Source organism: Nesterenkonia muleiensis (assembly GCF_003600155.1).
In the GTDB taxonomy this organism is placed as follows: domain Bacteria; phylum Actinomycetota; class Actinomycetes; order Actinomycetales; family Micrococcaceae; genus Nesterenkonia; species Nesterenkonia muleiensis.
Map to the genome: position 1 here is coordinate 1 of NZ_QWLD01000011.1, position 57,671 is coordinate 57,671.

Here is a 57,671-nt window from a genome sequence, read left to right on the forward strand (position 1 = left end):
ACCTTCCCCGCCGAACTCACACCCGGCGTGTCAGGCCGGAAACACCGTTAAATCCACAGTCCCCCTCGAACAGCGCAAATGGAAGTGATTCTTTATCGTGTAAAGAATGACCAGTCTGCACTGAGCTCACGCACCCACCCAAGGAGCAGGGATCTTCTGGTGGGGCCCGGGTCATTAGCATCCAGCGTCTGCCGTCATCGTACGATGTTGGGTTGGTCTGATGTCGAACTCGCGGGTGAAAGCAGCGCTGAGAGCGTATGCGCTGGAGTACCCGACCTGACGGGCGATGGATTCGACCGTGTCCTGACTACGTTCGAGGAGATCGGCTGCCATGCTGAGTCGCCATCCGGTGAGATAGGCGATGGGTGATTCCTCCATCACCTCGCTGAATCTTCGGGCGAGGGTAGCTCGGGAGACCTGAGCCTCATCGGCGAGCGTCTCGACGGTCCAAGGTTGCGATGGCGCGTTGTGAATCGCGGTGAGGGCGGCTCCCACGACCGGGTCGGTGGCGGCGCGGTGCCAACCGGGCGGTGAGGCCTCAGGCAGTGCCAGCCAGTCTCGTAGAGTGCCGATCAGGACGAGGTCCAAGAGCCGATCAAGTATGGCTTGCTGGCCGGCTTCCTCGAGGACGATCTCCGCCTCGAGCAGCGATAGATGCGACGATCGCTGCTGCTGGTGAGGAACCACGAGTACCCGAGGGAGCGAGCTCATCAACCGCTCGGCGATCCGGCCTGTGGTGGTGTATGAACCGGTGAGCAGAGCATGCTCGGCCTCCAGCTGCGTGCCGCAGGTCCTCACACCCAGGCAAATCTCCTCATCAGCGAGGAGATTGCCGGCTGCGTCTGTACAGGTGCCTTCTTCTGCGAACACATAGAAGGGTTCAACACTCACGTGAGGGTCGCTGGTCAGTAGAAACGACCGTGACCCGTTGACGACGGCGAGATCCCTGTTCTGCAGCCGAACAGGTGCGTCGTCGTCGGGGATCACCCACGCCTCGCCACGCAACATGGTCAGCAGAGTGATCGAGGCGCCATCGGTGAAGCGGATCGACCACGGCGGGGTCATGAGGTTCTTACCGAGCAAGGCCCCCGCGGAGCGGATGTGGCTGAGGATGTTGGTCAGAGCGTCCATGCGTCAATCTTAGACGCCTGCGCATCAAAGTGAGACCCTAAGCTATTCTCCGTCTCACAAATCGTTGGTGGAATGGGGTCATGACGACACCACAGACCATCACTGTTCTCGGAGCCACCGGCAAAACCGGAAGGCATGTCGCAGCACAGTTGCGCGAGACCGGCCACCATCTCCGAGAAGCATCGCGCCGCGGAACCCTACGATTCGACTGGGAGGACGAGACCAGCTGGGATCCAGTCCTCACCGGTGCTGACGGCATATATCTCCTGCCCCATGAAGCACCAGGTGGCAATGAACGACTCGCTGCGTTCACCGACCTCGCGGCGAAGGCCGGAGTCCAACGCCTGGTGCTGCTCTCAGCCCGTGAATGGACCGACCTCAAGATCGCCGAGGCGTTGGCTCGTGAGGATATTGTGCGTGAGTCCGGACTCGGCTGGACGATTCTGCGGCCTGTCTGGTTTGCGCAGAACTTCAGCGAAGAGTCGTTCTTCGCTGAAGGGATAGCCGGTGGTGAACTTCTCCATGGCACCGGGGAAGGGCGTCATCCCTTCGTCGACACCCGGGACATTGCAGCGGTCGCGGCAGCAGCTCTCACCGATGATCGTCACGCCGGAGAGCACTACGCGCTCACGGGTGCCCGCACCCTCTCAGTCGGCGAGGCTGTTGAGGCTATCACCGCGGCGACAGGACGCTCAATTCGATCCCGCTCCCTTGATTCCAGCTCCTATCGCGATCACCTGATTGAGCATCACTATCCACCGGGAACCGCCGAGGGAGTCGTAGGCCTGAGCGACCTTATCCGCAGCGGTGAGGATGCCCATCTCTCTGAGGGTGTTCAACAAGCGCTCGGACGTGAGCCCCTGGATTTCGCCGACTATATCGCCGACACCGTCGGCAACGGCAGGTGGGCTCGATGAACACGACTCCCACAGGCCACGAGATTCGCCTGACATCCCGTCCACAGGGTCTTCCCCTACCTGGCGACTTCGAACTTGTCGAGGTCGACCTTCCTGAACCGGCTGCTGGCGAAGTTTTTGTAGAAAACACCTGGATGTCGGTGGATCCCTACATGCGCGGGCGCATGGATGATGTCGAATCCTACATGCCACCGTTTACCATCGGATCTGCACTAGAGGGCAGCGCGATCGGCCTGGTCACGGCATCGCGCGATGAATCGCTGCCGGTAGGCACGGTCGTCTCCCACTTCGCAGGCTGGCGCAGTCACGCTGTTCTCCGCCGAGAAGGCGTCATTGCGGTCAACACCGACCTCGCCCGGTCACAGGACTACCTCGGAGTCCTGGGCACGACCGGACTCACCGCCTATGTCGCGTTAAAAGAGATCGCCCCGGTGAGCCAGGGCGACGTCGTGTTCATCTCGGCCGCAGCCGGCGCTGTCGGCAGCATCGCTGGGCAGCTCGCCCACATCGAAGGTGCAGCGAAAGTCATCGGGTCTGTCCGGAGTGAGACCAAAGCCGAGCAGATCCGCAGGGACTTCGGATTCGACGCCGCCTTGGACTACACGGCAGGCGACCTCACCGGCCAGCTCCGTGCTGCTGCACCTGAAGGGATCGACGTCTACCTCGACCTCGTGGGAGGCGATCACCTCGACACAGCTCTTGACGTGCTCAACGAGCACGGCCGTATAGCGCTCATCGGAGCCATCAGCGGCTACAACTCCCCGACTCCCATCTCCGGTCCGCCTGACTTCTTCCGCGTTTATGCAAAGCGACTGTCATTGCGCGGCATGCTCATCAGCGACCACCTCAGCGTCTTCGACGAGTACATCCCACAAGCCACCGCGTGGCTGACTGAGGGGAGCCTGCGCGCCGAGTCAACTGTGATCGATGGTCTCGACCAAGCACCAAAAGCGTTCCTCAGCCTGTTCGACGGAACCAACATCGGCAAGATGCTCGTTCGGCTATGAACGAAGAAGCCACATGACACCGCACCCGTTGAGGGTGCGGACGCTCGTTCCTGGAGACGACCAGCGCCTTCCGACTACTCCGCCACCTGGCGCTCGAGAGTAGAGTCTCCACCAGAACCATCGATCCACACGGAACAGGAGGATTCGTCACGGCGGAGCAGAAGAACACCACAGAGCATAGGACATCACTGTTCACCGGCGACGTCGCGCGCTCTCAGCTGATCGAGGTTCAGGTGCGCCCGCGCCAGGAACTCTCCTGGTAGGGGACATGAAACCCCACCATTGTCACCACCGCACTGGAACTACAAGGGGCTGCGTCACGATCCGGTCTCACTTATCCAGGGTTCTGTGGGGTTCGTTTCAGGCGTTCGGCCCATTCGATGAAGAGCCGTGTTTCCGTGGGGCCAAGGGCTTCGGGGTGGGCGGCGGCCTCCTCGATCAAAATGTTCGCGGATCCTCTTTGGTCGCCAGATGCCGTACCGCCGGTGATCGCGGCGATGACACCTTCCCGTACCGCAATTGACAGTTGCCGGTCTTCCTCGTTCACCACGATTTGGCGCAGTGTGACGCCGATGTTGGTGACCAGCACATGGGCGGCGGCCTGCTCGGCGGTCACGACCAGACGCCCCTGTTTGTGGGCTTGGCGCGTGATGGAACGGAGGATCTCACTGGGCCTTGATTGCGCTGCCGGTGAATAGCCGGGCCGGACTTTGCCGTACATCAGGGTGTAGAAACCCGGGTTCTCCAGTCCGAATGCGACGTGGGCGTCCCAGCCGCCCCGGATGTCCTGGATGGGATCTCCAGAGGACTCGGTCGAGGCTTTCGCCTCCAGGTACATGTCGAAACCACGTTCGATGACCGCTTCGATCAGACCCTGCTTACTGCCGAAGAAGTGATACAGCGTGGGCATCTTCACCCCTGCGGCCTCGCAGACTGCACGCAGCGAGAAGTCCTCGCCGGGGTCGGCGGCGATCATGTCGGCGGCGGAGTTCAACAACCGCGTGCGTGTATCGCTGTGCGATGTCTCTGTCATAGTGCTACAGTACCTTGTGTATCATCGATATATAGTTACATAGCGACGACACATGGAGGATTTCGTCATGACTGATCACACGCTCAACGCCAAGAACGTTCTGATCGCAGGGGGCGGCAAAAACCTCGGCGGTCTTATTGCCCGTCAAGCGGCTCAAGCGGGGGCGAACGTCGCGATTCATTACAACTCTGATGCCACTCGCCCTGAGGCGGAGGGGACATTGGCCGATGTTGAGGCAGCAGGTGTCCAGGGAGTGCTGCTCTCAGGTGATCTGACGAAACCGGTCAATGTTGAGAAGTTGTTCGCCGAGGCAGCATCGGCGATAGGTACCATCGATGTCGCGGTCAACACCGTGGGCAAGGTGCTGCGAAAGCCGATGGTGGAGACCACTGAGGACGAATATGATTCGATGTTCGACATCAACGCCAAGTCCGCGTATTTCTTCATCAAAGAAGCAGGTCAGCACCTTGCTGAGGGCGGCAAGATCATCACCATCCTCACCTCTCTGCTTGCAGCGTTCACCGATGGCTACTCCACCTACGCAGGTGGCAAGAGTCCTGTCGAGCACTTCACCCGCGCCGGGGCCAAGGAATTCGCCGGTCGGGGAATCTCCGTCACAGCCGTGGCGCCGGGCCCCATGGACACGCCGTTCTTCTACGGACAGGAGACCCCAGAACGCGTGGAATTCCACAAGTCGCAGGCTATGGGAAGCCAGCTCACCCAGATCGAGGACATCGCGCCCATCGTCAAGTTCTTGGCCACCGAGGGTTGGTGGATCACCGGTCAGACGATCTTCGCCAACGGCGGCTACACTACCCGCTAACCCAACAACCCCATCCTGATCAAGGAGACACCATGACTGACATCAGTATTCCCGAGCCCGTCGCCTCGTTCATCCACACTGTCAACCAGCACGACGAAGAAGGGTTCCTCAACGCGTTCACAGCCGAGGGTACGGTCGACGATTGGGGGCGCACCTTCGTCGGACGCGACCAGATCAAAGCCTGGAGCGACAAGGAGTTCGTCGGTGCTCTAGGCACCCTGACACCCGAAGAAGTCTTCAACGATGCCGGCGAGCTCGTGGTGATCGGTGATTGGCGCAGCAACCATGCCAACGGGCGCAGCCGGTTCGCCTTCAGCACTCAGGACGAGAAGATCGTGAAAATGACCATCCGCGAAGGCTGAACGTCTCCCATTTCAACCGGGCGCGGTGGTGCCACCGCGGCGCTTCACCTATGAAGTCCGCTGGCGCTACCGTGCCATCACCCAGCCCACGGAGGTCCGGAGTGGGAAGTGGACGCCTTGTGTGCCGGAAACCGCCGACCCGGAAGTGAAACCTCATGCGATCACCGATTCTTGATTACCTCGACACCATCATCGAGCAGACAGAGGACATCAATTCTGGCGCCCTGGCTGACTACATACCGGAGCTGGCGGCAGCCGATCCCGAAAGTGTGGCTGTCGCACTGTGCACGGTCAACGGAACCGTCTACGCCAGCGGCGACACCGACCACCGGTTCAGCATCCAGTCGATGTCCAAGCCCTTCGCCTATGCCCTGGCCATCGAAGACCATGGGCTGGAGGCCGTTCTCGAGCACATCGGTGTGGAGCCCAGCGGGGAGGCCTTCAACGAACTCTCGTTGGACCCGGAGACCGGAAAGCCCCGCAACCCGATGATCAACGCCGGCGCCATCGCAGCACATGCACTTATCGCAGATGATGAGGTGCCTGCGGTGGATCGTATGCTTGGGCTGTTCTCGCAGCTTGCCCAGCGGCAGGTGGGCATCGACGAGGCGGTTGCTTCCTCTGAGCTGGCCACCGGGGACCGCAACCTTGGGCTGGCCTACCTGCTGCACGCCTCAGGCGGATTGACACAAGATCCCCCAGCGGCGGTCGCCGGCTATATCCGCCAGTGCGCGGCATCGGTGACGGTGCGCGATCTAGCCCTGATGGCTGCGACACTGGCCAATGCGGGCACCCAGCCCAATACCGGTGAGCGAGTGTTCAGCAGAAAAGGCACCAAACACGTGCTCAGTGTGATGGCTTCCTGCGGAATGTATGACGCTGCCGGAGACTGGCTGACCACTGTAGGCATCCCTGCCAAGAGCGGGGTCGCCGGCGGTATCATGGGCGTGCTGCCCGGCCAGATCGGAGTCGCGGTGTTCTCACCACGCCTTGATCCCCACGGCAACAGCGCACGAGGAGTCCAGATGATGCAACGGCTCTCCGAAGACCTCGGTCTGCACCTGATGGAGACCGGCAGACCCGCCCGGTCCTCCCTGAGAGAAATACGAACAGCAACGATCGAAGGGCAGCCGGCCACGATCTACGTCCTCCAAGGCGACATGGTACTCAGCAGCATCGAATCGCTTGTGCGCGAAATCATCGAAAACCCTCCCTCAACCGACATCGTCATCTTCGACATGACCCGCGTCGACGAGGTCTTGCCCGTGGCACGCCGCACCTCATCGGAGACAGCGACAAAACTCATTGACGAAGGGCACCGGATCATCCTCATCGACCCCGAAAACACCGTCACCGACTTCCAGGACAGCCAGGGACGTCCGATCACCCGCTGGAGTACTCAACAACTGGAAGAGAACTCCGACTAGGACGAACCGCAATCGACGCAGCGATCGCACCACCTGTGTTCCAGCTACCGGGTGATGTCGACTCGGTACGTGATCCCAGGCTCCAGGTAGTGACCGCTGTAGGGGGCGCCGTCGACGGTCACGGAGCAGCCGTGCTCAAGGGCCAGCTGCAGTCCGGCCAGCAGATCCCAGGAGTAGGCGCCCACCGGGTTGACGAACCGGCGGACCCGGCCGATGATCACGTTGTAGAGGTTATAGACCGCCGCGCCGAAGAGTCGTGACTGAGGGGTTTCAGCGATCTGCTGCACCAGCTCCTCACTGATGCCGGAGGAGAACGCGGTGATCCTGGAGTTGCCGTAGCGGAGTTCATCGCCGGAGATGATCTTTCTGCCCAGCTCCGGCAGTGTGATCATGCTGGCCGCGTGGTCTCCGTCTGTGAAGATCGAGACTGCGGTCCCCCACTCCGGCAGTGAGGAGGCGAAGTTCTCCGTGCCGTCGATGGGATCCACCACCGCGACCCAGCCGGCGGGCTCTTGGTCCCAGCCGGCCTCATCCTCCTCTCCCACGAAGGTGAGATCGGTGAACTGAGTGCGCAGGTAGGACTCCAGCTCAGACTGGACAAGCCTATCCGCGGCAGTGACCGGGGTGTCGTCGCCCTTGATCGTCACCTGCGAGCGCAGCTGATCCAGCTGCGGCATCAAGCTGAGGATGAGGTCATGGGCACCTTCGAGCGCGCTGCGCGCCTGGGCAGAGTCCGTGTGAGTCATCGTTGGTCAGTTTAGCGGTGTTGTCGATCGCTGGCACCGTCATGAGTGGGCGTATGCATCCCACACAGCCGGAATCCTGGAATGCCGTTACACCCGCTTGCTTCTCGTCACCGAAATGGGGGGATTATCAATAGGTTCCTACCTGCTATTACTAGAATTCATTTCCTGCTAAAGTTCAGGTAGCTGTTCTGCTAATACTAGACTTAAGAGTTCCAGGGGTTGTTGTGAAGTACATTCGCCGCGTCTTCGACGACGAGCTGGATGCGCTCCTGCCCCACATCCCAGCCATCGCTATTGACGGGCCCAAGTTCGTGGGCAAAACCACCACAGCGCTGCAACATGCCCACAGCAGCATTTCCCTCGATGACCCTACAGTCCAGCAAGCCGCAGCAGAGGCACCTCATGTGATGCTCCGCGGAAAGAAGCCACTGCTCATTGACGAATGGCAGAAGGCACCTCCCATTTGGGACGCCGTCCGACGTGCGGTCGACGCCCACGATGGAGAAGGCGGCCAGTTTCTCCTCACTGGCAGCGCTAACCCGGCACCAGGTGCCACGGCGCACAGCGGCGCTGGGCGAATCGTGCGAATGCGGATGCGCCCCATGGCCTTGAGTGAACGAGGAGTCGGGGAACCGACGGTGAGCCTCCGAGAGCTGCTCTATCAAGCACCGGCAGCAATCGACGGGTACTCAGAGGTGGACTTTGAACAATACGTCACAGAGACTATTGCCTCTGGCATACCCAACTTCCGGGGCCTCAACCGCCGCAACCTGGTACTGCGGCTGGACTCCTATCTGGAAAATCTCGTAGAACGCGATATCCAGGAGTTCGGTCAGACTGTCAGACGGCGCGCGCTGCTCATGGACTGGCTGAGGGCCTATGCCTCAGCATCTGGTACCACCGCCAGCTTCAAAGCCATTCTGGAACGGGCCACCCCCGGAGAACCGGACAAACCCGCCCATGAAACGGTCACACGCTACCGCGAGCTGTTACGGCAGATATGGATCCTTGACCCGATCGACGCTTGGAACCCACGGACTGCGGACCTCGGACGACTCAGCACCAGCCCCAAGCACCACCTCGCCGACCCTGCGTTCGCAGCACGGCTCTTAGGCCTCACCGCAGCCAAACTGATGCGTGGAGACACTCCGCGAATCACACCTCCGTACGGGACAATCGCAGGGAACCTCTTTGAATCTCTTGCCGCCCTCTGCACACGCGTCTACGCACAGGCGGCCGAAGCCGACGTCTACCACCTACGAACGCGCAATGGGGATCATGAAGCTGACCTCATCGTGGAAGGGTACGACGGCAGCGTAGTGGCCATAGAGGTCAAGCTCTCCGGCCGTGTTTCCCGGGAGGATCTCAAACACCTGCACTGGCTGAAAACGAAGTTGGGCAACCGTCTCACTGACGCGATCATTATCACGACAGGCCCCGCAGCCTACCGACGCGACGACGGCATCGGGGTAGTTCCGCTCGCGCTGCTAGGTCTCTAACCCCTCCGTTGTGCGCTGCGGGCCTGGGTCGATTCGGCGTGAGGCAATGCTGATGAGTCTATCCTTGGAGGTGAGGGGAGCTACCCACGGCAAACACTGCGATTTTGCAGCACTCTATGCTGCGAAATCGCAGCAAGCTTCAGTGGCGGGGCGACATGCGGGCGTCAAGGAGGACCAGTAGACCCACCACGGCGGCTCCGGCAGCCCCCAGCCCCAGAGCTGGAAGCAGGAGGTCATCGGGGGCGAGCAGGGTGCGGTCCTCGTCCTGCCAGGGCCACAGGGTGCGCAGAGCGCCGAACATGACCCCGGTGAGCACCACCATAGTCACAGTGAAATGATGGTCCAGCAACCACTTCAGCCCTTTGATGATGCTGACCATGCCGATCAGCATCCCGGCCGCGAACACCCCGATATACCCCAGGTCCAAGTCGCGGACGGCAGCGATGCTGGGCTCGTAGAGTCCGAAGGTCAGCAGCAGAAAGGACCCCGAGAGGCCCGGCAGCAGCAGAGCTGAGACCGCCACCGCAGCCGCCGGCAACACAATCCACCACTGCGGCTCCATCTGGCCCGGCGGCAGCGAGACCAGAACGTAGGCCACTGCTGCCGCGGCCAGGGAATACAACCACATCCTCAGCGGCAACGCTCCTCCGGCAGAGCGGCGAGCCATGCGCAGCGGCACCGCAATGGAGACCAGCACCATGCCGAAGAACGCCGCACGCGTCAGCTCCGGGTGGTTCTCCACCCAGTCGCCGACGAACTGCACCGCGATCAGCAGTCCGACCGGCATGGCGATCACCACCGGAATGACCACCCGCCACTGCACACCCGCCATGTGCCCAGCGAAGCCCCTGCGGCGGTCCGGGCCGGTGATCAGCCTGCGCGCAGCTGAGACCATGGCCGAGGCGGAATCGATCAGGTGCCGGTAGATCCCGACCACCAATGCCACGGTGCCCCCGGAAACACCAGGGATGGTCTCGACCACGCCGATCAGGCCGCCTCGGATCAGGTTTCCCGGCACGGAGGTGCGGCGGTACTCCGCAACGGGCGGGTGGGCGGCGTCGTCGTGCGCAGAGGGGGAATGAGTCACCTGTGAAGCTTACCTGCGGCTCAGCCTGTCAGCGGATCCAGCGCGTCGGGAGTCACCGCTTGGAAGCGGACTCTGGTGCCCGGCGGCAACTGAGCGGCCAGCCCCAGATCCTCACGCACGACGACGCCGATCACCGGGTACCCGGCGGTCACCGGATGGTCAGCCAGGAAAACGATCGGCTCCCCTGACCCTGGGATCTGAATGGCACCGCGGACCACCGGCTCACTGGGCAGTTCCCCGGTGTGAGTGCGCTGGATCGGCGGCTCCGGCGCCTGTGCAGCCGGCCGAGAACCGGGCGGGGCACCCCCGCCGGTGGGACTAGTGAGGCGGATCCCGATGCGGTTGGAGTCCTCGGAGACCTCCCAGGTCAGTGACTGCAGCACCTCCAGTCCGGGATTTGCGCCCTTGGCGGCGAACCAGTCCTCGCGCGGGCCGGGAACGAACCGCAGCCGGGTGGAGGTCTCCGGCTCCGGCAATGCGGTGCGGGCCACATCGGCGATGCCCACAAACCCTGAGGGGACACCGACCAGCGCAAAGGTCTCCCCGGCACTCACCGGCGCCGGCCCCAGCCCGGAGAGCAGATCCGTGGACGCGCTGTCCAGCACCGTGGGGCTGGCCAGCCCTCCGGAGACGGCCACATAGTTGCGAATGCCGCGCTCAGGAGGGGCCAGACGCAGCCTCTCCCCCGGGTACATCAAAAACGGGGCGCGCAGCGGCACCTCCCGCACCCTCTCCGGTGCTGAGGCGTCCGGGTCCCCTGCCTTCAGCGCAGCACCTGTCCCGCTGACCGCCATGTTCGAGGTCTCCGGGACCGCTGGAGTGGCCACCTCAAGCCCGGTCTGGGCACCGGTGACCGCCAGCACGGAGGTCTGCCGCACCGAGAGCTCCAACCCGCCGTAGAGCACCTCGAACCCGGCCGCAGATTCATCATTTCCCACCAGCTGATTCGCCTGCCGCAGCGCCTGGGCGTCGGCCGCCCCGGAATGTGGAACGCCGAGCCCGCTGTGACCGGGTCTTCCGGCATCCTGGATCAGGGTCTGCGGACCGGGGCTGAGCACATCGACCACGGCATCGCCTGCAGGCACCTGCCCGCGGACGGTTCCCTGCTTGGGCTCAGTCACCGTGATGATCTCTGTGGTGGGCAGATAGCGCACGGTGTCCCCGGGACGCACCAGGGCCGGGGCCCTGCGGCCGATATCCCACATGGAGGCATCGGTGGTGCCGATCAGCTGCCATCCTCCGGGGCTGGCGCGGGGATAGACGGCGGAGAACTCGCCTCCCAGAGCAACCGCCCCGGCCGGCACCTCGGTGCGCGGGGTCTTTAGCCGCGGCACCACAGGCGGCTGCTCAGACTTTCGGGGGCGGCGTCGGGCGGCCAGCGCATGGGGCAGGCAGTAGGTGAATCCCGGGGCGAAGCCGGCGAAGGCCCCGACCCAGCGGGTGGAGCTGTGCCAGTCGATGAACGCCTGGGGGCTCATGTCTAAGTCTGAGGCCAGCCGCTCCAGATCGGCACCGTCATAGTGCACCCGGATCTCCAGCTCTCGGCCGGTCTCCACGTTGGCAGGCTTGGTGCGCATCCGCCGCAGCTGCTTTGCCGCCTCCTGCGTATGGTGGCGGGTGCGAAAGGCCACCAGCACGGTGCGTGCGGCAGGAATCACCTCGAGCTGCCCAGGCACCGGCTTCTCGCTCAGCTGCCGGTGGAAGGCCAACACCTCGGCCGGAGTGCCGAATTCGGCCAGCAGCGCACGCTGCCCAGCCGGGCGCACGGAGTCAGGCATCAGCGGTCACTCTCATCGCGCGGCCCAGCGGCAGCGTCACTCATCGGCCAGGCAGCCAATGCCTGGCCGGCACCGGCGCTGAGGCCGATGGTGAAATCCGAATCCACTGCCACTCCCTCGTGAAAGAATCAACCATGTGAATCAGGATACGAAAGAACCGCTGCTGAGCTGGAACTTCATCCTGGCGATCCTGATCAACCTCGCCATCACCACCTCGTTCTTCATTCTGGTGACCGGAATGGCAGTCTATGCCGCCAGCGAGTTCGGCGCAGGGGAGACTGCCGCCGGCTTCGCCGCCAGCGCCTTTGTGATCGGGGCTCTGTGCGCCCGGTTCTTCGCCGGCAAGTACGTCAATACCCTGGGCCGGAAACGGATCCTGGTGATCTGCCTGGGACTGTTCACACTGGCCGGAATCGGTTACCTGGGCGTGGACTCCTATGAATGGCTGCTGGTGCTGCGGGTGATCCACGGCATCGCCCTAGGCTTCGGACAGACCGCGCTGACCGCCGCAGTCTTCGACATCATTCCGCGAACCCGCCGCGGCGAGGGCTCAGGCTACTACCTGCTGGCCAATTCGCTGCCACCTGCCCTGGGGCCGCTGCTGGCGATCGAGCTCTCCGGGCGGTTCGGATTCGACGGGGTGTTCATCGCCGTGACCATCATCTCCGCGATCTCCTTCCTGGCCGCGTGCCTGATCGAGACCCCGGAGGTCAAGCGTCGCGGGACCACCCTGGGCCAAAAGCTGAGGCTGCGGCCCTCGGACATCATCGAGCCGCGGGCCTTCTCCATCGCGGTGGTGGCCATGCTGATGGGCATCACCTTCGCCTCGGTGATGACCTTCCTCAACGGCTACGCCCAGTCCCTGGGCATGACCGGCGGGGCAAGCCTGTACTTTGTGGTTTATTCGGCCACCATGCTGATCACCCGCCTGTTCATGGGCAAGGTCCAGGACCGCTTCGGCGACAACGCGGTGATCCTCCCCGCGCTGACCACCTTCACCGTCTCCATGAGCCTGCTGGCCTGGTCTCCGAATCAGGGCGTGATGATCGCCGCCGGAGTGCTGGCCGGGTTCGGATTCGGCTCGCTGCTGCCGGCCATCCAGGCGATCATCGCCTCCAAGCTGCGCACCCACCGGATCAGCATCGGGATCTCCACCTTCTTCATCATGATGGACATCGGCTTCGGGTTCGCCCCACTCTTCCTCGGGCCCCTGGTGGAGAACTGGGGCTATCACGTGATGTACGCCGGATGTGTGGGCGTGGTGCTGCTGACGATCCTGATGTACTGGCTGGTGCACGGGAAGTACTCGGTGAGGCAAGGTGTGGCGCGGCGTCGTGCTCAGCACTGGGTCAATGACGCCACCGGTGTGATGCCGCTGGTGCCGCCCACCGACAAAGACGACGACGGGGACGACGCCGCCCCCAGCGCCAAGACGCCCTCGGCCTGAACTCAGCTCCAGGGCGGGATCGCCACGGCCGGAGACGAACACCCCTAACGGCCTCAATCCTTCCGAGCGAAGGTACCATCGTCCTCGCCGGAGAGAAAGCGGCGCCCATAGATGAGCAGGCACAGCAGCGCACCAGCAGCCAGACCCCAGGCTGCTCCCATGAGAGCCAGAGTGCCAGCGGTGATTCCGGCGATGCCCAGGTCTCGCTGACTGCGTGACTCCATGATGCCGATCCGGACACTCACAAACGCTTGGATCAGCAGGGTCAGCGCCATCGCCACGCCCAGGATGGGCTCCACGAGGGTGACGATCGGCAGCAGCAGAAGGCCGGTGTTGGTGCCCCAGCGAAAGGAGCCCATGCCGCCGAAGAGTGACTTCATGGCCTTCCTGCCGTCCTTGTAGCGCTCGACCACCACAGCCTGCATCGCCGCCCAGACCGGGCCGGCCATCGCAACGTCCGGACCGATGACCCCCATCAGCGCATTGCGTGCACCGAAGATCATGTGCGCCCGATCCGGGTTGTAGTCGATGTGCTCGTCAGGCCGGGCTCTATTGGCCTCCTTGAGCAGCCCGTCCGCCTGCAGCGAGTCGCCAAAGACCACGATGTAGGTGGCCAGCACGGTGGGGATCGCCATCAGGAACATCTCCACCGGCGGCATACCGAGTCCAAAGACCGTGTACTCCTGCCACAGGGTGATGAAGTCAGGCTGGATGATGCCCCACTCGACCTGGGACCATTCCGCTTCCCCGGCCAGTGGTGCCACCACGACAGCCACCAGGATGCAGGGCAGGACCCCGAGCTTGCCGATCTGCATGGCGAACCGGTTGCGTGCACGCCAGGAGGAAAACCCCCGGGAGTACATGAGGAAGAAGGCGAGCCCGACGGCTACCGTGATGGTGACGGGGAAATCGTGGAACTCTCCGCCCTCGTCGAAGATGCGCTGGACGGCGGCGATGCCGGCGCCGATGAGCACACCGGACTTGATCGCCGCCGGAATGGCCTTGACCACCCGGCGAGCCAACCCGGTGACGCCCAACGCGATGGAGAACAGCCCCAGCAGGATCTGGAACGAGATAAGAGCGTGTATTCGTTCCTCGCCTTCGGGGAAGGTCTCGCAGTAGGCCATGACCAGTGGAATCGCAGGCGTAATCCAGCCGGGCACGACCGGGTCCCCCAGCAGGTGGTGGGTCAGGTAGAGCAGGCCGTTGATCAGGATCACCGCGAGCGCCACCTCGAACGGCATACCCAGCAGGCTGACCATCAGCGGGATGGCGGCCAGGTCCACCGCGCACATGAACAGTCCTTGGGTGTAGTCCGCCCATTCGAACCGGTAGTGAACGAACGGCAGCCGGACCTCGAAGGGACCGACCTTCCAGTGCGGGGTGGTACTGGGATGTCCGGAGCGGTTGGGCCTCTTGGGATCCTCGCCGGCGCCAGAGCCGGGATCCTCGGTGATCTGGGACATGGTCAGGCTTCCTGTCTGTCGAAGGTGATGATCTGCCGAACAGCTTTACCGGCCGATAAGTCGTCCATAGCCCGGTTAATGTCAGCCAGAGGGATTCGTGAGGTGATGAGGCGCTCCACCGGCAGCCGTCCTTCCCGCCAGAGCTGCTCGTAATGCGGGATGTCCCGCTTGGGCACCGAAGACCCCAGGTAGGATCCGATGATGGACCGAGCCTCCCCTGTGATGATGGCCGGGGGGATCGCGGCAGTGGACTCCGGATGGGGGAAGCCAACCGTCACAGTGCGTCCGCCCACTCCCGTAGCGCCGAAGGCAGTCTCGAAGGCGCGTGGGTTCCCAGCGCATTCGATCACGTGGTGAGCGGTGATGCCCTTTTCCTGGATCTGCTGCGGGGTGTACACCTCGTCGGCGCCGACCTCGCGGGCAAGGTCGAGCTTGTCCTCGGCCATGTCGACGCCGATGACCTTCTTATAGCGCTCAGCCACAGCGGTGAGCAGGGCTGCCATGCCGACTCCGCCGAGCCCGACGATCATCACGGTGTCCGAGGGCCGCGGCTGGGCGGCGTTAAGCAGAGCGCCGCCGCCTGTGAGTACCGCACACCCCAGCACTGCGGCGACCTCTGGGGGAACATCGGAGCCCACCGGCACCACACTTGCCTGATCGACCACGGCATAGTCAGCGAACCCGGAGACGCCCAGGTGGTGATGCACCAGTTCCCCGCCGCGGGTCAGCCGGCTCCCACCAGAGAGCATCCTGCCCTCGGCGTTGGCCCGGCTCCCGGGGGTGCACGGCAGTCGCCCTTGCTCAGCGCAGTGCTCACAGCTCTCGCAGCGCGGAAGGAAGGTCATCACCACCCGCTGACCGACCTCGATACCCTCAACGTCCTCGCCGACGGCGTCCACGATCCCTGCCGCCTCATGGCCCAGGAGCATGGGCACCGGCCGAGCCCGATCTCCGTTGACCACCGAGAGGTCGGAGTGGCAGACGCCGGCTGCCTCCATGCGTACCAGCAGCTCAGAAGATCGGGGCGCTTGGAGGTCAAGTTCGCTGATGCTGATCGGCTGCGAATTCGCATAGGGCCCTTCGCGGCCGATCTCCTCCAACACTGCACCAGTGATCCTCATCCGATTCATGTCCTCTCTTCTATCTTTCGACAACCTGGTGACTGGCATCACAAGGCATACCCTGAGATACAACCAGTAGTGGATGGCCATGTTCTACCTCAGAGCATGTTTATGCAGGCTATGTTTCGGATTAGACTATGTGCATGATGAACATGTCCACATCGGACAGGGAGGCTCTGCTGAGCGCTCTGCTGGATACAGCAGCTGAACTTTCCAGCCTCCGGGACGTAGAGTCCGTCCTGGCCTCCATCGTGCGCCGCACACGGCAGTTGGTCCGCTCCGATATGGCTTACATCAGCCTCAACGACCACACCGAGGGCACCACATACATCCGTCAGTCTGACGGGGTGGCCACCAGCGCCTACCGCACCATCAGGATGCCGATCGGCACGGGGATCCTAGGCCTGGTCGCCGCCGGGGAAGCTCCGTACCAGACCACTGACTACCTACCCGACACCTCTGTTTCGCATATTCCGGAGATCGACCGGATTGTCGCAGGAGAAGGGGTGCGCACCATCATGGGTGTACCGCTGCTGGTGGGTGGCCGGGTGATCGGCGCGCTCATGGTCGCCGAACGCTCTCACCGTGTTTTCAGTCCCGACGAGGTCAGCACGGTCGACTCACTCGGCAAGCACGCCGCCGTGGCCCTGGACAATGCCGAAAAAAATGCTCAGGCACTGCGCGACGCCGAACTGCTGAGTCTGACGAATGCGCAAAACAAGCAGGAGCTGCTCTCGCTGACCGAGATTGCCCGGTTCGATGAAGAACTCATGCACGCCGTCCTGCAGAGACCCTCCGCCGAGGGAGTGCTGGAAGTCACCGCCGGGACGCTGAATCTTCCGGTCACCCTGCTGAATGAACGGGGCGAGCAGCTGGCGGTCGTCGTCCCTGAGGGGATGCGCCAGAAAGCGGGGACCCGTCTTGACGAGCTGAGCACAGACCCACCTGGCGGTGAGATCCTGCAGCGGGGCATGCGCGCGGTTGACCGTGCGGGACGCTCGGTGCCGTTGGACCTCGAACAGCACGGTGACACCGGGCGCCGCAGCGGCGTCATCGCACCTGTAAAGTCCGGCGACGCCGCCCTGGGCTATCTGTGGGTAGGCACACCGCTGACTCACATTCAGCAGACCCTCCTGGAGCGTGCCGCATCGCACTGCGCCCTGGTGCTGCTATTTCTCCGCGCAGAGGAGGACGCCCAGTACCGGGCGCAGCTGGATGTTCTCGATGAGCTGCTCAGGGGAGAGCAGATTCCGCGTTCCAGACTAGACCGACGACTCCGACATTGGGGTCTGACCTCCAGTGATCAGGTCTGGGTAGCAACGATCGCCCACCCTTCTGCTCATCAGCGAGAGGTGCAACGCAATGTCCGGCAGCTTCCCGGGACCCGGCTTCTGGCAGCGGTGGACGGCAACCTCTGTGTGGTCTTCTCCTCCCCCGAGTGGGTGGAGAGCTTCCAGGATCTCAAGACACTCGCCGGCGAAAGTCGGGCTGCGTATGCCGGGCCGATGGACTCAGTGACTGAGCTTCCGGCATTCTGGCGGATGACGCAGACAGGAATGGCTGTGCTGCGCTATTCACGCCAGCACGGAATGATCGATGCCACCCGCCTAGGGCTTGTGGGGACTGTGGTGCATCTTGCTGCAGAATCAGGCGAGGTGAATCTGACAGCAGAGATCACACCGCTGGTGGACTACGACACCAGACGCGACACGTCTCTGACCGCGACGGCACTGGCATACTTCGACGCTGATCAGCGCATCGACCGCACCGCAGAGACCATGTTCATGCATCGCAACACCGTCAGGCAGCGCCTGGACACCATCACCAGACTGCTGGGGCCCGACTGGGACGCCGCGCCACGGTCGCTCGACGTGCACTTGAGCCTCCGGGCCTGGGCCCTTTCCGCAGCGGTCAACGGCAACTAACCGACTCTGCGCTGGGTGAGACCGTTCCACATGCGCTCAGCTGTGGTCTTGCAGGAACCGGTAGACCTCCGTGGTGTCCACACCGGGGAAAGCTCCCTCCGGCATGGCGGCCAGCAGGTGGGTATTGGCCCGGGTGGCCGGCCACGCGTTGCCCTCCCACACCTCGGCGAGATCGGCCGGCGGGGTACGGCAGCAGGTGGGGTCCTCCGGGCAGCCGGAGACTGAGCGGGAGGAGGTGTCCCTGCCGCGGAACCATTTGGCGTGCTCGAACGGCACCCCGATCGACAACGAGTACATGCCCGAGGAATGGCCCTCCGTGCGGGCGGTGCACCAGTAGGTGCCGGCCGGGGTGTCGGTGTACTGGTTGAAAGAGCGGAACTTGTCCTTGACGTCGAAGACCTCGCGGGAAGTCCACCGACGGCACACCGTCTGGCCCTCAATGGCTCCGGAGTGGTCAGCCGGGAAGCTGACGCCGTCGTTCTCATAGGCCTTATGGATGATCCCGGACTCATGGACCTTCTGGAAGTGGCAGGTGATGCCCAGGTGCTCAGTGGCCAAGTTGGTGAAGCGGTGGGCAGCGAATTCGTAGGAGACCGCGAAGGCATCCCGGAGGTCCTCCAGAGCCAGCTCCTTGGCACTCTTGGCGCTGGAGAGGAACTCCACCGCAGCGCGTTCGGGCATCAGCAGCGCGGCGGCGAAGTAGTTGGTATAGACCCGCTGGCTGAGGAACTCGGAGTAGTCGGCCGGCTCAGTGTGGCCCAGCACGTGATGGCCCAGGGCCTGCAGCAGCACAGACCGGGCATCCCAGTCCCGGGAGCGGCCCTGGGTGAGGAAGATGACCTTATTTCGCTGGTCGGTCACCGACCGGGTGGAGTTCGGCAGATTGGGGACGAACCGGATGGAGAACCCCAGATGCTCAGCCAGCTGGGCGGCAAGATGGTGGCCCAGCGGTCCGGAGCTATAACCGACCGCCTCCAGCAGCTCTGCGGCCTGAGCCTCGATCTCCGGATAGTAATTGTTGCGGGCCTTCATCTCCTCGCGCAGCTCGGTGTTGGCCCGCCGGGCCTCCTCCGGGGTGGCGGCCTGCTCTTCCAGCCGCCGCTTGAGCTCCCGCTGCAGTGAGACCAGGGACTCCAGCACATCCATCGGCAGACGATTGGAGATCCTGACAGCGGGCAGGCCCAGTGCCGCGTAGAGCGGTCCGCGCTGCGTCTTCTCCAGCTCAATCTCCAGTGCGGCACGCTTAGACGGCGGCTCTGCGCCGACCAGATCATCCATGCTCACCCCCAGCGCTCTGCCCAGCTGCTGCAGCTGAGAGAGCTTGGGCTCGCGCTTGCCGTTCTCCAGCAGCGAAAGCTGGCTGGGGGCGGTGCCAACCTGCTCGGCCACATCGTCGAGGGTCATCCCCTTCTTCTTGCGCAGGTGGCGCACCCGGCGGCCCAGGGCAATCAGGTCCAGGGCGCCGTCGTCCTGATCCTCCACCGCACGCAGGTGAGCGCGGGAGGACTCGGGCTGCTGGTTCGGGGCGGGCTCCGCTGCTCGCATATCAATGAGTGTACGGCAGCCGTGATGGGTGACCGGAGGTCTCATTGGCCAGGTACCGTCCGAAACTGACACTGATATGACCCATGCAACATTTTCCGGCTAGGGTATGGGCGAACCGCCGAGCGGACCTCTGTGGGCCCTCGGTCACTGACCCAGCCCATATGAAAGGCGTGCGCTCATGGAAGAGCCATCAACGTTGCTGACATTCGGCGGTCTCGGAATCATCGCCGTCACCGTCGGTTTGCTGATGTGGAACAAAGTCTCACCGGTGGTCGCCATGGTGATCACCCCGCTCCTCGGTGCGCTGCTGCTGGGCTTCAGCATCAGCGACATCACCGAGTTCATGGACTCCGGGGTCAGCCAGGTCATGAATGTCACCGTGATGTTCATCTTCGCCATCCTGTTCTTCGGCATTCTGACTGATGCTGGCTTGTTCGACCCCATCGTCCGGGGCTTGATCCTGGCCACCCGCGGCAAGGTGATCCTGGTGACAGTCGGCACTGCGCTGATCGGCGTGGTGGCGCATATCGACGGTGCTGGAGCCACCACGTTCCTGCTGACGGTCCCAGCCCTGCTGCCGCTGTACAAGGCACTGCATATGAGCCGGTACCTGCTTCTGCTGCTGCTGGCGATCTCCGCCGGCATCGTCAACATGATCCCCTGGGGCGGTCCGCTGGGCCGCGCCGCCTCGGTGCAGGGCATCGATCCGGTGGCCCTCTACCGGCCGCTGATCCCGCTGCAGATAGTCGGTGTTGTTGTGGTCGTGATCATCGCAGTGCTACTGGGCATCCGTGAAAGCCGGCGGATCAGTCGCCGGGTTGCTGCCGGAGACATCGAACTCGCAGAAGATGTCAACGTCCGTGGCATCGCCGATGCGTTCAGTGAAAGGCAACGCGAGGAGCGCGCCGACATCGTCGACAGAATGAATTCCGCACGCTGGGTCTACTGGGCCAATGTCGTTCTGGCCCTGGCCATTGTGACCATGATGCTCGCCGATATCCTGCCACCGCAGTTTGCGTTCATGCTCGGCGTCGCCCTTGCGCTGCCGCTGAACTTCCGAGGCTCCAGCCTGCAGATGGAACGCATCCGGGCCCATGCCCCGAACGCGTTGATGATGGGCGCTGTCATCCTGGCGGCATCGGTCTTCTTGGGCGTTCTCAACGAATCTGAAATGCTGGAGTCTGTGGCGCTGTCCACCCTGTCAGTCATGCCCGAGCAGCTGGGACCGAATCTGCACATCGCCATGGGCCTGATCGGTGTCCCGATGGATCTGCTGACCTCCACTGACGCCTATTACTTCTCAGTGCTGCCGCTGGTGGACGCCGCCGCTACTCAATTCGGCACCGACTCCATGGAGATCGCCCACGCAATGCTGATCGGCAATATCATCGGCACCTTCGTCAGCCCGTTCTCCCCCGCCCTGTGGCTGGCCCTGGGCTTGGCCGGAGCCAACCTGGGCGAGCACCTGCGGTACTCCTTCTTCATCGTGTGGGGCTTCTCCGTCCTGATGCTGGGAGCCGCCATGCTCTTGGGCATCATCAGCATCACCTAGCGCTGGTGGCAGCCCTGAGTCAACTTGGGCGCCCCACGGGTGAGAAAGGTCACGATTTACGAATTTACTCAGCGTTATTTTTGCGTTTGATAAGTTAAGAGATGAATTCACGCACCTGAGGAGCCCACGTTTTGACTGACACCGCGAGTAATAATGTTGCGCCTGCGGTCAGTGTGCAGAATGCCTACAAGGCCTTCGGCAGACGGCCGCAGACGATTGTGAAGCGGCTCAAAGAGGGTGCCACCCGCGATGAGCTGAAGTCCCAGGGAATGGCTGCGGTGATCGATGCGTCCTTCGACGTCGCCCCTGGGGAGATCTTCGTGGTGATGGGCCTTTCCGGCTCCGGGAAGTCCACCCTGATCCGCACACTCAACGGGATTCAGCCGCCCACTGACGGGACTGTCAAGATCTTCGGCCAAGACATCACCAATGTCAGCCCCCGGCAGCTTCGTAGCATCCGGCGGGAGAAGATCGCCATGGTCTTCCAGCACTTCGCCCTGATGCCACACCGTACCGTAGGGCAGAACGCCGCCTATGCCCTGGAGGTCCGGGGCATCAGCCGCAGCGACCGCGAGAAAAAGGCCGAAGAGGCGCTGAACATGGTCGGCCTGGCCGGCTATGGCGGCTCCTTCCCCCATGAGCTCTCCGGCGGCATGCGCCAGCGGGTCGGGCTGGCCCGGGCGTTGGCCGCCGAGACCGACCTGATGCTCATGGACGAGGCCTTCTCCGCCCTGGACCCGCTGATCCGCAAGGAGATGCAGGATCAGCTGCTCGAACTCCAGCAGCAGCTGGGCAAGACGATCGTGTTCATCACCCACGACCTCAACGAGGCGATGCGGCTGGGCAATCGGATCGCGATGATGCGCGATGGCAGGATAGTCCAGATCGGCACCACAGAACAGATCCTCAACGATCCGGCCAACGACTACGTGGCCCAGTTCATCCAAGAGGTGGACCGCACCCGGGTGCTCACCGCTGGCGAGATCATGGAACCGCCGGTCGCTGTGCTGGGTGCGGGACAGGGTCCGCGGGCAGCCCACCGCCTGATGCGCGAACACCAGACCAGCGCCCTGTGCGTGGTCGACCAGACCCGGCATCTGCAGGGAGTGGTCTACGAGGACGACGTCGCCGCCGCCGTGGCTGCCGGCGCTGAGGGACTGACCGGACTGCTGCGGCAGATGCCCGCCACTCTGCCCGGCACACTGCTGGCCGAGCTGATCGGTGCTGCCTCCCAGCACGCCGCCGGGCTGGCCGTGGTCGACGATCACGGCCGGCTGCACGGGGTGATCCCCCGGGTCACCCTGCTCAACGCCCTGGCCGACACCAGCGCCGAGGGCGCGGTCCGGACCATCCTTGAGGAGGCTCCCGCATGATCCGCGCAGACGAGACCGAAAGCACCATAGTCCCCCGCATAGAGGTCGGCGAACGGCTCGAGGCCGGGTTCGAGTGGTTCGAGGACACCTTTGACAGCGCCATCAACTGGGTCGGCAGCACCGTCGCCTATATTTCCGACGGTCTGGCAGAGATACTCGCCATACCCGATGCCCTGATCCTCACCGTGATCCTGGCAGCCATCGCCTGGCTGGTGCGGAACTGGAAACTTGCGCTGGGCACCGTGGGGCTGATGCTCTTCATCATCACCGTGGACCAGTGGAACGAGGCGCTGGAGACTCTCGCCCTGGTCGCTGTAGCCGCCGCCATCGCGCTGATCATCGCCATACCACTGGGAGTGTTGGCCGCCAAGAGCCAGATCGCCTCCAGGATCATTCGGCCGGTGATGGACCTGATGCAGACCATGCCCGCCCTGGTGTGGCTCATCCCCGCTCTGGCCATGTTCAGCCTGGGCATGACCGCTGGAATCTTCGCCACGCTGATCTTTGCCCTGCCCCCGGGTGTGCGCTTCACCGAGCTCGCCATCCGGCAGGTCGATGCCGAAGTCGTCGAGGCCGGACACGCCTTCGGCTCCACTCCCGCACAGATCCTCTTCCGCGTCCAGCTGCCGCTGGCGGCCAAGACCATCATGGCTGGGGTCAACCAGGTGATCATGCTGGCACTGTCGATGGCCGTCTTCGCAGGCTTCGTCGGCGCTGGCGGACTGGGAACCGAGGTGGTTCGGGCCATCAGCCAGCTCAACCTGGCACTGGGCTTCGACGCCGGCCTGTCTGTGGTCATGCTGGCCATCTACCTCGACCGGGTCACCGCGGGGATCGGCGGTGGCGAGGGCGTCCTGGCCAAGCTGCTGCGCCGTCGTAAGTCCGCTCCTGTCCAGACTGAGGAGACGGCAGAGGATAAGGCCGCTACCGGCTCTCCGACGACCTGAAAATCTGCCCGCCCCATGTGGCGGGACTCTGTAGAGAAACCGACCCCAACTGAAAACGGAAGGAATCAGGACATCATGAGCACCTCATCGAAATTCCTGAAGTCCGCTGCCATCTTCTCGATGCTCGGACTCACGCTGGCCGCCTGCGGCGACAATGGAGACGACGACGCCAACGGCGAGGACCCCGACGAGAACGGTGTCGAGGAGACCGACGACGGCGACAACGGCGAGGCCGCCGGCGGAACCATCACTCTGGGTTACGTGGACGGCTGGACTGATGGCCAGTCCACCTCCTACCTCTGGCAGGTGATCTTGGAGGAGCAGGGCTATGACATCGAGATCATGGATCTGACCGACGCAGCACCCCTTTACCAGGGCCTGGCAGATGGCGCCATCCACGTCTACCCCTCCGCTTGGCTGCCGGTGACCCATGAGAACTATATGGATCAGCACGGCGATGACCTCGAGGACCTCGGCCACTACTACGAAGGTGCTGTGCTGACCCTCGCCGTGCCGGGCTACACCGATGTCGATTCCATCGCTGACCTTCCGGACAACGCCGACCTCTTCGACGGCCAGGTCATCGGCATCGAGCCGGGCTCCGGACACATGGACACCACCTCCGGGACCGTCTTCCCCGAGTACGGGCTGGATGAGGACTTCGAGCTGGTGGAATCCTCCACGGCAGCCATGATGGCCACCCTCGACGATGCCTTGGACAACGAGGAGGACATCGTGGTGACCCTGTGGCGTCCGTTCTGGGCCTATGACGGAGAGCGTGACCTCAAGGACCTGGAGGACCCCGAGGGTCATCTGGGTGCTGAGGAGACACTGAACCTGGTGGCCAACGCCGAGTTCTCCACCGAGTTCCCCGAGGTCGCTGAGTGGATGAGCAGCTTCGAACTGACCGACGACGAGTACGCCGAGCTCGAAGACCTGGTCGTCAACGAGTACGGCGGCATCGAAGGTGCAGAGGTCTGGGTGGAGAACAACCAGGATCTGGTGGACGAACTGATCAACTGATCACCGCCTCTGCTGAGTGACTGCATAGACACCACTGCGCCCCCGAGGGACCTCGAATCCTCGGGGGCGCAGCAGGCTCTTGACTCAGGCCGCCCTGACGTGGGCTCCCTGAGCGGTTCGTGATATCAGGACCGCGGCATTGGAGGCCTGGCCGTCCTCGTCGTCGTCCATATCCGGCTCCCCAGCGCTGAGGTGGATGGCGCGGATAGTGCCCTCAGGCAGGTCCAGCAGATCCTCGGCGCGGGTGAAAAGCTCCTGCCACAGCTGCAGCTCCTCCTCACCCTCGGTTCCCGGCAGGGAGACGAACGGGGCACGGCCTTCGCTGAGCAGACGGCGGGAGTTGCGGTGGACATGCAGGCCGAAGTCCACGATCCCGGCTGAGATCGGGCCGCTGCCGCACAGAATCCGGTCCTCGGCCCGTGAGAGCCGCCGCGGGCTGATGAAGCTGCTCGGCGGCTCAGTCAGATGCCGGTCCACCAGCTCCTGCCAGCCTTTGGCGGAGTGTGTCCCCACCTTCAGTCCCAGGGCCGCCACACGGTGGCCAAACTCCTTGTGCAGCGTGGCCAGGAATTCCAGTGCCGCTGCGGTGAACAGCTCATTCTGCCGAGCCACTGCCGGGCCTGTGAGGGTGATTCCGTTGATGGTGATGGTCTGTCCGGTATTCATGGCCGTAACTCCTGTCTCGGATCTGCCTGCAGGCAGACTCCTTAGTGGAACTGTCCTTCTTCGGTGGAGCCCTTCAGCGCAGTGGTGGAGGACTCAGGGTTCAAGGTGGTGGAGACGGCATCGAAGTATCCGGTGCCGACCTCACGCTGGTGCTTAGTGGCGGTGTAGCCGGCGGCCTCTGCGGCGAACTCCTTCTCCTGCAGCTCCACATAGGCCTTCATCTGCTCGGCGTTGTAGCCCTTGGCGAGCTCGAACATCGAGTAGTTCAGGGCGTGGAAGCCCGCCAGGGTGATGAACTGGAAGGTGAAGCCCATGGCACCCAGCTCCCGCTGGAACTTGGCGATGGTGTCATCGTCTAGGTGCTTCTTCCAGTTGAACGAGGGTGAGCAGTTGTAGGCCAGCATCTGGTCCGGGTGCTCTGACTTCACTGACTCGGCGAAGCGTTTGGCGACCTCCAGGTCCGGGGTGCCGGTCTCCATCCAGATCAGATCGGAGTAGGGGGCGTAGGCCTTGGCCCGTGCGATGCAGGGTTCGATGCCGTTGTTCACTTTGTAGAAGCCCTCCGCGGTGCGCTCACCGGTGATGAAGGGCTGGTCGCGGTCATCGACGTCGGAGGTGATCAGAGTGGCCGCCTCGGCGTCGGTGCGGGCGATGATCACGCTGGGGGTGTTGGAGACATCGGCGGCCAGACGTGCCGACTGCAGGGTACGGATGTGCTGACCGGTGGGAATCAGCACCTTACCACCGAGGTGACCGCACTTCTTCTCGGAAGCCAGCTGGTCCTCCCAGTGCACACCGGAGGCTCCGGAGGTGATCATCTGCTTCATCAGCTCGTAGGCGTTCAGCGGCCCGCCGAAGCCTGCCTCGGCATCGGCCACGATCGGCACCAGCCAATCCTCCACGGTGCGCTTGCCCTCCAGGTACTCGATCTGGTCGGCGCGCAACAGGGCGTTGTTGATCCTGCGGACCACCGCCGGAACCGAGTTGGCCGGGTAGAGGGACTGGTCCGGGTAGGTCTGTCCGGAGAGGTTGGCGTCACCTGCCACCTGCCAGCCGGAGAGGTAGATGGCGCGCAGCCCGGCCTTGACCTGCTGGACGGCCATGTTGCCGGTCAGTGCACCCAGTGAGTTGGTGAACTTGCCTGCCGCGTACTCTTCGGTCAGCTGTGCCCACAGCTTCTGTGAGCCGCGCTTGGCCAGGGTGTTCTCCTCCTGCACGGTGCCCTGGAGCTTGATGACTTCCTCTGCGGAGTAGTCGCGGGTGATCTGGGCCCAGCGTGGATTGGTGTCCCAGTCCTTCTGCAGAGCCTGGACCTTCTCCTCGAACACATCGCGGGTCTCGGGTGTGAAGTCACCGGCAGTCTGCGCTGGTGCTGCGGGGGTGGAAAGGGTCTCAGTCATGTGAATCTCCTTCGATTCGTGGTGTCCGTCATCGCTGACATTCACTAGTTTTCGCCACTCTGCAACCCGGCCGCCACCTCAAACCAGGTAAAGATTTGCATTTCTTCGCGTTTTCGAAGAACTAGCACATCTGGCACCGATTTCTGCCCGCGTGCCGGTCCGTTCTGGGCACCTGGGCGTCATATCTTGCGCCAACTGCCAAGAACCCGTCGGCGATCTCCATACCTCCGGGGATTTCGCCCGCCGCGACGACCTCGCCCAGCCACGTCCTCGCCCAACCCCACACTGCGCACCCTGTACCTGCGTCTCACCTGCCCGACAACTTCCAGCGAGTGCTAGATTCTCTCCACCTCCTTCCGTCGCTGGCGATGAAAACAGAGAGAATCTAGCACTCAGCGCCACTGTCAGAGGTCTGGGCACGGAGCCTACGGCAGGGAGCAGGCCGCGACACCCGGATCCACATAGCGGACTTCCACCTGAGGGGTGGGGGCCAAAGGCTACAGTGATGCCCGATGATGAACACTCGAGGACTCCGGCAACAAGCCTTATCGGGCCGAGGCAGGCGGCCCATGCGGCATCAGGCGCGCCGCCGCGCCGACTCGGGCGTCAGCGGGGACCGGCACGGCAGCAGGGGGAACAGGTTACGCCGCCAACCTTTGACCCGCCGGGCCTGGGCCTGGTTGGCGGTCATTGTGGTTGCTGTTCTGACCGCGGTGACCATCCACTGGTGGGAGAATCGGCCGCTGGAGGTTCCGGACGGCTTCTCGGAGGACGCCGTGGCAGTGGAGCTGGTCCGGGTCATCGACGGTGACACCATCGTGGTGGAGGCGGACGGCACCGAGGAGCGCGTGAGGCTGTTGAACATCGATACCCCGGAGACCGTCAGCCCTCACACCCCGGTGGAATGCGGAGGCCCGGAAGCCTCGGAGGCGATCCGCGGGCTGCTGAGTCCCGGCGACGTCGTCGTGCTGGAGTTCGACCAGGAGCAGCGTGACCGCTATGGGCGGCTTCTGGCCGGAGTGTTCACCACCGAGCTGTTCATCAATGAGCAGATGGCATTGCAGGGTTGGGGTGAGCCGGTGTACTTCGCACCCAATGACAGGTACTTGGAGGTGATCCAACAGGCATGGGGCCTGGCCGAGGAGGCCGGAGATGGGCTGTTCTCAGAGGGTCTGGGCTGTCGGGTCGGCGAGCCGGTCGGCTAGGCGTTCTCTTTCTTCCAGCGGCGGGCGGCAAGGAAGCTGCGCACGCCCAGCACCAGGTAGACCACCAGCACGATGACCGAGATCAATGCTGAGACCACTGCGGCGGGCCGCTCGGCCTCACCGGCGAACAGCGCGCCCAGGTTCTGCAGCGGCATGATCATGCCCAGGGCCCCCAGCAGGGCCAGCAGCAGTGCGATGTGGATGCCTGCCATGAGATTCTTCAGCGCGATGGCGCCGCTGAGAAGCAGCAGGGCTCCGATGATGGCCGGGATCAGTGCCGTCCAGTGCGCGGTGTCGCTGGCCACAGAGACGAGGTAGCCGCCGACGCCGACGACCACCAGGATCGCACCGGTGATGAAGGTCAGTCTGGGCATCGGGGAGGTGGAGTATTCGCGGGTCATAGCGCTCCTTGAAGTTCAGTGCAGTCGTACGGTGCTCGCCCAAACCAGTCTACCGCCGTTTTCTACGACAGGTAGAAATTGAGAGCCCCACGCGCACCTGCCAGAGCCCGCCTACCCTTGCTACCTTCCGGTCCTGGGGGAGTTCAGCAGGATGGCACCACGCGTGGGGCCGTCGTCCATGGTATCGCGAGAGGCACGGTAGGCGCGAACTGCCTCTATGATGACGGTGATGACATACGACGACGCCACCATTGCCCCCCGGCCGCTGGTCAACCTCCGCGACCTGGGCGGAATCACCGTAGAGGGCGGGAGGGTCCGGCCCGCGGTGCTGTGGCGGGGTGACGACCCCACCGTTTCTCCACGCGATGAGATCGCCGCGCTGGCGGCCCAGGGCCTGACCGCGGTGCTGGACCTGCGCTCCACACCTGAGGTGATCCGGTCTCCGCACCGGGCGGTGGCCGAGCTGGGTGTCTCCGCCCACCACCTGCCACTGGCCGAGACCGCGGTGAACCCCCTGGCCTTGGTGGAGGCGGCCCCGGCCGTGCGCTCCCCCGCTGATGTGGGCCGTTGGTATGCAGGGTTGGTGCGCGGCCATATCCATGAGGTCGCTGAAGGGCTGGAGATCATCGGCACCTCACCGGGCGGGGTGCTGTTCCACTGTGCTGCGGGCAAAGACCGCACCGGGATCCTGGCCGCTGTGGTGCTGCTGCTGCTGGGGGCCGATCACAGCGAGATCGTGGAGGACTACGCCCGCACCGAGCAGAACCTAGTGGCCATCTTCGAGCGACTGAGGATGACCGCTTACACCGCACCGGATGACGATGCAGAGGACGCCAAGCGAGCCGCTGACTTCTTCGCCTCAGGGCATCCGCTGCTTTCAGCTACCGCGGACTCCATGGATTCGATGATCAGCGAACTCGGTGGCGCCGGTGGGATCAGAGACCTGCTCCGGCGTGAAACCGACCCCAGCACGCTCTCGGAGAGCCTGCACGCGAAGCTCGTGGAATAGCGGCAGAGAGGCTCCGGCTGGTTCCGATGTGCGAACCGGCCCGGTTTTCGGCTACGATGTACCGGTCCTCATTACTGAGTGACCATTATGGAGACGTGACCGAGCGGCCGAAGGAGCCACCCTGGAATGGTGGTGCAGGGTTAATTCTCTGCCGAGGGTTCAAATCCCTCCGTCTCCGCCATGTGAAGTGCCAAGACATCGTTCCGTCGATGTCTTGGCACTTTTCTTATTGCTGCCGCTTGCCCCTGCCGATGTGTTGTCCCAGAGCAATGAGGGTGTCGACCAGGACCTCGACGCCGGACTCCTCAATCGGGAAATGCCCAGCGTCCGGCAGCAGCACCAGCTGCTTATCCGCGGCAATGCGGTCGAACCACCGACGGCTGACTCTCACAGGTGTCCAGTCGTCAGCTTCAGGATGGACTAGCAGCACCGGGGTGGCCATGGACTCCGGGGCGGTGTGCCGGTAGTTCATATACGAGGCGAGAAAGCCCAAAGGCACCCTCACACCACCTCCGCGCGGGTCCTGCGCACAAAGCGCTGAGAGTTCCGGATTGCGGCTCATCTTGGACAACGCGGCAACCCAGCTCATCGGAATACGCCGTCGGGTCAATGGGCCCCTCACCATCCATGTCAGGCATCCACTGAGCGCCCCCAGTTTGCCGAATTTGGTCATGACCGCACGAGCGTGCAGATCCCGTGGATCCAGAAGGCATGTAGCAGCAACTGCTGACACACGCTCGCCGCGAGCTGCGACCTCGTAGGCGACCATCCCACCGATGCTGGCACCCAGCAGCACCAACGGCCGCCCGTCGTCTTCAGCATCGACGAAATCGTTCAGCAGGTCCAACCAGTCCTGGTACCTCACAGCGATCGGATCCGGTGATTCCGTTCCCCCATAGAGGGGAAGATCGACAGCAGCAATCTCAAAGATCTCAGCAGGCAGTATGGCGGCGAAAGGCCATAGAGCAGCAGCGTGGCCACCGGCGCCGTGGATCAGGATCAGCCGGACAGGTGCTTCAGGTCTCCGCCGCCGCAGAATCCGGACATGGTGTCCTGACCAATCCCAGTAGGTCACCTCTGGGGCAGTTTTGAGCAGTTCCCGGTAGCTGTCGGGGAGAAAGGCGGCATATCTTTGGTGATCACCATCCATGAGCTCTTCTTCGGTCTCCCTGGTATCTTTTGCCTCGGCCTGAACCTTCACCCGGTCACCGCGATGAACGGGCCCAAGCCTACCGGGCTCCTGCAGCGCAGAAGGGAACCCGAAGGTGCTGACCGGGGCCAGGGTTCCCTGCCTCCACTGCTGCAGGACGAGCAGCTCATGGGGCACCACCGGCTCCGGCGGGTCGTCCAGGCTGACCCAGCGCAGCTCGGCGGCCTTGTCCGGCTCTTGAATGTCAGGCTCTCCCTCCCAGCATCGCACAGAGAAGAAGAAGTCCACCCGCTCATCGATGGGCCTGCCGTTGCCAGAGGTTCGGTGCCCCACTGTCATCGGCAGCAGGTCTGCCTCACGGAGAGTCACTCCGAGTTCCTCATGGGTTTCACGGACCGCAGCCTGGAGCACCGTCTCACCTGTCTCCACATGACCGGCCGCGCCGAATGACCAATGCTCATCCATATAGCCGGTGCCACGCCGGTAGGTCAGCAGAACCCGGTCCCGGGCATCCACCAGCAGCACGAAGGCGGCCGGGACCACCTGATACCTGCCCACAGGTTCATGTTGCACAGCGTTCATCTTAACCTCGCTAAGGTAGAGGTTGTGCGACGAGTCACCGTCACTGCGCATAGCGGCATCACTGCATTGAGATGTATCACTGCACAGAAATCACTGCACAGAACTGAATCACCGCATAGAGCCTGAGATTGAGGATCGGAACCACCATGACCCCAGAGCCTGCCGCGCCTGATCAGGCGCCGCGCATCACGTCACGACGGCTGGCGTCGGCGCTGATGACTGCCGGAGGGCTCACCGCGGCCCTGATCGGCTTTGCCTCAGCCGCTCAGGCTGATACCGAGGAAACCCCTGACGAGACAGCCGAAGGCGTCGTCGAGTTCCAGGTTCTGGGCTTCAACGACTTCCACGGCAGGCTCGAAGAATCCGCAGTGGTCATGGCCTGCGCTGTGGAGCATTACCGTGAACAGAACAGCGGCAATGTGATCCTCAGCGCCGCCGGCGACAGCATCGGTGCGACCACGTTCACCAGTTTCATCCAGGACGACGAGCCGACCATCGAGGCTCTCAACGCCATGGGCTTGGATGTCTCCAGTCTGGGCAACCACGAGTTCGACCAGGGGGCTGCCGACTTCGACGAACGCGTCATCCCGCTTTCCGACTTCTCCTGGGTCGGCGCCAATGCGCGGGACGCGCAGACCGGTGAGCATCTCTATGAGCCCTACTACATCCACGAGGTCGACGGCGTGCGCGTAGCCTTCATCGGCCTGAACACCGAGGACATGCCGCGGCTGGTCAATCCCGCCGGAATCGACCACATCGAGTGGACCTCGCTGAGCGACGAGGCCAACTATTACGCCGAGTACCTCACCGACAACGATCTGGCCGATGTGGTCACCGTGGTCACCCACGAGGGTCTGCCCGGCGGCAGCCTGGACGCCGCAGAGGGCCAGCCCTTCGGTGAGCTGATCAACAACGCCCACCCGTCCATCTCCGCGGTGTTCTCCGGGCACACCCATCAGGCCTATGCCCACGACGTCGACGGGCTCTGGGTGGGCCAGGGCGGTGAATATGTGCCCTACTTCGTCTCCTGGGAGGTCAGCTACGACACCGAGGCCGATGAGATCATCAGCTCTGAGATGGAGCTGGTCGACCTGTGGCCCGGCGGCGACCCGTTCTGCGACAGCCACCCCGAGGTGGAGCAGATCGTGTCCGATGCCGCGGCCGTGGCCGATGAGCTCGGCTCCGAAGTCGTCGCCGAGGTCATCGGGGAGATCCCCTTCGCCCGCGCCTTCGAAGAGGACGGAGAGTGGGACAACCGCGCTGCCGCCTCCACCATCGGTGAGTTGGTCGCCGACGCCCAGCTGTGGGCAGTCCAGGAGACCAATCCCGAGACTGATTTCGCCATCACCAACTCCGGCGGGCTGCGCGATGATCTGCCGCTGGGCGATGTCACCATCCGCGATCTCGGCAACGTCCAGCCGTTCGCCAACACGCTGGTGGTCGGCACCTACACCGGAGACCAGGTCTATCAGCTGTTTGAGCAGCAATGGCGCGAAGACGGCAGATTCTCCCGGCACGGGCAGTCTGAGAACGTCTTCTACACCTATGACCCGCAGGCTGACCTGGGCGAACGGATCACCGGGGTATGGATCGACGGCGAATCCGTGGACCCGGACCAGACCTATCAGGTCGCCATGAACTCCTACATGGCTGCCGGCGGCGACAATCTGCGAGTCGCAGGAGAAGCCCTGGAACTCCATGACACCGGGCAGAACGACCTGGAAGCCTTCGTGGACTACGGCCGTGAGCTGGGAACCCTGGAGCCTGATCTGGCCCGCGGCGGCGTCGGGCTTCACTGGATCACCGATGAGGAGGCCACCTACTCCCCCGGTGATGCGTTGGAACTCGATGTCTCTTCGCTGGCCTATGCCCATCCTGACGTGCCGGTCGGCGAGACCCTGGAGGTGCAGCTGGGCGAGACCGTCACCGAGGAGTTCGAGATCGACCTGACCTACACCGACGACTCCGATGAGCGCGGTCAGGCAGAGGTCCGCCTGGAGGTGCCCGATGAGACCGGCGAGAACGGCGAACTCCCCCTGGTGCTGACCGAACCGGTCACCGGGACCGAGATCGAGCTCTCCGTCCAGATCGATGAGGAGACCGCCGAAGAAGCCGGCGACTACGAGATCTCCGAGATCGTCGAAGGCCTCGATGACCATCAGGACACCGGCGATGTCCCGGTGACCACCCGCGGAGTGGTCACCGGCGTCTACCCCAGCGAACGCAGCTACTCCGGGTTCTACATCCAGGCCGAGGGCACCGGCGGTCAGCTGGATCTGGAGGACCACGAGACCTCTGAAGCCATCTTTGTCTACTCACCCTGGACAGTGGGCGATGAGCCTGGGGAGGCTGAGGTGGAGATCGGCGACTACGTGGAGCTGACCGGTGATGCCACCGTGCACGAGGCCAGCGGGCAGAAGCAGATCAGCCTCTACCCCGGCTCAGACCAGACACCGCACCACGAGCTGCTGGTGATCGAGGATGAGGACTTCGACCCGGTGGTGCCCGCTGAGCTTGAGTTCCCCGAGGCCGCTGAACAGCGCGACTCCCTGCTGGGCATGCTCATCGACCCGCAGGGGGCCTATACGGTCACCGACCACTTCACGCTGAACCGGTACGGTGAGATCGGCATTGTGGCCGGCGAGGACCCCCTGTTCAACCCCACCTCCGTGGTGGAGCCGGGTGAGTCCGCCGCAGAGCTGGCACAGCAGAACCGTGAGCGGCTGGTCTACCTGGACGACGGCGCCACCAATGACTTCCAGAACTCTGACCTGGAGCTTCCCTACCTCACCGCCGAAGATCCGGTGCGCGTGGGCGCAGGGGTGGAGTTCGACCACCCGGTGATCGTCCACTACGACTTCGGCGAATACCGGCTGCAGCCCACCACCAGGCTGGACGGCCCGCAGGACCCGGCGGCCCCAGCCAGCTTCGAGAACACCCGCAGCGGCAACGAGGCTCCGGCCGAGCGCACCGCCGACCTGCGGATCGCCGGGTTCAACGTGCTGAACTACTTCGTTCACCTCGGCGAGGACGAGGAAGGGTGCGAGTACTTCGAAGACCGTGAGGGCAACCCCACCACCACCGATTGGTGCGATGTGCGCGGTGCCTGGAGCACCGAAGCCTTTGAGCGCCAGCAGGCCAAGATCGTCGCCGCGATCAACGCGATGGACGCTGACCTGGTCGCACTTCAGGAGGTGGAGAACTCCGGCCACTTCCACGCGCAAGGTGACCGTGACTACGCCCATGCCCGCCTGGTGGAGGCGCTGAACGAGGACCTCGGCCACCAGGGGTGGGACTATGTGTCCGAGCCTGACCAGGTGCCTCCGCTGGAGGATGAGGATGTGATCCGCAACGGCTACATCTACAAGCCCGAGGCCCTGGAAGTCACCGATAGCTGGATCCTGTTCGATGAGGGAATCACCGAACTGAACCCCGAGCACTTCGAGGACCTGGACCGCGATCTGGCCGATATCTACTCCAACGCCCGCGAACCCTACGCTGTCGAGTTCCAACCGGTGGACGGCGAGGACGAGGACAGGTTCATCGCGATCGTGAACCACTTCAAGTCCAAGGGCGCCTCCGGCGTCGAGGATGACGATCCCAATGCCGACCAGGGCGACGGCCAGTCACCCTGGAACTATGACCGCATCTACCAGGCCCAGGGAGTGCAGGCCTTCGCCGATGCGCTGATCGAGGCCACCGGCACCGAGAACGTGCACTTGATGGGCGACTTCAACTCCTACGAGAAGGAGGACCCGCTGCAGGTGTTCTTCGACTCCGGTTACACCAACCTCTCCGCAGAGACCGGGAACTTCAGCTATATGTTCCAGGCCGAGGTCGGGTCCCTTGACCACCTGATCTCCTCGCCTGCTGCCGCGGAGTCGGTCACCCATACCGAGATCTGGCCGATCAACGCTGTGGAGCCGATCGCCCTGGAGTACTCCCGACACAACGGCAGTGCCAGCGACATCTTCCGGCTGGACCAGTGGCGTTCCTCCGACCACGATCCGATCGTGGCCGATATCGCCTTTGCGGACAGTCCGGCCCCGCCCGCCGATGAGGAGGAAGAGGACGACGCCGCCCCAGGACCTGGGGAGCCGACAGACCCCGAGGGCCCACCACCGGCTGCGGAGGAGGGCACCGGTGACGGCCTGGCCATCACCGGTGCCGCGATCGGCGGAGTGCTTCTGGCGGCCCTGCTGCTGATGGGCCTGGGAGCCCTGGTGCTGCGGCTCTCCCGCCGTGAACTCAGCGCTCTGGACTGATTCCGCCGCACGCGCACCCGGGGCCGGTGGAAGATCCGTGGTGTGCGGACGTCGTCATGGAGGTTATCCGATGGTGACCACATCACGATGATCGTTACATTATTTGCTCAAATTCACCTTGAATTGCTTTCGCAAAGAGTCTAGTGTCGTGGTGAGCGCTTCAACTCAACAGAAATCTACGCGAGGAATGACTCACCATGACACGCACACCGGCATCCATACGACTACTCACTGCTTTCGGCGCAGCCTCCATCCTCATCCTGACAGCGCCTGCCGCCGCGCAGGCCACCGAGCCGGAGCGTGATCAGCTCTCCGAGGACACCTATGGCGGCGTCACACTCGGCGAGGGTGCCGGTTCCTTCCCGGTGGACAGCGAGTTCGACCTCATGCTGGCCGCCGACGACTTCGAGATTCCAGACTCGGTGGAGATCTGGGCGCTCTCCCCCGAGGGCGGCTCCATCCTCATCGGTTCCGGGGAGACCGAGTCAGAGACGTATCAGAACCCGGGCTCGGACACCTATCCCGAGATCAGTGTGGAGCTCATCGAAGTCAACCTTCCCAGCGCTGAGATTCCGACCTCCGAATGGTACGCGTTCACCGCTGTGGACTCCTCCAGCGGAGACCTGATCACATGGACCGCCTACCCAGTGGCACTAGACGATGACCCGCGGGACTTTGTGGGACAGCCCACTGATATCTGGCCGGTGCCCGACCACAACGAGAACACCGAACCCAGCAGCGATTCGCCCACTCTGGAGGTCCTGACGGAGGACACCTACGGGCTGGTCAGCATCCTGCGGGATGAGCCGGTGATTCCCCTGGACCAGGAGTTCACCGTGGAAGTCGAGACCTCATTGGCCAACATCGACCTCTGGCTGCTGCCCCCGGGCGGCGAGGAGGCGGTCTTCCTGCCCGCCCAGCTGGCCGACGACGGCGCCGAGTACCCGCAGTGGAGCACCTCGGTCAGCAGCGAGGACGTCGAGTACAACGGGATCTACGGGCTGGTGGCCACCAATGAGTCCGACGGTCTGATCGGCTGGACACCCTTTGGGCTCAGTGCCGACGGTGAGTCCCTGCAGCCGGGCGACCCCGGTGTCCACGAGACCGAAGCCGGCTACTCCGACCGCAGCATCTGGCCCATCCCCGACTCCGTGGCCGGCCCCGATGAGGGCCAGACCGGCGAAGGTGAGGCCCAAGAGCCCGAGGACGCGGAGACCGAGAGCCCAGAGCCCACTGAGACGCCCGAGCCGGAGGACACCGAGGAGACCGAGCCGACTGAGTTTGAGGAAACCTCGGATACTGAGAGCACCACCCACTGGATCATCGGCCTGGCGATCGCCGGCGGTGTGCTGATCATCGCCGGACTCATCTACCTGGTCCGCACCCGCCGCAGCGCCGCCTGAGCCGCATGCCCTTCTGCGGCGGCGGCGGGATCAGCTCAGCAGTTCGTGGTCGGTGAGACGGTGGCAGCCACGCGCTGGAAGGATTTGAGGTCCACGTAGCCGCAGGAGGCCATCGCGTGGCGCAGCCCGCCCATGAGGTTGGAGGAGCCGTCGGTGTGATGGCCTGGGCCAAGCAGCACTTCTTCCAGGGAAGCCACCGTCCCCACCTTGGTGCGGTGCCCGCGCGGGAAGACCGGATGCACCGCCTCTGAGCCCCAGTGCCAGCCCCGGCCAGGAGCCTCTGCCGCCCGTGCCAGGGTCGCCCCCAGCATCACCGCATCGGCCCCCATAGCCAATGCTTTGACGATGTCCCCGGAGGAGCCCAGTCCGCCGTCGGCGATCACATGCACATACCGTCCGCCGGACTCGTCCAGATAGTCCCGGCGGGCGGCGGCGATGTCACTGATGGCGGTGGCCATCGGCACCCGGATGCCCAGGGCGCGGTGGGTGGTCGTCGCACTGCCCCCGCCGAAACCGGCCAACACCCCGGCAGCACCGGTGCGCATCAGATGCAGCGCAGGCGTATATCCGGCAGCTCCGCCGACGATCACCGGCACATCGAGCTCATAGATGAACTCCTTGAGGTTCAGCGGATCCTGGGTCTCTGAGACATGCTCGGCGGAGACGGTGGTCCCGCGGATCACGAACATATCCACCCCGGCGTCCACCACGGTCTGGTAGAACTCCTTGGTGTTCTGCGGGGTCAGGGAACCGGAGACGACGACGCCGGCCTCGCGGATCTCTGCCAGCCGGGCGGTGATCAGTTCGGCTTTGACCGGCTCGGCGTAGATCTCCTGCAGCCGCCGGGTGTTGGCCGGGGAGATCTCTTCGGCCTCAAGGTGAGTGATCTCCTCCAGCACCGGCTCGGGGTCCTCGTAACGGGTCCACAGGCCCTCCAGGTTGAGCACGCCCAGACCTCCGAGCCTGCCCAGGCTGATCGCCGTGGCCGGCGACATCACCGAGTCCATCGGCGCGCCGATCACCGGCATGGAGAAGGTGTAGGCGTCGATCTGCCAGTCCAGCGAGACATCCTGCGGACTGCGGGTGCGGCGTGACGGGGTGAGGTTGACGTCGTCGAGCGCCCAGGCCCGGCGCCCGGACTTGGCCAGTCCAATCTGAATCTCGTTCACTGATTCCTCATTCCTTACCGGCCACGGTAGTTGGGGGCCTCGACGGTCATCATCACATCATGCGGATGGGATTCCTTCAGCCCTGCCGGGGTGATGCGGACGAACCTGCCCTTCGCCTTGAGCTCATCGATGGTGTGGGCTCCGACGTAGAACATGGCCTGGCGCAGCCCACCGGTGAGCTGGTGCAGCACTGCCGAGAGCGGCCCGCGGTAGGGTACCTGGCCTTCGATGCCCTCCGGGATGAGCTTCTCGTCATCGGGCACATCGGCCTGGAAGTAGCGGTCCTTGGAGTAGGAAGTGTTCTTGCCGCGGGTCTGCATCGCTCCCAGAGAGCCCATGCCGCGGTAGGCCTTGAACTGCTTGCCGTTGTAGAAGACCAGATCGCCCGGGGACTCGGCCGCTCCGGCCAGCAGCGAGCCGAGCATCACAGAACTTGCACCGGCCACCAGGGCCTTGCCGATATCGCCGGGGTGCTGCAGCCCGCCGTCGGCGATCACCGGCACACCGGCGGGGATCGCTGCTTTGGCGGATTCGTGGATAGCCGTCACCTGGGGCATGCCGACCCCTGCCACCACCCGGGTGGTGCAGATGGAGCCGGGTCCGACGCCGACCTTGATCGCATCGGCTCCGGCCTCGATCAGCGCTGCCGCACCGGCCTTGGTGACGACCTGCCCGCCGATCACATCGACGCCTGCAGAGGCATGATCAGACTTGATCCGGGCGATCATCTCCTGCACCCCGCGGGTATGACCGTTGGCGGTGTCAACCACCAGGACATCGGCCCCTGCCTCCACCAGGGCCATGGCCCGCTCATAACCGTCGCCGAAGAAGCCCACGGCCGCACCGACCCGCAGCCGACCCTCGTCATCCTTGGTGGCCTGGGGGTACTTATCGGCCTTGTCGAAGTCTTTGATGGTGATCAGGCCGGTGAGCTTGCCGGCGTCGTCGACCAGCGGCAGCTTCTCTACGCGGTGCTCACTGAAGATCCTGAGCACCTCAGCGTTGGTGATGCCTTCCTTCGCCGTGATCAGCGGTGCACGGGTCATCTTTTCGTGCACGTTCAGGGAGGCGAACTCGGAATCCGGGATGAAGCGAATGTCGCGGTTGGTGATGATGCCCACCAGAGTGCCTGCCTCATCGACCACCGGCAGCCCCGAGATCCGGTAGTGGGCGCAGATCTCGTCCAGCTCGGCGAGCGTGGCATCCGGACGGATGGTCACCGGGTCGGTGATCATGCCGGACTCGGAGCGCTTGACCTGATCGACCTGCCGGGCTTGATCCTCGATCGACAGGTTCCGGTGAATGATCCCGATGCCACCCAGTCTGGCCAGCCCGATGGCCATCGGGGCCTCGGTGACGGTGTCCATGGCCGCGGAGACCACCGGAGCGTTCAGCCGGATGTTCCGAGTCAGCTGGGTAGAGGTGTCAGCATCCGAGGGGATGACATCGGTCTCCCCGGGCAGCAGCAGCACGTCATCGTAGGTCAGACCGACCAGGGCGAAGGGGTCGTGCTCCTCATCGTGGGTGTGGCTCAAAGTGGGGCCTCCAGCAGTAATGGTGACGGGTCAGACATGCGTCAACAAGTCTACTGGCAGTGCCATTCCTACCGAGCGAGAAAGCCCGCTCGGCCTTCTGCGGGGCAGGCGGTGGCGTCGTGCTTGTGGACAATGTGACGCCGTGTGAACTTAACTCTGCGGAGAAATGAAGATTTCGCGCATAGTAGATACTGAGCACCGCACACAGACCGAAAGGCACACCGATGAGCACCGAAGACACCATCTCCTCAGACCCGCAGCCGGGGCGGAGGAACTCTGGACTGAAGACCGGGATCACCGTGGTGGCCGTTGCCGCACTGGCAGGCACCGCAGGCTTCGCGATCGCCAACTCCACAGGCGGCGACGACGCCGAGACCACCGCTGCCGGCGGCTCGGGTGCCACGGCAGGAGAGGCCGCCTCCACCGTCACCGCCGCGGAGATCCCCGGCGAGAACCGCGGCTTCGACGAGGTTCATACCGACGAGCCTCTGGTGACCACCGACTGGCTGGCCGGCCGGCTGGAGGAGGGCGAGCTCTACGACCAAGGCATTGTGCTGGTGGATGTCTCCGAGGACCTGGCCAGCTCTGAGCTGACTCCCTACTCCGAGGCGCATATCCCCCAGGCTCAGTATCTGGAGTGGTCCCAGGAGTTCACCCAGCCCAATACCCGGGAGTTCATCAATCAGGACGAGTTCACCGAGCTGGCCCAGTCACTGGGCATCAACGACGACACCACGGTGATCCTCTACGGCGACAACAACAACTGGTTCGCCGCCTATGCCGCATGGGTCTTCAACCTCTACGGGGTCGGCGACGTCCGCCTGCTCGACGGCGGCCTGCACAAATGGGAAGCCTACGACGGCCGCGAGCTGGTCGAAGAGGTCCCCTCAGTCCCCGAAGGCGATTTCGAAGCCCTGCCGCAGAACCACGATATCCGCGCCTTCCAGCCCGAGGTCCTGGAGATCGCTGAGCAGAACGCCGAAGCAGACGGCGAGGCAGCAGCCGGGGTGAACCTGATCGATATTCGCTCCGCCGGTGAGCACGACGGTGAAATCGGGGTCGACCCGGACATCTTCGAAGGTGAGGGTGCCTCCATCTGGGGGCACATCCCCGGTTCGGTCAATGTCACCTGGACCGAGATCGTCGACGACGAGACCGGCGAGTTCCTCCCTGGCGAGGAGATCCGGGAGATCTACGAGGAGGCCGGAGTCGACTTCGACGACCCGAGCGTGGCCTACTGCCGCATCGGCGAGCGCGCCTCCCACACCTGGTACGCCCTGAGCCAGATCCTGGGCGAGGACGTCGCCGTCTATGACGGCTCCTGGACCGAGTGGGGCAACAGCGTCGGCGTTCCGGTGGCCAACAACACCGGTGAGCGTGCCGGCCTCTGGGGCCAGTCGGGCAGCTCTGATTGATCCCCGCCGCGCAATAAGGCCCATCTGCCGGGTCCGGACATCTGTGCCGGACCCGGCATTCGGCTGTCTAAAGCACCTGCGACCAGCCTCTCCACCAAGGACTGACCATGTTAGAAAACCCCCCGCAGAAGACCTCCCGCACCGTGGCGGTCAAAGCCGACCGTGAACTGGGATGGACCCGCGGCGACACCATCCGCACCTCGATCTCCGTGACGGTGGCCGCGGTGCTGCTGGGGCTGGCCTGGTATCTGAGCACCACCGACGGTGAGGGACTGGGCGGATCCAACGCTGCGCTGATGCTGCTGGTCGGGGCTGGGCTGGGGATCCTGTTTGAGCGTGGCCGGTACTGCTTCTTCTGCGTGTTCCGGGATCTGTTTGAGAAGAAGGACAGCCGGGGGATGTACGCGATCCTGGTCTCGATCGCAGTAGGGATGATCGGCTATGCGGTGATCTTCTCCACCCGCATCCCCACTCCCACCGGGGAGAACACCCCTACTGATGCGCATATCGCCCCGGTCTCGATCGCTCTGGTGATCGCCGGCCTGGCCTTCGGCCTGGGCATGGTCATCTCAGGGGGCTGCATCGCCGGGCACCTCTACCGGCTTCCAGAGGGACACCTGCGGTCCATACCTGCCTTGGGCGGCGTCGTCATCGGCTTCGGTCTGGGCTTTCTGAGCTGGGACTTCATGTACTCCAGCTTCATCCTCGGCGCCCCGGTGCCGTGGCTGCCGGCCGGTAACGGGTACGGGATGGCAGTGCTGATCCAGCTCGGAGCACTGGTGGGTCTCGGCCTATGGCTGCTGCGCTGGAACCCGCCGGTGGCCGGACGCGGAGACCGCGTGGTGGACGCCACGGAGGTGCGCCGGCTGCTGTTCTTCAAGCGCTGGCCTGCACTGATCACCGGCACCGCAGTGGGCCTGCTGGCGATACTGGCCTACTACAAGGATCAGCCGTTGGGGGTGACCTCGCAGATCTCTTCGCTGACGCGCACCGGAATGACCGAGGCCAGCTGGCTGCCGCACTTCATGCCGGGGCTGGACGAACGGCTGGCCGGCTGCGTGGCCATGGTGGTCCATACCATCACCACCAACGGCTGGCTGATTCTGGGAATCGTGCTGGCCTCGCTGGCCGCAGCCCTGCCCGGACGGCGGGTCCAGCTGGAGAAGACCACCGCGTACAACTCCGCCACCGCTCTTGCGGGCGGGATTCTCCTGGGTTGGGGGGCGATGATTGGGCTGGGCTGCACGATCGGGGTCCTGCTCTCCGGGACACAGGCCTTCGCACTCTCCGGCTGGGTCTTCGGCTCCGCGATCGTGGTCGCCGCAGGCCTGGGCTTCCGCTTCGGCCTCCACCGCAAAGCCGCTCCGGGGGTGTTCCCTCCTTCACCGTAATGGCTAGAGCGATCTCATTGCTCCAACGCACGGTGGCGTGCATCTTTTTCGAAGAGCCCTTCAAGCAGTTCGAAATGCCGGTCGACCGCCACCTGGGCTTTCTCCGGATCACAGGATTCGATGGCCGCCAGAATGTCTGCATGGACGCCGCGGACCATTTCTCGCTCCTCGGCGAGTGTCACGAAACGCAAGGTGCCGTGCAGGACTGTGCGCAGCACACGAGCGAGGAAACGAAGACCAGAAGAATTTGAGGCGGTGAAAAGTGCTTCATGAAAATCAGCGTCTGCGGCAAATATCTCGGATCCGTCATCTGTATTATTCATCCTATGTATTGCGCTTCTCATTGACAGGATCCCATCTTGATCAGGGTCCTTGGCCGCAAGGATGGCGGCCTCCCGCTCAAGGGCCTGACGCACCGTGCTGAGTGACTCCACATGTATTTCCGCGGAGATCAGTCCGATGATCAGCGCCTCGCCCATGCGCTCCGGCTGCAGCCCGGTGTAGATTGCCCCTTCCCGCTCTCTTCTCTCTATGACACCAAACGCCTCCAGCCGACCTATTCGATCGCGCAAGGCGGTCCGGCTGACGCCCAACCGCGCAGACAATTCTCGCTCGCTGGGCAATCTATCGCCTGGTCTCTTTTCACGAATAAGTTCAACTAAATCGCCAATAATAGGGTCACCAAAATGAGCAGCAGTGAATCGCTCTCGATAACCTCGTGCTGCGGAACCGTGGACTGTAGCCTCATTTTCCGGAGTCATGACCCGATAGTAAACCATGAGAACTCGATTGCATGAGCCATAGGTTTCATAACAACCATTTCGGTGAGGCTTACTGAAAGCAATCATCTGCTTGCCAAAAAACTCAATCAGTCGTTCGAGTTGACTGGTATTACCAGTGCGTGACACACTTCACATGCACACTCGATCTGTGACCACACTCACAGGACCTAGATGAATGGAGAGGCCCATGAAGCGCTCTGCCCCCCTCGCAATTCTGTCCTTGACAGCCCTGAGCGTGACCGCGTGCGGTGACGGAGACGGAGGAGAAGAAGAAACCTACACCTGGGACTTCACGGTCACCACCAGCAATACCTCCACGTGGTACGAAGCAGCCGAGTTGTTCGGTGAGACTCTGGACGAGGAGTCCGACGGACGCATGCAGCTCAATATCCACGCCAATGAGCAGCTCTCAGGCGGCGACCCCGCCGCTGGCGTTGAGCAGCTGATGAACGGGGACAAGGCGTTCTCCTACAACTCCACCATCATCTACGACGGACTGGACTCCAGGTTCAGCGCCATCAACGCCCCGTTCTTGTTCGCCGACTACGAGCAGGCCGATTCAGCGATCGAAGCCGGCGCCGAAGACGCCTACCGCGAGCTCAGCCGTGAAATGGGCGTCGAGATGCTCGGCTTCGGAGAATCCGGCTTCCGGCAGCTGACCACCACTGACACTCCGGTGACCAGCCCTGATGATTTGGCTAACCTCGTCATCCGGGTGCCTGGCTCCAGCCTGTTCCTGAACATCTTCAACGAGCTCGGTGCGGATCCCACCACCATGAACTTCGCCGAGGTCTACACCTCCCTGCAGACCGGCACTATCGACGGCCAGGAGAACCCCTATGACGTCATCTACTCCAGCGGTCTCCAGGAGGTCCAGGACCACCTGACCGTCTGGAACTACGTCTACGACCCGCTGATCCTGGGCATGAACGCCGATCTCTACGACTCGCTGAGCGAAGAGGATCAGCAGATCGTCCAAGACGCTGCCGCCGAGGCCAATGCTTTCCAGATCCAGCAGAATCGAGAGCTGGAGGAAGAGCAGCTCGCTGAGCTTCGCGAGGATATGGAGGTCGTCGAGCTCAGCGATGATGAGCTCTCCGCATTCCGTGAGGCCATGGAACCGGTCTACGACGCACACCAGGAAGACTGGACCGAGGACCTCATGGAAGCAGTCCAGCCGGAGTAGCCCATGCTTGACAAGATCCTCACCCGCGTCGAGAACACGGTGATCATCGGAGCCTTTATTGCCATGACCGCCGTATACTTCGCCAACGTTGTCAGCCGCTACCTGTTGCACGGCTCGCTAGCCTTCACCACAGAGATCGTGGTCAACCTCGCTGTGCTGCTCACGATGGTCGGTGCCGCAGCAGGCGTCCGGCTCGGCACCCATCCGGGGTTCGACCTGCTGCCGTCCATGTCCAAGGGACTGCTGCGAACGGTGATGGTCTCCCTGATCGCGGCGGCCACCCTCGTCTTCTTCCTCCTCTTCCTGTGGCTGGGCTGGGAGATGGCGTCCCGTCAGTTTGACCAGGGGCGGGTCACCCCCGCGCTGGGCATCCCTCAGTGGATCTTCTCCATGGCTCTGCCCGTTGGAGCCGCACTGGGTGCAGTGCGAGCAGCACAAGCAGGCTATGTGCAGATTCGCCGCATCAGCAGTGATGGACAGGGAGTCACCGCATGATTGAACTCATCCTCGTCGGCAGTTTCTTCCTCCTTGTGCTGCTGGGCATTCCCATCGCATTCTCCATGGGACTCTCCGCCGTCATCACGATCCTCTACGCCACCGGCACCCACGCGCTCAATCCGGCCGCCGGTGTCATGTACGCGTCCATGTCCTCAGAGACGCTGCTAGCGATACCGTTCTTCATCCTTGCCGGCGTGATCATGGAACTGACGGGCATCTCCACACGGCTGATCGAGTTCGCGGACAAAGTGGTCGGGCACCGTAAGAGCGGACTGGCGCTGACCGCGATCATCGCAGCACTGCTGTTCGCAGCGATCTCCGGCTCAGGGCCGGCGACAGTGGCGGCACTGGGTGCCGTGCTCATTCCTGCACTGGTCAAGCACGGCTACTCCAAACGCCACGCAGCATCGCTCTTAGCCAGTGCCGGGGGCATGGGCATTGTGATCCCTCCAAGCATCGCGTTCATCGTCTTCGCAGTGGTCGCCAGCGATCATCAACGGGTGTCCATCAGCAGACTCTTCATGGCCGGTGTGATTCCCGGGATCCTCATGGGGTTGGCCTTCTACTGCGTCGCCCGTTACCTCCCCCGCCATGTAGAGCAGCTGACAGAGAACTCCAGCCGCAATGTCGAAAAAGGCATGGACCGATTGGGGCTGACGCCCAAATCCTCCAGTACCCCAGCCGGCGGCAGCACACAGAGTCCTGTCGCGATCACCGCCGGCAGCACAGCCACCGATGGCATTATCACTCTCGAAGACACTGTCGACACCGACACAGAAGTCGGTGAACGCACCGGCCGCGCGCCGTGGAGTGAAATAGGTATGGCCTTTCTCCGTGCCATCCCCGGTTTGCTGGTGCCGGTCATCATTCTGGGTGGCATCTACGGCGGTATCTTCACCCCGACAGAGTCAGCAGCCGTGGCGTGCGTCTATGCGCTGCTGGTCGGCCTGTTCTTCAGCCGAGACCTGAAGTTCACCGGACTGTTCAAGGTCTTCACCACAGCCGGAGTGCAGTCTTCACGAATCATGATCATCGTGGCTGCCGCCTCGTTGTATGCCTATGTCATCACCAGGCACGGCATTGCAGCCCGGGTTTCAGATTCTTTGCTCTCCCTGACTGAGAGCACTTTGCTGCTCATCCTGCTGATCAATATCATCCTGCTGATCGCCGGCATGTTCCTTGATGCAGTCTCCGCGTTCTACCTGCTAGTCCCACTGCTGGTCCCTGTACTGCTGGAACTGGGCATGGACATCACCACGATCGGTGTGATGATGACTATCAATCTGGCGCTCGGCCTGGTCACTCCCCCAGTAGGTGTCAATCTGCTGGTGGCCGGCAGCATCGCCAAGATCTCATACACCGAGGCTACCCGAGGGATCTGGCCGTTCCTGGGGGCCGGACTCGTGGTCCTCATTCTGGTGACCTTCATACCGCAGCTGAGCAACTGGCTGCCCGACCTCTTAGGAGTCTGATCCGTGTCAACCACTCACACCGAAGGCGCCGCTCCGGTACCCACCTCCTCCGATTTGACCGGGCAGGTCTGCCTGGTCACCGGAGGGGCGCGTGGCATCGGATACGGCATCGCCCAGGAACTGATTTCACAGGGCGCGCAGGTCGCCGTCGTCGATATTGGAGGTGCGGACGACGTCGCCGCCAGGCTAGGAGACAACGCGGCAGCGTGGACTGCGGATGTACGCGACCGAGCCCAGGTAACCCGGTGCGTGGCCGGCGTCGTCGAACGCTTCGGACGGCTGGATGTTCTGGTCAACAATGCCGGCACCGCAGCACGGATCGATCTTGAGGCAATGGACGACGACACCTGGGATCGGGATATCGCCACAAACCTGAAGGGAACCTACCTCTTCACCCAAGCAGCGATCTACCCGCATATGCGCAACCAGGGCTATGGGCGGATCATCAACATCAGTTCCATCTCCGGCATTATGGGCGGTCCCTACTCCTCAGGAGAGGGCGGCGGTCGCTCCGGGCCGGCGTATGCCGCCTCTAAGGGAGGTATCATCGCCTTCACCAAATGGCTGGCGAAGGACGTAGGGGCGCTGGGCATCACCGCCAACTCAGTGGCCCCCGGCCCTGTCGCTACTCCTTTGACCTCCGATGTCGACTATCCGCTGGACAACCAGGCCATCAAACGCATGGGGGATCCAGAGGACATCGCAGGTGCTGTCGCGTACCTGGCCTCTCCTCGCACTGGCTTCGTCACCGGGGAGACGCTGAAGGTCTGCGGCGGTTCGGCCATCGGATAGTGGCTGCAGATGACCGCAGAGACCTCGATGCGCCCGCCAGGGCTGCCGCGTGCGCTGCCTCATCCGGGACCGCGCAACGCCGAGCGTCTGCTCGTGCAGCCCACGCAGGCTGTCAGCGTGACGGGGCGGCTCCAGCCCGGTGAGCGATTGGTGGATGAACTGATCCGCCTGACCGCTGGCCTGGGTGTGACGTCCGGGTCCGTCTCGTTCTCAGCGGGTGTCCTGGCTACCCTGAACTACTGCTTCCCCGCGGAGGGAACCGGCCAGCGCGCCGCATGGTTCTCCCCAGAGCAAGTCACCCACAACGCTCAGCTGACCGGAGGGTCTGCCACCGTGGGGCTGCGTGAGGGGATGCCGTTCGTCCACGCTCACCTACGCTGGAGAGATGAACAGGGCGTGACCCAGGGCGGTCATATCTGGCCGGCGACCATGGTCGGATCTCCCGCACCGGAAGTGACAGTGTCCGGGTTGCGCGCCGCCGAGTGGGAAAGCATCACGGACCCAGAAACGATGATGCCCGCATTCGAACCGCACAGCAGGCATAACCCCCAACGATCTGCCAGTGAACCTCATGACTTCACAGTGGCACGCGTGCTTCCCGATGAGGATATTACCGAAGCAGTGCGTCATATCGGGCGGGAATCAGGTTTCGACGCAATCCGGGTCGTTGCCGGGCTGGGCAGCTTGATCGGCGGGGTGCTGGTGTCAGAGGAGGGTCACCGTGTGATCATCGATGGTCCCGCTACTGAGGTCATCACCCTCAGCGGCACTGTCAAGGGGCTGGCGCCCTCTGCTGCTGCGGGCGAACCTGGAGCGGTGCATCAGCTGCACTGCACGCTCGTTGATCTCCACGGTACCGTCCACAGCGGTTATCTGATCCCCGGGGAGAATCCGGTCGCGGTCACCTTCGAGCTGCTCCTGGCGTCAGCGTAGAAGGTAGAAGGTGGAGTGTGGTACCAATGGCAGAGTTCACCTACGACGAGGCGATTCAGACCGAAGTCGACGCTCTGGCCCAACGGTTGCGTCGATCTGTATTGGTCAATGACCCCATGGTGCGAAATCTCTACCGCAGTGCGCACTTCGGTGATGAAGATCCACTGCGCATCCGTGCTCTTCTGCAGCGGGACACGGGTACCGACGTCGTCAGCTATATCTTTGCTCACGGTGTGCCCTCCTGGACCGGGCCGGGAAGGATTCCGCCCAATCCTGAACTTGGCATGATCCATCCGAGGGTCTGTACACCGATCCGAAGGCCGGGACGGCCCGGAGAGGACATGATCGGGATGATCATGTTGGTCGACCCTGGGGATTCGCTCACCCCGGAGGACCTGGACCTGATCCGTCGGAGTTCTCAGCTTCTTGCTCCGCTGATGGAAGCTCGGCTGTACCCGGCTGCGGGCGAAGCTCAGCACGATCAGGCACTGTGGGATCTCTTGTCAGATGATCCAGCTCGTCGGCAGCAGGGTCTGGCGGATCTCGCCCCGCAGCCGTTGACCCACCTGATGGTGACCCGGATGGCTGTCGATGATCCACAACCCTCTGAACTGCGACAGGCGCAAGTCCGTGTGGCGCTGCACGACGTGGCACGCCCGCGGCACATGTCTCCACAGTCGCCTGTGACCCAGATGCTCTCGGCGGTCGCCGAGGACACCGCCGTGCTGCTCCTGGGCTGCCGGGACGCAGTGGAAAGCCCTGCGCACACCGGGGAATGGGCGTCCGAAGAGATCAGCCGGATCCGTCGCATGTTCATTGAGGCGGCCCCCGAGGGAGCCTCGCTGCGGATCGGGTGCGGATCCACCGTCAGGGGTGTGGAACATGCCTACGCCTCCGCTCGACAGGCAGGGGCCGCGCTGAAGGCTGCACAGCAGGGCCTGACGGCCGAACCTGTCACATTCTGGTCGAAGCTCGGGCCCATGGGGGTGCTTCTGGGTTTGCCTCGTACCCACCTGTCGCGGTCTCTGCTGCCCGACGAAATGCAGCGACTGCTCAAGGCCGTTCCTTTTGATGAACTTATCCGCACCCTACGCGTGTATCTGGATCACGGGGGCAACGGGCCTGCCTCCGCCGAGGCACTGCACATCCACCGAACCACCCTGTACTACAGGTTGGGCAGGATCTCCGACCTGGCCGGACTCGACCTCTCCGACGGAAGGACACGGCTGAGCCTGCATCTGGGGCTGACTATGCTCCCGATGCTTCTAGAAGACGAGCGCTGAGGGCTCATCGCACCTCGGTCTCAGCTCAGCTTCGGGTGGCTTGTTCCAGGTGTTGGAGGATGTGGCGGTAGGTGTGTCCGGTCGCTTCTGTCATTCCCTGTTCGCAGGTTCGGTTCAGTGAGGCGTAAGCGTCGTAGTGCCGGCGCTGGACTTCCTCGGCTTCCTGCCGGGTCGCGGATGCGGTGAGTTCCGGGTGGAGCATTCCCCGGTCCCCGGCGTAGGCGCAGCAGCCCCAGGACTCAGGGATCTCCACATGGTGTGATATGGCACCGGCAAGGGATTCGAACGCTTCATTCAGACCCAGTTGCACTGAGGAGCAGGTCGGGTGCAGCACCATGGAGTCCACTGGCTGGGTCACCGTGAGCTGGGCCAGTACCTGCTCCCCGATGAACTCCACTGAGTCAACAAAGCGGAGAGCGCTGTACTGTGGGCCCTCCTGCGCCGTCTGCTGCATAGTCATCAGCCCTTCAGTGCAGGAAGAGGCATCACAGACCACCGGAAGCCGACCATAGTCGGTGGCCTCCCACAGCATCCCCAAGGTCCGCTCAGTCATCGTCGCGTACCCGGAGGGAAGCCCCTTGGATTTCCACGGCGTGCCGCAGCATGCCGCGGCGATGCCTTCTGGCACAGTCACCGGGACCCCGGCCCGTTCACACAACCTCAGGAAGGCCTCCGCGGCAGTGAGCTCGTTCTTGGGACTCTGTTCCGGCAGCTCACCACTGCCGAACATCGTCGATACACAAGCAGGGAAGAACACCGCGATAGCGTCCCTATCCTGGACCTGGGGGCGGCGGGGCCCACCGCGGGGAAGACGTCGCTGATACTGCGGCACGTACTCGGCCCCGGCCACCGACCGCCCCACCGATGTCACAGCTCGTGGCAAGGCAGCCGGCAGCGCCTTAGCCACTGTGAGCCCGGTGCTCAGCAGCCCAGTGGCGCTCTTCCACGAGTTCGCCGCAGCTGCCCAGGCTCGGTCAGCGATCACCGAGTGGTTCTCCTGGCGCAGCCGGCGTACCAGGTCACCGGTATTGATGTTCACCGGACAGGCGGTCACACACATGCCATCGGCTGCGCAGGTCTGCAGCCCCTCATAGTCGTACTCCCGGCGAAGCCGCTGAGCTGTGGCGGTGTCACCCTCCGCCTCAGCCTCAGCGATAGCACGCCGGCCCACAATGCGCTGGCGCGGAGTCAGCGTGAGATCCTTTGAGGGGCACACTGGTTCGCAGTATCCACATTCCACACACCGATCGACCTCTTCCTCCACCGGCGGAACAGATTTCAGGTTCTGCAAATAGGACCGGGGATCATCGTTGATCACCACCCCGGGGTTGAACGCCCCGCGCGGATCCAACAGGGCTTTCAGCCTGCACATCACCTCATAGAGCTCATCACCGTACTGCTGCCGGACAAAGGGGGCCATAATCCGCCCAGTCCCGTGCTCGGCCTTCAGCGATCCACTGCGCTGCAGCACCAGATCCACCATCTCCTCGGTGAACCGCTCATACCGACGCAACGAAACAGGGTCGTCGAATCGCTCATTGAGCATGAAATGAATATTGCCGTCCTTGGCATGTCCGAAAATCACCGAATCCTCATACCCATGGGACTCAAACAGACTCGTCAGCTGCCTGCAGGTCGCCCCCAAATCACCCACCGGCACCACCACATCCTCCAACAACGCATTGAAGCCCGAGGGACGACTACCCGCCACAGCAGCGTAGAGGCCCTTCCGGACCTTCCACAGCGCGGCCCGCTCCGCAGGATCCACCGTCAGCCTCACCGGAGTACTCAGATTGAACTGGGTGAAGACCTCCTCGGCGCGCTGCCTGCGCTGACTGAGCTCGTCCTCATCCCGGCCCTGAAACTCCACCAGCAGCGCGGCATGGTCCCCGACGGCAATCTGCGCGACCTGCCCCGGCACCTTCCCCGAACGCTGAGAGACCCGCAGCGAAGTAGCATCCAACAGCTCAACAGTCGCAGACTCAGCATCCACCAGTTCGGGCACCGCCTTAGTGGCGGTCACCAGATCAGGGAAAACCAACAGCCCTGTGCTCACCTCAGGCATGACTTCCACTGTGCGGAAAACAGCTTCTGCCACAAAACCTAGAGTGCCTTCTGAGCCGATCATCAGATGCTCGAGGATCTTCACCGGAAGCTCATGGTCGAGGAATGAATTCAACCCGTAACCCATAGTGTTCTTCATCGAGAATTGCTGCCGTATGGTTTCCACCGACTTCGGATCTGCCAGAATCCGCTGGCGCAGTTCCACCAACCCAGCATGTAACCCCGGCTCCATCTCCTGCAGCAGCTGATCCGCATCCTGGGCTCCGGTGTCCACCACTGTGCCCGATGGTGTCACCAAAACCATTGACTCCAATGTCTGATACGTATTGAACTCGATGCCACAATGCATCCCCGAAGAATTGTTGGCAATTACTCCACCGATGGTGCAGGCGATCTCGCTAGCCGGATCCGGCCCCAGCTTACGCCCGAAGCGAGCCAACCGCTGATTCACCTGACGCACCGTGGCACCGGGCTGAACCCGCACCCGCTGCCCCTGATCAAGAACCTCAATACTCCGAAAGTTCCTCCGAGTGTCCACCAACAGCTGATCACTCACCGCTTGACCAGACAAGGAAGTACCACCAGAGCGGAAGGTCAACCCCAGACCATTCCTATCGACCACACCAAACAGCTCTGCCACAGCTTCAACCGTCCCCGGACGAACCACAGCCTGAGGCTGCAACAAATAGCTGGAGGCATCATGAGCCATCACCCGCCGCTCCAACTCCGACTCCACCAACCCAGACCCCCCGCCCCAGGTCCGCAAATCCTTCGCGGCGTCATCGCTGAGCGACGAGGAGACCGCATGCTTGCCCAGCCCTGGTCCGCGACCACTGATCGATGAAGGTCCGGACGTATTGGACAGCAACGACATGCAGGCTCCTTGAGAGATAGGCGAGGGTGGTTCAAGTCTGCCTTAATTCTGCAGCGCCGTGATGCGAATCACCACAGACCGGTGTTGAGTCTGTAGCTCTGGTTTTCCTTGATCTGTCGAACATCAGAGGCGAGTTCAACAAAGAGAGGAAAACCCCGGCAGAGGATTCGTCCCAGGTCGGTTCCCCTGATTGCCGTGGCATGGAATTGTGAGATGCAGCACGTATCCGACTCCTAGCAAGAAGGTTCCCATGACCGGATCACCACACATCATTGGGTGGGCACACACACCTTTTGGCAAACAGACGCACGAGGACGTTGAAGCGCTGATGGCCGAAGTCAGCGGCAAGGCCATCGCCGACGCCGGACTCGGCCCTGAAGACATTGATGCCGTGACCGTTGGTGTCTACAACAACGGCTTCTCGCGGCAAGGCTTCGAAGCAGCCTTGGTCGGTGCTGGCAACCCCGCCCTGGCCACCGTACCCGCCACCCGCTTCGAGAACGCCTGCTCCACCGGATCTGCCGCCTTGTTCGGTGCACTCGACCGGCTGGAATCAGGCCGGGCCAAAGCGGTGCTGGTTATTGGCGCGGAGAAGATGACCGCAGCCTCGGCGTCAGAGGTCAATGACATCCTACTGGCCGCCTCGCACCGCAAGACTGAAGAGTCTGCAGGAAGCTTCGCAGGAGTCTTCGCTCAGCTGGCTGACCTCTACGCCGAACGCTATGGCAACCCGCGGGAAGCCATGGCGGCCGTAGCCTCGAAGAACCACCGCAACGGTGTAGACAACCCCTACGCCCACATGCGCAAAGACCTGGATCGTCAGTTCTGCTCCACTGAATCGGACAAAAATCCTTATGTCGTGGGCAAGCTGCTCCGCACCGACTGCTCGATGGTCTCTGACGGCGCTGCCGCCGTCGTGGTCACCACCCAGGACCTGGCGCGATCGGCCCGGCGCAGCGTGGCCATCCGCGGGCGGGCGCAGGCCAACGACCATCTGGCACTGGCCACCCGGCGTGACCCGCTGGAGTTCGCCGGAGCCCGGGAAGCCTTCCAAGGGGCTCTGGCCGACGCCTCCGTCACCCTGGAGGACCTCGACATGCTCGAGACCCACGACTGCTTCACCATCGCTGAGATGCTGCAGTACGAGGCCTTCGGCATCGCTGAACCGGGCAAGGCGGGCGAGGTGCTGGCCTCAGGGGAGACTGAGCGCGACGGCCGATTGCCGGTCAACCGTTCGGGCGGACTGAAGTCAAAGGGCCATCCCATCGGTGCCACCGGTGTCTCACAGCATGTCATGGCCGCTATGCAGCTGACTGGAGAGGCCGGCGACATGCAGCTGGAGAAGATCGACAGAGCCGCTGTCTTCAATATGGGCGGTTCAGCAGTGGCAAACTACGCCACCGTTCTGGAGGCGAAATGAGCCACGCACCGATCAACAGTGTCGACACCCCGCCGCGGCAGGCAGTCAACCTCGCCCAGATGCTGACCCAGACCGCTCGGCGGAACCCGACGGGCCTGGCGGTCCGGCACGGCGAGACTCGCTGGACCTGGCATGATCTGGACACCCGCGCCTCGGCCTTTGCCGCTGAACTGATCCGGCGGGGAGTCCAACCGGGACAGTGTGTGATGCTCGACGGCCCCAACAGCCCGGAATTTATTCAGGCGATGTACGGCGCCTGGCGGGCCGGTGCGGCCATCGCGCCGGTGAACTCGCGGCTGCACGCCAACGACATCAGCCAGCTCGCAGAGTTGTGTCAGCCAGCGGTGATGATCGCTCACAGCAGCACAGCCTCGCATGCTGAGGCTGCCGCGGAGGCTGTGCCCTTTGAGCAGCACACGATGTGGCTGGATGGTGTGAGTGAGGACTCCGTAGGCTCTTACGTGGAACCGGCTGAGCCCGTCGCCGACCAACGGGTCTGGCGCGGCGACCACGCCTGGTATTTCTTCACCTCCGGCACCAGTGGACGGTCCAAGGCGTCCGTGCTGACTCACGACCAAATGGGCTTCGTGATCACCAACCACTTGGCCGATCTGATGCCCTCCACCGACGTCACCCATCGTTCCCTGGTGGTGGCACCGCTGTCCCACGGCGCCGGCATCCATCTGCTGCCGCAGGTGGCCCGCGGCGCAGCCACCGTCATCCCTGAATCGGCCAGCTTAGACCCAGCAGAGGTCTGGAAGCTGGTGGGGACCGAGAAGGTAACTAACATCTTCGTGGTACCCACTATCCTCAAGCGCCTCGTAGAGGACCCCTCAGTCCATCAGCACGATCACTCCACCCTGCAGTACGTCATCTATGCCGGAGCGCCGATGCCCAGCCCGGACATCAAACTGGCCCGGGACGCCTTGGGCGATGTGTTAGTGCAGTATTACGGCCTCGGCGAGGTGACCGGCAACATCACTGTGCTACCACCCCACCACCACGACCACCCCTTTCCTCCGGACGTGCCCTTCAGCACCTGCGGCTACCCCCGCACTGGGATGCAGATCAGCATCCAGGACGACGACGGCAACGAAGTCCCTGCCCTTCACACCGGCGAGATCTGCGTAGCAGGACCCGCTGTCTTCTCGGGTTACCTCAACAACCCCGACGCCAATGCCCAGTCATTCCGCGACGGGTGGTTTCGCACCGGAGACATCGGGATGCTGGATGGGTCTGGTTTCCTATTCATCACCGGACGGGTATCAGACATGTACATCTCCGGGGGTTCCAATATCCATCCCCGAGAGATCGAAGAGAAGATCCTTAACCATCCTGCAGTCAAAGAGACCCTGGTGCTGGGTATGCCCGATCCGGACTGGGGAGAGATCGGCGTAGCCGTCTGTGTGCTCGAGGCCGGCTGCAGCCTGGGCGAAGAAGAGCTGCGTGAGTGGCTCAAGGAGCGTATGGCTCGCTATAAGGTGCCTCGCCGGGTGGTCTTCTGGGAGGGGCTTCCCCGCTCCGGCTACGGCAAGATCGTCCGCCGGACCATCCGCAACATGCTGCAGAACCAAGAAGCTCAGCCTATTGGCTGATCGTGACGGGCACCCGTCACACACAACTTCATCACTATGGGTTTCGCTGGCCAGCAGCAGAGCCACCGCTCTCAGCCTGGTATTACCAGAGACTGCGCACTACCACCCTTGTGCGGCATCTCACGAGATATCCCCTACCGAGGAGACCACTCATGCCCGGCCACTACTCACCCGCAGAACCACCTGCGGCGCCACCCAGGCTTCACCATGCAGGACCACCTGGATCACCGAGGATCCAATCCTATAAGAGCCGCTCCATCAGCGCGCTCCAGAGCCTGCGCAGCGGCGCGCTGCTGACTGAGGAGCTATTGCGCATCACCTCCAGTCTGGGAGTGACAGCCGCCTATGCTGAACTGTCCTCGGGGATGCTGTCCCCGCTGCACTACTGCGTGCCGGCTCCGAGTGACCACAAACGCTGCGTCTCCTTCTCTGAGGAGCGCATCACCAAAGAAGGGCACCTCGTCTACGGTTCAGCCACGATCGGAACTCGCGACGGCCGGCCCTTCATTCACAGCCATCTCCACTGGAGTGACGATCGGGGCAGAGCACTGGGCGGCCACATCTTTCCGGCCACGGTAGTCGGATCCCCCGCCCCGGTGGCCGCCGTGGTGGGGCTGCTGGACGCCGAATGGACCAGTATCGACGACCCAGAAACGTTTATGCCGACGTTTGTGCCCAGTGCATCCCGGACAAAGGAGCCCCTGATGACAGACCAGTACAGCACTGTGACAGTGTCCCGCGTGCTGCCCAATGAAGACATCACCGAAGCTGTACTCTCCGTCTGCCGCAAGGCGGGATACAGCAAAGCCGTGGTCCGCGCCGGACTAGGAAGCCTCATCGGTGCCAGGCTCACCGACGCCACGGGGCAGGTTCGCCAGGTGGACGGTCCCGGCACCGAGATCATCACTCTCACCGGGTTTGTCAAAACCGGAGACAATGGTCTCGAAGCCCAGCTCACCACCACACTGGTGGACCGGCACGGGGAGATTCACTCCGGTCGGCTGCTGCCCGGTGAGAACCCTGTAGCCGTGACCTTCGAACTCACGCTCCAGCCCGCACTGTAAACCCTCGCTCACCCACTCGTCCACGAAAGACAAGGCCATACATGACTCCGCTCCCTACGCCGTCGAACCGTCCCGGAACAGCCGGAAAGCTCAGTGGCAGAACGGTCGCGATCTTCGGCGGAGGCTCCACTGACGGAGCCATCACCAACGGGCTGGCCTGCGCGCTGGCCTATGCCCAGGCGGGAGCTCAAGTGGCCGTGGTCGATCTGTCTGAAGATGCTGCTGGAACTTCCCGCACCACAGTGCTGAAGACGGTCCCGGACGCCTCCGTCATCGCTCTGCAGGGCGATGTCACCAGCTCCGGCTCAGTCGACAGGTGTGTCGGAGACATTGTGGAGACCTTGGGCACTATCGATGTGCTGCACAACAATGTGGGGGTGGCCACCATGGGCGGACCTCTGGAGCTTGAGGTCGAGGAGTGGGAGAGGGGGATACGCCTGAATCTGACCAGTGCGTTTATCACTGTTAAGCATGTACTGCCGGTCATGCTGAAGCAGGGCCGGGGATCGATCATCAACATCGCATCTGTTGGCGGAATGCGCTACGTGGGTTACAACTATCCCGCGTATGCAGCCGCCAAAGCCGGCCTGATCCAGTTCACTTCTCATCTGGCAGTGCAGTACGGCCGCCAGGGCATCCGGGCCAACGCTATCTCCCCGGGGTTCATCGCCTCACCGATGATCTTTCAGCAGATCACCAGCAATTATCACTCCGTCGAGGAGATGGTCGCCGAACGAAACCGGCTCTCCCCGACCGGATCCATGGGCGAACCCCATGACATTGCTGGGGCGTCCGTCTTCCTGGCTTCTGACGAGGCCAGGTACATCAACGGCGTCAACCTTCCGATTGACGGGGGTTTCGTGGAGCAGGCCACACTGCCGACTTCAGGCGATCAGTAATCGGTCCAGGCTCAGGCGCAGCCACTCACCAAGCGACATTTTTAGCACTCTGCTTGATTGAGTGCTAATGCACGTTCTATAGTTCTGTTAGCACTCGAAGTACTCGGGTGCTAACTCTCAGGAGGCCGTCAACCGACTGAGAGCATCAAGCCTGAAGGAGACCTCCGGCTCCCGCGACGACGGTTGGTCATTCCCAAGGCGCGCAACAAGAAGACCGGGCGCGGCGTCGTCGTGCTCGGTGAAAGCCAAGAGAAGATTCAACTTCAGCAAAGGAGAGAGCTGACGTGTCAGTCTCCATCAAGCCCCTCGAGGATCGTATTGTTGTCCGCCCCCTGGAGGCCGAGCAGACCACCGCTTCCGGCCTGGTCATCCCGGACACCGCCAAGGAGAAGCCGCAGGAGGGCGAGGTTGTCGCCGTAGGCCCGGGCAAGGTCTCCGACGCAGGTGAGCGCCTGCCCGTGGACGTTGCCGAAGGCGACGTGGTCATCTACTCCAAGTTCGGCGGCACCGAGGTCAAGGTCGGCGGTGAGGAGTACCTGGTGCTCAACGCCCGCGACGTGCTGGCCAAGGTCGAGAAGTAAAAACCCCACGCTCGACTTATAAGGAGTTAAGAACCTATGGCAAAAGAGCTGCTATACGACGATGCCGCCCGCAAGGCACTTGAGGCCGGCATCAACAAGCTCGCCGACACCGTCAAGGTCACCCTGGGCCCCAAGGGCCGCAATGTGGTGCTCGACAAGTCCTGGGGCGCACCCACCATCACCAATGACGGTGTGACCATCGCCCGCGAGGTGGAGGTCGAGGACCCGTATGAGAACCTCGGCGTCCAGCTGGCCAAGGAGGTCGCCACCAAGACCAACGACGTCGCCGGCGACGGCACCACCACCGCCACCGTGCTGGCCCAGGCCCTGGTCAAAGAGGGTCTGCGCAATGTGGCCGCAGGTGCTGCACCCAGCGAGATCAAGCGCGGCATCGAGGTCGCCGTGGACGCGGTGACCCGGCGCCTGCA

General features: G+C 63.2%; 46 protein-coding genes, 1 tRNA gene and 1 other RNA gene (1 of these 48 running past the window's edge). 31 read left to right on the forward strand and 17 right to left on the reverse strand.

The window, feature by feature from the left end:
* Positions 1–174 precede the first annotated feature (174 nt).
* Positions 175–1,131 carry an AraC family transcriptional regulator gene (locus DVO78_RS03295; protein ID WP_120003392.1) on the reverse strand — a complete coding sequence of 319 codons (957 nt, stop codon included), beginning with the start codon at positions 1,129–1,131 and terminating at the stop codon, positions 175–177.
* An 80-nt stretch (positions 1,132–1,211) separates the two neighbouring features.
* Here DVO78_RS03295 and DVO78_RS03300 point away from each other — a divergent pair, with 80 nt between their 5' ends.
* Positions 1,212–2,048, forward strand: a complete 837-nt coding sequence (locus tag DVO78_RS03300) for an NAD(P)H-binding protein (RefSeq protein ID WP_120003393.1) — start codon at positions 1,212–1,214, stop codon at positions 2,046–2,048.
* A complete protein-coding gene (locus DVO78_RS03305) occupies positions 2,045–3,055 on the forward strand; it encodes an NADP-dependent oxidoreductase (RefSeq protein WP_120003394.1) in 1,011 nt (336 codons plus the stop codon). The genes DVO78_RS03300 and DVO78_RS03305 overlap by 4 nt, the downstream gene beginning before the upstream one ends.
* A 334-nt stretch (positions 3,056–3,389) precedes the next feature.
* Here the strand turns inward: DVO78_RS03305 and DVO78_RS03310 are convergent, their stop codons facing one another.
* The gene (locus DVO78_RS03310) at positions 3,390–4,088 is read right to left on the reverse strand and encodes a TetR/AcrR family transcriptional regulator (protein WP_120003395.1); all 699 of its coding nucleotides are present in this window, start codon (positions 4,086–4,088) and stop codon (positions 3,390–3,392) included.
* A gap of 67 nt (positions 4,089–4,155) precedes the next feature.
* Here DVO78_RS03310 and DVO78_RS03315 point away from each other — a divergent pair, with 67 nt between their 5' ends.
* The 3 genes from DVO78_RS03315 to DVO78_RS03325 all read left to right on the forward strand — a co-directional run bounded on the left by DVO78_RS03315 (position 4,156) and on the right by DVO78_RS03325 (position 6,700).
* A complete protein-coding gene (locus DVO78_RS03315; protein WP_120003396.1) occupies positions 4,156–4,911 on the forward strand; it encodes an SDR family oxidoreductase in 756 nt (251 codons plus the stop codon).
* Positions 4,912–4,943: 32 nt separating this feature from the next.
* The gene (locus tag DVO78_RS03320; RefSeq protein WP_120003397.1) at positions 4,944–5,273 is read left to right on the forward strand and encodes a nuclear transport factor 2-like protein; all 330 of its coding nucleotides are present in this window, start codon (positions 4,944–4,946) and stop codon (positions 5,271–5,273) included.
* 155 nt (positions 5,274–5,428) lie between these two features.
* Positions 5,429–6,700 carry a glutaminase gene (locus DVO78_RS03325; RefSeq protein ID WP_120003398.1) on the forward strand — a complete coding sequence of 424 codons (1,272 nt, stop codon included), beginning with the start codon at positions 5,429–5,431 and terminating at the stop codon, positions 6,698–6,700.
* Positions 6,701–6,744: 44 nt separating this feature from the next.
* Here the strand turns inward: DVO78_RS03325 and DVO78_RS03330 are convergent, their stop codons facing one another.
* The gene (locus tag DVO78_RS03330; RefSeq protein ID WP_120003399.1) at positions 6,745–7,446 is read right to left on the reverse strand and encodes an inositol monophosphatase family protein; all 702 of its coding nucleotides are present in this window, start codon (positions 7,444–7,446) and stop codon (positions 6,745–6,747) included.
* A 224-nt stretch (positions 7,447–7,670) separates the two neighbouring features.
* Here DVO78_RS03330 and DVO78_RS03335 point away from each other — a divergent pair, with 224 nt between their 5' ends.
* Positions 7,671–8,945 (forward strand): ATP-binding protein, encoded by a 1,275-nt coding sequence (locus tag DVO78_RS03335; RefSeq protein WP_120003400.1) that lies wholly within the window; start codon positions 7,671–7,673, stop codon positions 8,943–8,945.
* A 139-nt stretch (positions 8,946–9,084) separates the two neighbouring features.
* Here the strand turns inward: DVO78_RS03335 and DVO78_RS03340 are convergent, their stop codons facing one another.
* Together DVO78_RS03340 and DVO78_RS03345 are read right to left on the reverse strand one after the other, a co-directional pair.
* Complete coding sequence (locus tag DVO78_RS03340; protein ID WP_120003401.1) at positions 9,085–10,032, reverse strand: DUF368 domain-containing protein; 948 nt, start codon at positions 10,030–10,032, stop codon at positions 9,085–9,087.
* Positions 10,033–10,052: 20 nt separating this feature from the next.
* A complete protein-coding gene (locus tag DVO78_RS03345; protein WP_120003402.1) occupies positions 10,053–11,810 on the reverse strand; it encodes a 5-oxoprolinase subunit B/C family protein in 1,758 nt (585 codons plus the stop codon).
* Positions 11,811–11,946: 136 nt separating this feature from the next.
* Between DVO78_RS03345 and DVO78_RS03350 the strand changes: the two genes are divergently transcribed.
* Positions 11,947–13,257, forward strand: a complete 1,311-nt coding sequence (locus tag DVO78_RS03350; RefSeq protein WP_157983839.1) for an MFS transporter — start codon at positions 11,947–11,949, stop codon at positions 13,255–13,257.
* A 53-nt stretch (positions 13,258–13,310) separates the two neighbouring features.
* Here the strand turns inward: DVO78_RS03350 and DVO78_RS03355 are convergent, their stop codons facing one another.
* On the reverse strand, positions 13,311–14,723 hold the full coding sequence (locus DVO78_RS03355) for a solute carrier family 23 protein (RefSeq protein ID WP_120003404.1): 1,413 nt from the start codon (positions 14,721–14,723) through the stop codon (positions 13,311–13,313).
* 2 nt (positions 14,724–14,725) lie between these two features.
* The gene (locus DVO78_RS03360; protein ID WP_120003405.1) at positions 14,726–15,844 is read right to left on the reverse strand and encodes an alcohol dehydrogenase catalytic domain-containing protein; all 1,119 of its coding nucleotides are present in this window, start codon (positions 15,842–15,844) and stop codon (positions 14,726–14,728) included.
* Between the two features lie 143 nt (positions 15,845–15,987).
* On the opposite strand from DVO78_RS03360, the gene DVO78_RS03365 reads away from it, so the two are divergent.
* Positions 15,988–17,769, forward strand: a complete 1,782-nt coding sequence (locus tag DVO78_RS03365; RefSeq protein WP_162301556.1) for a helix-turn-helix domain-containing protein — start codon at positions 15,988–15,990, stop codon at positions 17,767–17,769.
* 36 nt (positions 17,770–17,805) lie between these two features.
* Here DVO78_RS03365 and DVO78_RS03370 read toward each other — a convergent pair whose 3' ends face one another.
* The gene (locus tag DVO78_RS03370; RefSeq protein ID WP_120003407.1) at positions 17,806–19,314 is read right to left on the reverse strand and encodes a helix-turn-helix domain-containing protein; all 1,509 of its coding nucleotides are present in this window, start codon (positions 19,312–19,314) and stop codon (positions 17,806–17,808) included.
* A 178-nt stretch (positions 19,315–19,492) separates the two neighbouring features.
* On the opposite strand from DVO78_RS03370, the gene DVO78_RS03375 reads away from it, so the two are divergent.
* From DVO78_RS03375 to DVO78_RS03390, 4 genes are all read left to right on the forward strand, one after another.
* Complete coding sequence (locus DVO78_RS03375) at positions 19,493–20,866, forward strand: CitMHS family transporter (protein ID WP_120003408.1); 1,374 nt, start codon at positions 19,493–19,495, stop codon at positions 20,864–20,866.
* A gap of 131 nt (positions 20,867–20,997) precedes the next feature.
* Entirely contained in the window at positions 20,998–22,239 is a 1,242-nt protein-coding gene (locus DVO78_RS03380; protein ID WP_238385121.1) for a quaternary amine ABC transporter ATP-binding protein, read from the forward strand.
* Positions 22,236–23,186, forward strand: a complete 951-nt coding sequence (locus DVO78_RS03385) for an ABC transporter permease (RefSeq protein WP_120003409.1) — start codon at positions 22,236–22,238, stop codon at positions 23,184–23,186. Before DVO78_RS03380 ends, DVO78_RS03385 begins: the two co-directional genes overlap by 4 nt.
* A gap of 75 nt (positions 23,187–23,261) precedes the next feature.
* On the forward strand, positions 23,262–24,209 hold the full coding sequence (locus tag DVO78_RS03390) for a glycine betaine ABC transporter substrate-binding protein (protein WP_238385122.1): 948 nt from the start codon (positions 23,262–23,264) through the stop codon (positions 24,207–24,209).
* An 84-nt stretch (positions 24,210–24,293) separates the two neighbouring features.
* Here the strand turns inward: DVO78_RS03390 and DVO78_RS03395 are convergent, their stop codons facing one another.
* Together DVO78_RS03395 and aceA are read right to left on the reverse strand one after the other, a co-directional pair.
* Positions 24,294–24,875 (reverse strand): aldolase/citrate lyase/malate synthase family protein, encoded by a 582-nt coding sequence (locus DVO78_RS03395; protein WP_120003410.1) that lies wholly within the window; start codon positions 24,873–24,875, stop codon positions 24,294–24,296.
* 41 nt (positions 24,876–24,916) lie between these two features.
* Complete coding sequence (gene aceA, locus DVO78_RS03400; protein ID WP_120003411.1) at positions 24,917–26,275, reverse strand: isocitrate lyase; 1,359 nt, start codon at positions 26,273–26,275, stop codon at positions 24,917–24,919.
* Positions 26,276–26,787: 512 nt separating this feature from the next.
* Here aceA and DVO78_RS03405 point away from each other — a divergent pair.
* Positions 26,788–27,480: a thermonuclease family protein gene (locus DVO78_RS03405; protein WP_238385123.1), complete on the forward strand. Its 693-nt coding sequence runs from the start codon at positions 26,788–26,790 to the stop codon at positions 27,478–27,480.
* Here the strand turns inward: DVO78_RS03405 and DVO78_RS03410 are convergent.
* Both DVO78_RS03410 and ffs read right to left on the reverse strand, forming a co-directional pair.
* Positions 27,477–27,881: a hypothetical protein gene (locus tag DVO78_RS03410; RefSeq protein WP_238385124.1), complete on the reverse strand. Its 405-nt coding sequence runs from the start codon at positions 27,879–27,881 to the stop codon at positions 27,477–27,479. The two genes, DVO78_RS03405 and DVO78_RS03410, sit on opposite strands and share 4 nt — an antisense overlap.
* A gap of 77 nt (positions 27,882–27,958) precedes the next feature.
* Positions 27,959–28,055, reverse strand: an RNA gene (gene ffs / locus DVO78_RS03415) — signal recognition particle sRNA small type.
* 55 nt (positions 28,056–28,110) lie between these two features.
* On the opposite strand from ffs, the gene DVO78_RS03420 reads away from it, so the two are divergent.
* Positions 28,111–28,890 carry a tyrosine-protein phosphatase gene (locus DVO78_RS03420; protein WP_157983840.1) on the forward strand — a complete coding sequence of 260 codons (780 nt, stop codon included), beginning with the start codon at positions 28,111–28,113 and terminating at the stop codon, positions 28,888–28,890.
* A gap of 89 nt (positions 28,891–28,979) precedes the next feature.
* Positions 28,980–29,071, forward strand: a tRNA-Ser gene (locus DVO78_RS03425).
* A 45-nt stretch (positions 29,072–29,116) separates the two neighbouring features.
* Here DVO78_RS03425 and DVO78_RS17710 read toward each other — a convergent pair.
* Positions 29,117–30,622, reverse strand: coding sequence for an alpha/beta fold hydrolase (locus DVO78_RS17710; protein ID WP_202912077.1), 1,506 nt, complete (start codon positions 30,620–30,622; stop codon positions 29,117–29,119).
* Positions 30,623–30,768: 146 nt separating this feature from the next.
* Between DVO78_RS17710 and DVO78_RS03440 the strand changes: the two genes are divergently transcribed.
* Positions 30,769–34,887, forward strand: a complete 4,119-nt coding sequence (locus DVO78_RS03440) for an ExeM/NucH family extracellular endonuclease (protein WP_120003414.1) — start codon at positions 30,769–30,771, stop codon at positions 34,885–34,887.
* Between the two features lie 197 nt (positions 34,888–35,084).
* A complete protein-coding gene (locus tag DVO78_RS03445) occupies positions 35,085–36,290 on the forward strand; it encodes a hypothetical protein (RefSeq protein ID WP_120003415.1) in 1,206 nt (401 codons plus the stop codon).
* Between the two features lie 35 nt (positions 36,291–36,325).
* Here the strand turns inward: DVO78_RS03445 and DVO78_RS03450 are convergent, their stop codons facing one another.
* Both DVO78_RS03450 and guaB read right to left on the reverse strand, forming a co-directional pair.
* On the reverse strand, positions 36,326–37,459 hold the full coding sequence (locus DVO78_RS03450; RefSeq protein WP_120003416.1) for a GuaB3 family IMP dehydrogenase-related protein: 1,134 nt from the start codon (positions 37,457–37,459) through the stop codon (positions 36,326–36,328).
* 14 nt (positions 37,460–37,473) lie between these two features.
* Positions 37,474–38,994: an IMP dehydrogenase gene (gene guaB / locus DVO78_RS03455; protein ID WP_120003417.1), complete on the reverse strand. Its 1,521-nt coding sequence runs from the start codon at positions 38,992–38,994 to the stop codon at positions 37,474–37,476.
* Positions 38,995–39,218: 224 nt separating this feature from the next.
* Here guaB and DVO78_RS03460 point away from each other — a divergent pair, with 224 nt between their 5' ends.
* The gene (locus DVO78_RS03460; protein ID WP_120003418.1) at positions 39,219–40,409 is read left to right on the forward strand and encodes a sulfurtransferase; all 1,191 of its coding nucleotides are present in this window, start codon (positions 39,219–39,221) and stop codon (positions 40,407–40,409) included.
* 107 nt (positions 40,410–40,516) lie between these two features.
* On the forward strand, positions 40,517–41,800 hold the full coding sequence (locus DVO78_RS03465) for a YeeE/YedE family protein (RefSeq protein ID WP_120003419.1): 1,284 nt from the start codon (positions 40,517–40,519) through the stop codon (positions 41,798–41,800).
* Positions 41,801–41,814: 14 nt separating this feature from the next.
* Here DVO78_RS03465 and DVO78_RS03470 read toward each other — a convergent pair whose 3' ends face one another.
* A complete protein-coding gene (locus tag DVO78_RS03470) occupies positions 41,815–42,708 on the reverse strand; it encodes a FadR/GntR family transcriptional regulator (RefSeq protein WP_157983841.1) in 894 nt (297 codons plus the stop codon).
* A 61-nt stretch (positions 42,709–42,769) separates the two neighbouring features.
* Here DVO78_RS03470 and DVO78_RS03475 point away from each other — a divergent pair, with 61 nt between their 5' ends.
* The 6 genes from DVO78_RS03475 to DVO78_RS03500 are packed head-to-tail and all read left to right on the forward strand — an operon-like array spanning position 42,770 to position 48,746.
* The gene (locus DVO78_RS03475) at positions 42,770–43,768 is read left to right on the forward strand and encodes a DctP family TRAP transporter solute-binding subunit (protein WP_120003421.1); all 999 of its coding nucleotides are present in this window, start codon (positions 42,770–42,772) and stop codon (positions 43,766–43,768) included.
* A 3-nt stretch (positions 43,769–43,771) separates the two neighbouring features.
* Positions 43,772–44,263, forward strand: coding sequence for a TRAP transporter small permease (locus DVO78_RS03480; protein WP_120003422.1), 492 nt, complete (start codon positions 43,772–43,774; stop codon positions 44,261–44,263).
* Positions 44,260–45,738, forward strand: a complete 1,479-nt coding sequence (locus tag DVO78_RS03485; protein ID WP_120003423.1) for a TRAP transporter large permease — start codon at positions 44,260–44,262, stop codon at positions 45,736–45,738. Before DVO78_RS03480 ends, DVO78_RS03485 begins: the two co-directional genes overlap by 4 nt.
* A gap of 3 nt (positions 45,739–45,741) precedes the next feature.
* Positions 45,742–46,530: an SDR family NAD(P)-dependent oxidoreductase gene (locus tag DVO78_RS03490; protein WP_120003424.1), complete on the forward strand. Its 789-nt coding sequence runs from the start codon at positions 45,742–45,744 to the stop codon at positions 46,528–46,530.
* 9 nt (positions 46,531–46,539) lie between these two features.
* Positions 46,540–47,463, forward strand: coding sequence for a PCC domain-containing protein (locus DVO78_RS03495; protein WP_120003425.1), 924 nt, complete (start codon positions 46,540–46,542; stop codon positions 47,461–47,463).
* Positions 47,464–47,489: 26 nt separating this feature from the next.
* A complete protein-coding gene (locus tag DVO78_RS03500) occupies positions 47,490–48,746 on the forward strand; it encodes a PucR family transcriptional regulator (protein WP_120003426.1) in 1,257 nt (418 codons plus the stop codon).
* Between the two features lie 25 nt (positions 48,747–48,771).
* Here the strand turns inward: DVO78_RS03500 and DVO78_RS03505 are convergent, their stop codons facing one another.
* Entirely contained in the window at positions 48,772–51,684 is a 2,913-nt protein-coding gene (locus tag DVO78_RS03505; RefSeq protein WP_120003427.1) for an FAD-binding and (Fe-S)-binding domain-containing protein, read from the reverse strand.
* 250 nt (positions 51,685–51,934) lie between these two features.
* Here DVO78_RS03505 and DVO78_RS03510 point away from each other — a divergent pair, with 250 nt between their 5' ends.
* From DVO78_RS03510 to groL, 6 genes are all read left to right on the forward strand, one after another.
* The gene (locus DVO78_RS03510) at positions 51,935–53,104 is read left to right on the forward strand and encodes a thiolase domain-containing protein (protein ID WP_120003428.1); all 1,170 of its coding nucleotides are present in this window, start codon (positions 51,935–51,937) and stop codon (positions 53,102–53,104) included.
* Positions 53,101–54,699 (forward strand): AMP-binding protein, encoded by a 1,599-nt coding sequence (locus tag DVO78_RS03515; RefSeq protein WP_120003429.1) that lies wholly within the window; start codon positions 53,101–53,103, stop codon positions 54,697–54,699. The genes DVO78_RS03510 and DVO78_RS03515 overlap by 4 nt, the downstream gene beginning before the upstream one ends.
* A gap of 152 nt (positions 54,700–54,851) precedes the next feature.
* On the forward strand, positions 54,852–55,763 hold the full coding sequence (locus tag DVO78_RS03520; protein WP_120003430.1) for a PCC domain-containing protein: 912 nt from the start codon (positions 54,852–54,854) through the stop codon (positions 55,761–55,763).
* 41 nt (positions 55,764–55,804) lie between these two features.
* Positions 55,805–56,662, forward strand: coding sequence for an SDR family NAD(P)-dependent oxidoreductase (locus tag DVO78_RS03525; RefSeq protein WP_120003431.1), 858 nt, complete (start codon positions 55,805–55,807; stop codon positions 56,660–56,662).
* Between the two features lie 284 nt (positions 56,663–56,946).
* Positions 56,947–57,243 (forward strand): co-chaperone GroES, encoded by a 297-nt coding sequence (gene groES, locus DVO78_RS03530; RefSeq protein WP_119901963.1) that lies wholly within the window; start codon positions 56,947–56,949, stop codon positions 57,241–57,243.
* A gap of 36 nt (positions 57,244–57,279) precedes the next feature.
* On the forward strand, positions 57,280–57,671 hold the 5' portion of the coding sequence (groL, locus tag DVO78_RS03535; RefSeq protein ID WP_120003432.1) for a chaperonin GroEL. The gene runs 1,207 nt beyond the window's last position; only the first 392 of its 1,599 coding nucleotides appear in the window; the start codon lies at positions 57,280–57,282; the stop codon falls past the right edge of the window.

What these genes read in the sequence shown, in the direction of transcription:
- DVO78_RS03295 (WP_120003392.1), bottom strand. Translation starts at nt 1,131, where the DNA reads ATGGACGCTCTGACCAACATCCTCAGCCACATCCGCTCCGCGGGGGCC.
- DVO78_RS03300 (WP_120003393.1), top strand. Translation starts at nt 1,212, where the DNA reads ATGACGACACCACAGACCATCACTGTTCTCGGAGCCACCGGCAAAACC.
- DVO78_RS03305 (WP_120003394.1), top strand. Translation starts at nt 2,045, where the DNA reads ATGAACACGACTCCCACAGGCCACGAGATTCGCCTGACATCCCGTCCA.
- DVO78_RS03310 (WP_120003395.1), bottom strand. Translation starts at nt 4,088, where the DNA reads ATGACAGAGACATCGCACAGCGATACACGCACGCGGTTGTTGAACTCC.
- DVO78_RS03315 (WP_120003396.1), top strand. Translation starts at nt 4,156, where the DNA reads ATGACTGATCACACGCTCAACGCCAAGAACGTTCTGATCGCAGGGGGC.
- DVO78_RS03320 (WP_120003397.1), top strand. Translation starts at nt 4,944, where the DNA reads ATGACTGACATCAGTATTCCCGAGCCCGTCGCCTCGTTCATCCACACT.
- DVO78_RS03325 (WP_120003398.1), top strand. Translation starts at nt 5,429, where the DNA reads ATGCGATCACCGATTCTTGATTACCTCGACACCATCATCGAGCAGACA.
- DVO78_RS03330 (WP_120003399.1), bottom strand. Translation starts at nt 7,446, where the DNA reads ATGACTCACACGGACTCTGCCCAGGCGCGCAGCGCGCTCGAAGGTGCC.
- DVO78_RS03345 (WP_120003402.1), bottom strand. Translation starts at nt 11,810, where the DNA reads ATGCCTGACTCCGTGCGCCCGGCTGGGCAGCGTGCGCTGCTGGCCGAA.
- DVO78_RS03355 (WP_120003404.1), bottom strand. Translation starts at nt 14,723, where the DNA reads ATGTCCCAGATCACCGAGGATCCCGGCTCTGGCGCCGGCGAGGATCCC.
- DVO78_RS03360 (WP_120003405.1), bottom strand. Translation starts at nt 15,844, where the DNA reads ATGAGGATCACTGGTGCAGTGTTGGAGGAGATCGGCCGCGAAGGGCCC.
- DVO78_RS03365 (WP_162301556.1), top strand. Translation starts at nt 15,988, where the DNA reads ATGATGAACATGTCCACATCGGACAGGGAGGCTCTGCTGAGCGCTCTG.
- DVO78_RS03370 (WP_120003407.1), bottom strand. Translation starts at nt 19,314, where the DNA reads ATGCGAGCAGCGGAGCCCGCCCCGAACCAGCAGCCCGAGTCCTCCCGC.
- DVO78_RS03375 (WP_120003408.1), top strand. Translation starts at nt 19,493, where the DNA reads ATGGAAGAGCCATCAACGTTGCTGACATTCGGCGGTCTCGGAATCATC.
- DVO78_RS03385 (WP_120003409.1), top strand. Translation starts at nt 22,236, where the DNA reads ATGATCCGCGCAGACGAGACCGAAAGCACCATAGTCCCCCGCATAGAG.
- DVO78_RS03390 (WP_238385122.1), top strand. Translation starts at nt 23,262, where the DNA reads ATGAGCACCTCATCGAAATTCCTGAAGTCCGCTGCCATCTTCTCGATG.
- DVO78_RS03395 (WP_120003410.1), bottom strand. Translation starts at nt 24,875, where the DNA reads ATGAATACCGGACAGACCATCACCATCAACGGAATCACCCTCACAGGC.
- aceA (WP_120003411.1), bottom strand. Translation starts at nt 26,275, where the DNA reads ATGACTGAGACCCTTTCCACCCCCGCAGCACCAGCGCAGACTGCCGGT.
- DVO78_RS03405 (WP_238385123.1), top strand. Translation starts at nt 26,788, where the DNA reads ATGATGAACACTCGAGGACTCCGGCAACAAGCCTTATCGGGCCGAGGC.
- DVO78_RS03410 (WP_238385124.1), bottom strand. Translation starts at nt 27,881, where the DNA reads ATGACCCGCGAATACTCCACCTCCCCGATGCCCAGACTGACCTTCATC.
- DVO78_RS03420 (WP_157983840.1), top strand. Translation starts at nt 28,111, where the DNA reads ATGACATACGACGACGCCACCATTGCCCCCCGGCCGCTGGTCAACCTC.
- DVO78_RS17710 (WP_202912077.1), bottom strand. Translation starts at nt 30,622, where the DNA reads ATGAACGCTGTGCAACATGAACCTGTGGGCAGGTATCAGGTGGTCCCG.
- DVO78_RS03440 (WP_120003414.1), top strand. Translation starts at nt 30,769, where the DNA reads ATGACCCCAGAGCCTGCCGCGCCTGATCAGGCGCCGCGCATCACGTCA.
- DVO78_RS03445 (WP_120003415.1), top strand. Translation starts at nt 35,085, where the DNA reads ATGACACGCACACCGGCATCCATACGACTACTCACTGCTTTCGGCGCA.
- DVO78_RS03460 (WP_120003418.1), top strand. Translation starts at nt 39,219, where the DNA reads ATGAGCACCGAAGACACCATCTCCTCAGACCCGCAGCCGGGGCGGAGG.
- DVO78_RS03465 (WP_120003419.1), top strand. Translation starts at nt 40,517, where the DNA reads ATGTTAGAAAACCCCCCGCAGAAGACCTCCCGCACCGTGGCGGTCAAA.
- DVO78_RS03475 (WP_120003421.1), top strand. Translation starts at nt 42,770, where the DNA reads ATGAAGCGCTCTGCCCCCCTCGCAATTCTGTCCTTGACAGCCCTGAGC.
- DVO78_RS03480 (WP_120003422.1), top strand. Translation starts at nt 43,772, where the DNA reads ATGCTTGACAAGATCCTCACCCGCGTCGAGAACACGGTGATCATCGGA.
- DVO78_RS03485 (WP_120003423.1), top strand. Translation starts at nt 44,260, where the DNA reads ATGATTGAACTCATCCTCGTCGGCAGTTTCTTCCTCCTTGTGCTGCTG.
- DVO78_RS03495 (WP_120003425.1), top strand. Translation starts at nt 46,540, where the DNA reads ATGACCGCAGAGACCTCGATGCGCCCGCCAGGGCTGCCGCGTGCGCTG.
- DVO78_RS03500 (WP_120003426.1), top strand. Translation starts at nt 47,490, where the DNA reads ATGGCAGAGTTCACCTACGACGAGGCGATTCAGACCGAAGTCGACGCT.
- DVO78_RS03505 (WP_120003427.1), bottom strand. Translation starts at nt 51,684, where the DNA reads ATGTCGTTGCTGTCCAATACGTCCGGACCTTCATCGATCAGTGGTCGC.
- DVO78_RS03510 (WP_120003428.1), top strand. Translation starts at nt 51,935, where the DNA reads ATGACCGGATCACCACACATCATTGGGTGGGCACACACACCTTTTGGC.
- DVO78_RS03515 (WP_120003429.1), top strand. Translation starts at nt 53,101, where the DNA reads ATGAGCCACGCACCGATCAACAGTGTCGACACCCCGCCGCGGCAGGCA.
- DVO78_RS03520 (WP_120003430.1), top strand. Translation starts at nt 54,852, where the DNA reads ATGCCCGGCCACTACTCACCCGCAGAACCACCTGCGGCGCCACCCAGG.
- DVO78_RS03525 (WP_120003431.1), top strand. Translation starts at nt 55,805, where the DNA reads ATGACTCCGCTCCCTACGCCGTCGAACCGTCCCGGAACAGCCGGAAAG.